Origin of the sequence: Sphingomonas naphthae (assembly GCF_028607085.1) — a bacterium.
Classification (GTDB): Bacteria; Pseudomonadota; Alphaproteobacteria; order Sphingomonadales; family Sphingomonadaceae; genus Sphingomonas_Q; species Sphingomonas_Q naphthae.
Genome location: NZ_CP117411.1, coordinates 1,536,332 through 1,589,698 on the forward strand (window position 1 = coordinate 1,536,332; position 53,367 = coordinate 1,589,698).

Annotated in this window: 65 protein-coding genes, 1 tRNA gene and 1 pseudogene (1 of these 67 running past the window's edge); 39 read left to right on the top strand and 28 right to left on the bottom strand. The window is 66.6% G+C overall.

The annotated features are described in order from the left end of the window. Window positions 1–148 precede the first annotated feature (148 nt). Window positions 149–892 (bottom strand): RNA methyltransferase, encoded by a 744-nt coding sequence (locus PQ455_RS07185; protein WP_273690478.1) that lies wholly within the window; start codon window positions 890–892, stop codon window positions 149–151. Between the two features lie 143 nt (window positions 893–1,035). Here PQ455_RS07185 and PQ455_RS07190 point away from each other — a divergent pair, with 143 nt between their 5' ends. Continuing rightward, window positions 1,036–2,406: a DUF418 domain-containing protein gene (locus PQ455_RS07190; protein WP_273690481.1), complete on the top strand. Its 1,371-nt coding sequence runs from the start codon at window positions 1,036–1,038 to the stop codon at window positions 2,404–2,406. Between the two features lie 40 nt (window positions 2,407–2,446). Here PQ455_RS07190 and PQ455_RS07195 read toward each other — a convergent pair whose 3' ends face one another. Next, window positions 2,447–3,406 carry an SPOR domain-containing protein gene (locus tag PQ455_RS07195; RefSeq protein WP_273690482.1) on the bottom strand — a complete coding sequence of 320 codons (960 nt, stop codon included), beginning with the start codon at window positions 3,404–3,406 and terminating at the stop codon, window positions 2,447–2,449. Window positions 3,407–3,512: 106 nt separating this feature from the next. On the opposite strand from PQ455_RS07195, the gene PQ455_RS07200 reads away from it, so the two are divergent. Continuing rightward, window positions 3,513–4,955, top strand: a complete 1,443-nt coding sequence (locus PQ455_RS07200; RefSeq protein ID WP_273691290.1) for a cobyric acid synthase — start codon at window positions 3,513–3,515, stop codon at window positions 4,953–4,955. On the opposite strand, the gene mazG is transcribed toward PQ455_RS07200, so the two are convergent. Beyond that, window positions 4,939–5,682 (bottom strand): nucleoside triphosphate pyrophosphohydrolase, encoded by a 744-nt coding sequence (mazG, locus tag PQ455_RS07205; RefSeq protein WP_273690483.1) that lies wholly within the window; start codon window positions 5,680–5,682, stop codon window positions 4,939–4,941. The genes PQ455_RS07200 and mazG overlap by 17 nt on opposite strands. 71 nt (window positions 5,683–5,753) lie before the next feature. Then, the gene (locus PQ455_RS07210) at window positions 5,754–6,530 is read right to left on the bottom strand and encodes a hypothetical protein (protein WP_273690485.1); all 777 of its coding nucleotides are present in this window, start codon (window positions 6,528–6,530) and stop codon (window positions 5,754–5,756) included. Between the two features lie 121 nt (window positions 6,531–6,651). On the opposite strand from PQ455_RS07210, the gene PQ455_RS07215 reads away from it, so the two are divergent. After that, complete coding sequence (locus tag PQ455_RS07215; RefSeq protein ID WP_273690487.1) at window positions 6,652–6,789, top strand: hypothetical protein; 138 nt, start codon at window positions 6,652–6,654, stop codon at window positions 6,787–6,789. A gap of 7 nt (window positions 6,790–6,796) precedes the next feature. On the opposite strand, the gene PQ455_RS07220 is transcribed toward PQ455_RS07215, so the two are convergent. Genes PQ455_RS07220 through PQ455_RS07255 form a run of 8 tightly spaced genes read right to left on the bottom strand, consistent with a single transcriptional unit; the run spans window position 6,797 to window position 14,546 of the window. Beyond that, window positions 6,797–7,561 (bottom strand): MBL fold metallo-hydrolase, encoded by a 765-nt coding sequence (locus PQ455_RS07220; protein ID WP_273690489.1) that lies wholly within the window; start codon window positions 7,559–7,561, stop codon window positions 6,797–6,799. After that, a complete protein-coding gene (locus PQ455_RS07225; protein WP_273690491.1) occupies window positions 7,558–8,337 on the bottom strand; it encodes a TatD family hydrolase in 780 nt (259 codons plus the stop codon). Before PQ455_RS07225 ends, PQ455_RS07220 begins: the two co-directional genes overlap by 4 nt. After that, the gene (gene metG, locus PQ455_RS07230; protein ID WP_273690494.1) at window positions 8,324–9,850 is read right to left on the bottom strand and encodes a methionine--tRNA ligase; all 1,527 of its coding nucleotides are present in this window, start codon (window positions 9,848–9,850) and stop codon (window positions 8,324–8,326) included. Before metG ends, PQ455_RS07225 begins: the two co-directional genes overlap by 14 nt. Window positions 9,851–9,853: 3 nt before the next feature. Continuing rightward, window positions 9,854–10,837 carry an AAA family ATPase gene (locus tag PQ455_RS07235; RefSeq protein ID WP_273690496.1) on the bottom strand — a complete coding sequence of 328 codons (984 nt, stop codon included), beginning with the start codon at window positions 10,835–10,837 and terminating at the stop codon, window positions 9,854–9,856. Beyond that, window positions 10,834–11,448 (bottom strand): dTMP kinase, encoded by a 615-nt coding sequence (gene tmk / locus PQ455_RS07240; RefSeq protein ID WP_273690498.1) that lies wholly within the window; start codon window positions 11,446–11,448, stop codon window positions 10,834–10,836. Before tmk ends, PQ455_RS07235 begins: the two co-directional genes overlap by 4 nt. Beyond that, window positions 11,445–12,620: a D-alanyl-D-alanine carboxypeptidase family protein gene (locus tag PQ455_RS07245; protein ID WP_273691292.1), complete on the bottom strand. Its 1,176-nt coding sequence runs from the start codon at window positions 12,618–12,620 to the stop codon at window positions 11,445–11,447. The genes tmk and PQ455_RS07245 overlap by 4 nt, the downstream gene beginning before the upstream one ends. Window positions 12,621–12,652: 32 nt before the next feature. Next, a complete protein-coding gene (locus tag PQ455_RS07250) occupies window positions 12,653–13,525 on the bottom strand; it encodes a septal ring lytic transglycosylase RlpA family protein (protein WP_273690500.1) in 873 nt (290 codons plus the stop codon). Next, on the bottom strand, window positions 13,509–14,546 hold the full coding sequence (locus tag PQ455_RS07255) for a lytic murein transglycosylase (protein ID WP_420542843.1): 1,038 nt from the start codon (window positions 14,544–14,546) through the stop codon (window positions 13,509–13,511). The genes PQ455_RS07250 and PQ455_RS07255 overlap by 17 nt, the downstream gene beginning before the upstream one ends. A gap of 94 nt (window positions 14,547–14,640) precedes the next feature. Here PQ455_RS07255 and PQ455_RS07260 point away from each other — a divergent pair. Both PQ455_RS07260 and PQ455_RS07265 read left to right on the top strand, forming a co-directional pair. Further along, window positions 14,641–14,728 (top strand) — tRNA-Ser (locus tag PQ455_RS07260). Window positions 14,729–14,885: 157 nt separating this feature from the next. Beyond that, entirely contained in the window at window positions 14,886–16,151 is a 1,266-nt protein-coding gene (locus PQ455_RS07265; RefSeq protein WP_273690502.1) for a tyrosine-type recombinase/integrase, read from the top strand. A 3-nt stretch (window positions 16,152–16,154) separates the two neighbouring features. On the opposite strand, the gene PQ455_RS07270 is transcribed toward PQ455_RS07265, so the two are convergent. The 10 genes from PQ455_RS07270 to PQ455_RS07315 form a co-directional block, all read right to left on the bottom strand. Beyond that, the gene (locus PQ455_RS07270) at window positions 16,155–16,355 is read right to left on the bottom strand and encodes a helix-turn-helix transcriptional regulator (RefSeq protein WP_273690503.1); all 201 of its coding nucleotides are present in this window, start codon (window positions 16,353–16,355) and stop codon (window positions 16,155–16,157) included. A gap of 279 nt (window positions 16,356–16,634) precedes the next feature. Next, entirely contained in the window at window positions 16,635–17,036 is a 402-nt protein-coding gene (locus PQ455_RS07275; RefSeq protein WP_273690505.1) for a hypothetical protein, read from the bottom strand. Further along, window positions 17,033–17,362 carry a LexA family protein gene (locus tag PQ455_RS07280; protein WP_273690506.1) on the bottom strand — a complete coding sequence of 110 codons (330 nt, stop codon included), beginning with the start codon at window positions 17,360–17,362 and terminating at the stop codon, window positions 17,033–17,035. The genes PQ455_RS07275 and PQ455_RS07280 overlap by 4 nt, the downstream gene beginning before the upstream one ends. After that, a complete protein-coding gene (locus PQ455_RS07285) occupies window positions 17,359–17,844 on the bottom strand; it encodes a hypothetical protein (RefSeq protein ID WP_273690508.1) in 486 nt (161 codons plus the stop codon). The genes PQ455_RS07280 and PQ455_RS07285 overlap by 4 nt, the downstream gene beginning before the upstream one ends. Window positions 17,845–18,263: 419 nt before the next feature. Further along, entirely contained in the window at window positions 18,264–18,590 is a 327-nt protein-coding gene (locus PQ455_RS07290; RefSeq protein WP_273690510.1) for a hypothetical protein, read from the bottom strand. Beyond that, window positions 18,587–18,955: a hypothetical protein gene (locus tag PQ455_RS07295; RefSeq protein WP_273690512.1), complete on the bottom strand. Its 369-nt coding sequence runs from the start codon at window positions 18,953–18,955 to the stop codon at window positions 18,587–18,589. The genes PQ455_RS07290 and PQ455_RS07295 overlap by 4 nt, the downstream gene beginning before the upstream one ends. Continuing rightward, window positions 18,948–19,193, bottom strand: coding sequence for a hypothetical protein (locus PQ455_RS07300; RefSeq protein WP_273690513.1), 246 nt, complete (start codon window positions 19,191–19,193; stop codon window positions 18,948–18,950). The genes PQ455_RS07295 and PQ455_RS07300 overlap by 8 nt, the downstream gene beginning before the upstream one ends. Before the next feature lie 20 nt (window positions 19,194–19,213). Further along, entirely contained in the window at window positions 19,214–19,846 is a 633-nt protein-coding gene (locus PQ455_RS07305; RefSeq protein ID WP_273690515.1) for a hypothetical protein, read from the bottom strand. After that, window positions 19,843–20,403, bottom strand: coding sequence for a hypothetical protein (locus PQ455_RS07310; protein ID WP_273690516.1), 561 nt, complete (start codon window positions 20,401–20,403; stop codon window positions 19,843–19,845). Before PQ455_RS07310 ends, PQ455_RS07305 begins: the two co-directional genes overlap by 4 nt. A 173-nt stretch (window positions 20,404–20,576) precedes the next feature. Beyond that, on the bottom strand, window positions 20,577–21,212 hold the full coding sequence (locus tag PQ455_RS07315; RefSeq protein WP_273690518.1) for an XRE family transcriptional regulator: 636 nt from the start codon (window positions 21,210–21,212) through the stop codon (window positions 20,577–20,579). A 101-nt stretch (window positions 21,213–21,313) separates the two neighbouring features. Here PQ455_RS07315 and PQ455_RS07320 point away from each other — a divergent pair, with 101 nt between their 5' ends. From PQ455_RS07320 to PQ455_RS07350, 7 genes are all read left to right on the top strand, one after another. Further along, a complete protein-coding gene (locus PQ455_RS07320) occupies window positions 21,314–21,589 on the top strand; it encodes a transcriptional regulator (protein ID WP_273690519.1) in 276 nt (91 codons plus the stop codon). A 3-nt stretch (window positions 21,590–21,592) separates the two neighbouring features. After that, on the top strand, window positions 21,593–22,582 hold the full coding sequence (locus PQ455_RS07325; RefSeq protein ID WP_273690521.1) for a DUF7146 domain-containing protein: 990 nt from the start codon (window positions 21,593–21,595) through the stop codon (window positions 22,580–22,582). Then, on the top strand, window positions 22,579–24,015 hold the full coding sequence (locus PQ455_RS07330; RefSeq protein ID WP_273690523.1) for a replicative DNA helicase: 1,437 nt from the start codon (window positions 22,579–22,581) through the stop codon (window positions 24,013–24,015). Before PQ455_RS07325 ends, PQ455_RS07330 begins: the two co-directional genes overlap by 4 nt. A 2-nt stretch (window positions 24,016–24,017) precedes the next feature. After that, the gene (locus tag PQ455_RS07335) at window positions 24,018–24,761 is read left to right on the top strand and encodes a DUF1376 domain-containing protein (RefSeq protein ID WP_273691297.1); all 744 of its coding nucleotides are present in this window, start codon (window positions 24,018–24,020) and stop codon (window positions 24,759–24,761) included. A 211-nt stretch (window positions 24,762–24,972) separates the two neighbouring features. After that, a complete protein-coding gene (gene nusG / locus PQ455_RS07340; RefSeq protein WP_273690525.1) occupies window positions 24,973–25,548 on the top strand; it encodes a transcription termination/antitermination protein NusG in 576 nt (191 codons plus the stop codon). Window positions 25,549–26,135: 587 nt separating this feature from the next. Continuing rightward, window positions 26,136–26,285, top strand: a complete 150-nt coding sequence (locus tag PQ455_RS07345; protein ID WP_273690527.1) for a hypothetical protein — start codon at window positions 26,136–26,138, stop codon at window positions 26,283–26,285. Window position 26,286: 1 nt separating this feature from the next. After that, a complete protein-coding gene (locus tag PQ455_RS07350) occupies window positions 26,287–26,646 on the top strand; it encodes an HNH endonuclease (protein WP_273690529.1) in 360 nt (119 codons plus the stop codon). A 24-nt stretch (window positions 26,647–26,670) separates the two neighbouring features. On the opposite strand, the gene PQ455_RS07355 is transcribed toward PQ455_RS07350, so the two are convergent. Next, the gene (locus tag PQ455_RS07355) at window positions 26,671–26,862 is read right to left on the bottom strand and encodes a DUF2158 domain-containing protein (protein ID WP_273690531.1); all 192 of its coding nucleotides are present in this window, start codon (window positions 26,860–26,862) and stop codon (window positions 26,671–26,673) included. A gap of 644 nt (window positions 26,863–27,506) precedes the next feature. Between PQ455_RS07355 and PQ455_RS07360 the strand changes: the two genes are divergently transcribed. The 23 genes and pseudogenes from PQ455_RS07360 to PQ455_RS07470 all read left to right on the top strand — a co-directional run bounded on the left by PQ455_RS07360 (window position 27,507) and on the right by PQ455_RS07470 (window position 49,358). Beyond that, window positions 27,507–27,788, top strand: a complete 282-nt coding sequence (locus PQ455_RS07360; RefSeq protein WP_273690532.1) for a hypothetical protein — start codon at window positions 27,507–27,509, stop codon at window positions 27,786–27,788. A gap of 70 nt (window positions 27,789–27,858) precedes the next feature. Then, window positions 27,859–28,616 (top strand): annotated as a pseudogene (locus PQ455_RS07365) (IS5 family transposase). Then, complete coding sequence (locus tag PQ455_RS07370; RefSeq protein ID WP_273690533.1) at window positions 28,617–30,338, top strand: terminase large subunit; 1,722 nt, start codon at window positions 28,617–28,619, stop codon at window positions 30,336–30,338. Then, window positions 30,338–31,711, top strand: a complete 1,374-nt coding sequence (locus PQ455_RS07375) for a phage portal protein (RefSeq protein ID WP_273690535.1) — start codon at window positions 30,338–30,340, stop codon at window positions 31,709–31,711. Before PQ455_RS07370 ends, PQ455_RS07375 begins: the two co-directional genes overlap by 1 nt. Further along, window positions 31,677–32,417: an HK97 family phage prohead protease gene (locus PQ455_RS07380; protein WP_337958570.1), complete on the top strand. Its 741-nt coding sequence runs from the start codon at window positions 31,677–31,679 to the stop codon at window positions 32,415–32,417. Before PQ455_RS07375 ends, PQ455_RS07380 begins: the two co-directional genes overlap by 35 nt. A 26-nt stretch (window positions 32,418–32,443) precedes the next feature. Next, complete coding sequence (locus PQ455_RS07385) at window positions 32,444–33,718, top strand: phage major capsid protein (protein ID WP_273690537.1); 1,275 nt, start codon at window positions 32,444–32,446, stop codon at window positions 33,716–33,718. A 98-nt stretch (window positions 33,719–33,816) separates the two neighbouring features. Further along, the gene (locus PQ455_RS07390; protein WP_273690539.1) at window positions 33,817–34,098 is read left to right on the top strand and encodes a hypothetical protein; all 282 of its coding nucleotides are present in this window, start codon (window positions 33,817–33,819) and stop codon (window positions 34,096–34,098) included. A gap of 3 nt (window positions 34,099–34,101) precedes the next feature. Beyond that, window positions 34,102–34,416 (top strand): hypothetical protein, encoded by a 315-nt coding sequence (locus PQ455_RS07395; RefSeq protein ID WP_273690541.1) that lies wholly within the window; start codon window positions 34,102–34,104, stop codon window positions 34,414–34,416. A 2-nt stretch (window positions 34,417–34,418) separates the two neighbouring features. Continuing rightward, window positions 34,419–34,973: a hypothetical protein gene (locus PQ455_RS07400; protein ID WP_273690542.1), complete on the top strand. Its 555-nt coding sequence runs from the start codon at window positions 34,419–34,421 to the stop codon at window positions 34,971–34,973. Continuing rightward, a complete protein-coding gene (locus PQ455_RS07405; RefSeq protein WP_273690543.1) occupies window positions 34,964–35,341 on the top strand; it encodes a head-tail adaptor protein in 378 nt (125 codons plus the stop codon). Before PQ455_RS07400 ends, PQ455_RS07405 begins: the two co-directional genes overlap by 10 nt. After that, complete coding sequence (locus PQ455_RS07410) at window positions 35,338–35,868, top strand: HK97 gp10 family phage protein (RefSeq protein WP_273690544.1); 531 nt, start codon at window positions 35,338–35,340, stop codon at window positions 35,866–35,868. Before PQ455_RS07405 ends, PQ455_RS07410 begins: the two co-directional genes overlap by 4 nt. Next, entirely contained in the window at window positions 35,865–36,269 is a 405-nt protein-coding gene (gene gp17, locus PQ455_RS07415; RefSeq protein WP_273690545.1) for a tail completion protein gp17, read from the top strand. The genes PQ455_RS07410 and gp17 overlap by 4 nt, the downstream gene beginning before the upstream one ends. A 25-nt stretch (window positions 36,270–36,294) precedes the next feature. Next, window positions 36,295–36,597 carry a hypothetical protein gene (locus tag PQ455_RS07420; protein WP_273690546.1) on the top strand — a complete coding sequence of 101 codons (303 nt, stop codon included), beginning with the start codon at window positions 36,295–36,297 and terminating at the stop codon, window positions 36,595–36,597. Window positions 36,598–36,657: 60 nt separating this feature from the next. After that, a complete protein-coding gene (locus PQ455_RS07425; protein ID WP_273690547.1) occupies window positions 36,658–37,107 on the top strand; it encodes a hypothetical protein in 450 nt (149 codons plus the stop codon). A 105-nt stretch (window positions 37,108–37,212) separates the two neighbouring features. After that, the gene (locus PQ455_RS07430; RefSeq protein WP_273690548.1) at window positions 37,213–37,635 is read left to right on the top strand and encodes a hypothetical protein; all 423 of its coding nucleotides are present in this window, start codon (window positions 37,213–37,215) and stop codon (window positions 37,633–37,635) included. After that, the gene (locus PQ455_RS07435) at window positions 37,599–38,057 is read left to right on the top strand and encodes a phage tail assembly chaperone (protein WP_273690549.1); all 459 of its coding nucleotides are present in this window, start codon (window positions 37,599–37,601) and stop codon (window positions 38,055–38,057) included. Before PQ455_RS07430 ends, PQ455_RS07435 begins: the two co-directional genes overlap by 37 nt. A 51-nt stretch (window positions 38,058–38,108) precedes the next feature. Continuing rightward, window positions 38,109–38,474, top strand: a complete 366-nt coding sequence (locus PQ455_RS07440; protein ID WP_273690551.1) for a hypothetical protein — start codon at window positions 38,109–38,111, stop codon at window positions 38,472–38,474. Window positions 38,475–38,562: 88 nt separating this feature from the next. After that, window positions 38,563–43,110: a coiled-coil domain-containing protein gene (locus tag PQ455_RS07445; protein WP_273690553.1), complete on the top strand. Its 4,548-nt coding sequence runs from the start codon at window positions 38,563–38,565 to the stop codon at window positions 43,108–43,110. Continuing rightward, window positions 43,107–45,731, top strand: a complete 2,625-nt coding sequence (locus tag PQ455_RS07450; RefSeq protein WP_273690555.1) for a hypothetical protein — start codon at window positions 43,107–43,109, stop codon at window positions 45,729–45,731. Before PQ455_RS07445 ends, PQ455_RS07450 begins: the two co-directional genes overlap by 4 nt. A 31-nt stretch (window positions 45,732–45,762) precedes the next feature. After that, a complete protein-coding gene (locus PQ455_RS07455; protein WP_273690557.1) occupies window positions 45,763–45,930 on the top strand; it encodes a hypothetical protein in 168 nt (55 codons plus the stop codon). A gap of 16 nt (window positions 45,931–45,946) precedes the next feature. Next, complete coding sequence (locus PQ455_RS07460) at window positions 45,947–46,219, top strand: hypothetical protein (protein WP_273690558.1); 273 nt, start codon at window positions 45,947–45,949, stop codon at window positions 46,217–46,219. A gap of 2 nt (window positions 46,220–46,221) precedes the next feature. Next, on the top strand, window positions 46,222–48,576 hold the full coding sequence (locus PQ455_RS07465; RefSeq protein WP_273690560.1) for an SGNH/GDSL hydrolase family protein: 2,355 nt from the start codon (window positions 46,222–46,224) through the stop codon (window positions 48,574–48,576). Between the two features lie 11 nt (window positions 48,577–48,587). Continuing rightward, complete coding sequence (locus PQ455_RS07470; RefSeq protein ID WP_273690562.1) at window positions 48,588–49,358, top strand: hypothetical protein; 771 nt, start codon at window positions 48,588–48,590, stop codon at window positions 49,356–49,358. A 3-nt stretch (window positions 49,359–49,361) separates the two neighbouring features. On the opposite strand, the gene PQ455_RS07475 is transcribed toward PQ455_RS07470, so the two are convergent. Next, window positions 49,362–49,535: a hypothetical protein gene (locus PQ455_RS07475; protein ID WP_273690563.1), complete on the bottom strand. Its 174-nt coding sequence runs from the start codon at window positions 49,533–49,535 to the stop codon at window positions 49,362–49,364. Window positions 49,536–49,822: 287 nt separating this feature from the next. On the opposite strand from PQ455_RS07475, the gene PQ455_RS07480 reads away from it, so the two are divergent. From PQ455_RS07480 to PQ455_RS07495, 4 genes are read left to right on the top strand one after another with little or no spacing between them, the layout of a single operon-like run. Further along, window positions 49,823–50,356 carry a hypothetical protein gene (locus PQ455_RS07480; protein WP_273690564.1) on the top strand — a complete coding sequence of 178 codons (534 nt, stop codon included), beginning with the start codon at window positions 49,823–49,825 and terminating at the stop codon, window positions 50,354–50,356. Beyond that, entirely contained in the window at window positions 50,353–50,733 is a 381-nt protein-coding gene (locus PQ455_RS07485; protein WP_273690565.1) for a hypothetical protein, read from the top strand. The genes PQ455_RS07480 and PQ455_RS07485 overlap by 4 nt, the downstream gene beginning before the upstream one ends. Before the next feature lie 18 nt (window positions 50,734–50,751). After that, on the top strand, window positions 50,752–51,345 hold the full coding sequence (locus PQ455_RS07490; protein ID WP_273690566.1) for a TIGR02594 family protein: 594 nt from the start codon (window positions 50,752–50,754) through the stop codon (window positions 51,343–51,345). Beyond that, on the top strand, window positions 51,342–51,512 hold the full coding sequence (locus PQ455_RS07495; RefSeq protein ID WP_273690567.1) for a hypothetical protein: 171 nt from the start codon (window positions 51,342–51,344) through the stop codon (window positions 51,510–51,512). The genes PQ455_RS07490 and PQ455_RS07495 overlap by 4 nt, the downstream gene beginning before the upstream one ends. Here the strand turns inward: PQ455_RS07495 and PQ455_RS07500 are convergent. The 4 genes from PQ455_RS07500 to PQ455_RS07515 all read right to left on the bottom strand — a co-directional run. Further along, window positions 51,484–51,945 (bottom strand): hypothetical protein, encoded by a 462-nt coding sequence (locus PQ455_RS07500; RefSeq protein ID WP_273690570.1) that lies wholly within the window; start codon window positions 51,943–51,945, stop codon window positions 51,484–51,486. The two genes, PQ455_RS07495 and PQ455_RS07500, sit on opposite strands and share 29 nt — an antisense overlap. 110 nt (window positions 51,946–52,055) lie before the next feature. Further along, the gene (locus PQ455_RS07505) at window positions 52,056–52,487 is read right to left on the bottom strand and encodes a helix-turn-helix domain-containing protein (protein ID WP_273690571.1); all 432 of its coding nucleotides are present in this window, start codon (window positions 52,485–52,487) and stop codon (window positions 52,056–52,058) included. Continuing rightward, window positions 52,459–53,049 carry a hypothetical protein gene (locus tag PQ455_RS07510; RefSeq protein WP_273690573.1) on the bottom strand — a complete coding sequence of 197 codons (591 nt, stop codon included), beginning with the start codon at window positions 53,047–53,049 and terminating at the stop codon, window positions 52,459–52,461. Before PQ455_RS07510 ends, PQ455_RS07505 begins: the two co-directional genes overlap by 29 nt. A gap of 19 nt (window positions 53,050–53,068) precedes the next feature. Continuing rightward, window positions 53,069–53,367, bottom strand: partial view of a hypothetical protein gene (locus PQ455_RS07515; RefSeq protein ID WP_273690575.1) — the 3' portion only. It continues 46 nt past the right edge of the window; the window shows 299 of its 345 coding nt (coding positions 47–345); the start codon falls outside the window, past its right edge; it ends in the stop codon at window positions 53,069–53,071.

Consider the following 53,367-nt stretch of genomic DNA (forward strand, 5'->3'; position numbering starts at 1 on the left):
TTCAATTGCGTTGTGCCGCCCTTGCGGACTGCGATATGCCTGGGGCCGCGCTACGATCTTCTCTCGAGAGGGAAGTGCAGGGCCACCGCTTCACCAGACGTGCGGGGCCAATTGCGAGCGGCGCGCCTAGACGAGCGGCCTGCCTGAGTCAAGCACGCGGCGGGCGCGGCCGATCGAGATTGGAGAGGACGCCGCGCAGGGTGCGCACCTCCAGCGCGTTCCAGCCGGGCTTGGTGAGCAGGGTGCGCAGCGTCCGCCGGGTCACCGCCGCGCGGTGGGGCGGGAAGAAGTAATTGCTGTCGACCAGCATCCGGTCGAGCTGGGCGATCATCCCGTCCAGCTCCTCCTGAGGCGCCGGCGGATCGATTTCGGTCGTGGGCGGCGAGGCCAGCGCCACGCCTTTCGACCATTCATATGCCACCAGGATCACCGCCTGCGCCAGATTGAGGCTGCCGAATTCCGGGTTGATCGGCACCGTCAGGATCGCGCGGGCGATCGCCACGTCGTCGGTCTCCAGCCCCGACCGCTCCGGCCCGAACAGGATCGCCGTGCGCCCGGCGGTCGCGTGGATCGCGCGCGCGGCCTCCTCCGGCGTCACCACCGGCTTGGTCACCCCGCGCTTGCGGACGGTGGTGGCGTAGACATGGGTGCAATCGGCGATGGCGTCGGCGACGCTGTCATAGACCTGCGCCCGTTCCAGCACGATATCCGCGCCGCTCGCGGCCGGCCCCGCCTGCGGATTGGGCCACCCGTCACGCGGCGCCACCAGCCGCATCTCGACGAGCCCGAAATTGAGCATCGCACGGGCCGCCTTGCCGATGTTTTCGCCGAGCTGGGGGCGGACGAGGACGATGACGGGGGGGGGGGCGAGGCCCCCGGCGGAATTTTCCATGACCAGATCCATTCTGCCGGCCCGCCTACCGGGGACGGACAGGGAAGGAAAGGCACGCACTGCCTTCTCCATGACAAACTATTGCCTTTGAGGCCCTCGCTCCGTCCTGTACCATTCCGCCGACACGGGGCGGGGGCAGAGTGATGGCGACGATCGCGGGGAATGGCGCGGACGCGGGCGGGCTGACACCGGAGGCGACCGGCGTCGCGCGCGAGCCGGATGGGGCGCCGCGCATCGGCGGGCTGGATGTGCTGCGCGGCATCGCCATCCTCGGCATCCTGTTCATGAACATCAACGACATGGGCGGATCGATCCTCGCCTCGTTCGGCGACATCCGCCATCTCGGCTGGAACAAGGCCGATCAGGTCGCGTGGTGGCTGCGCCAGGTGATCGCCAACGGCACCGCGCGCTGCATGCTGGAAATGCTGTTCGGCTGCGGCATGATGATCCTCACCGATCGCGCCGCGCTGGCCGCCGGCAAGTGGAAGGTGATGGGGCGCTATTATCTGCGCAACCTCATCCTGTTCCTGTTCGGGCTGGTGCACGTCTTCATCCTGCTGTGGCCGGGCGACATCCTTCACACCTACGGGCTGGCGGCGCTGGTCGCCTTCCTGTTCCGCCGGCTGAAGTGGGGCTGGCTGCTCGCGATCGGCCTCAGCATGGCGGTGTTCCAGGCGGGCGGCGGCAGTTACGACATTTACAGCGCGCAGCAGCGCATAGCGATGCAGGCCGAATATAAGGCGCGGCAGGCGGCGGGGCAGACGCTCACCAAGGACGAGACCGCCAAGCTCAAGAAGGCCGACGAACGCACCGCCAAGCGCAAGAAGCGAAAGGCCGACGAGGCGGTCAAGATGGCCGCCGAGGACAAGGCGCGTTCGGCCGCGACCGGCGATTTCCTCAGCTGGGCCAAGTCCGCGATCGGCTTCTTCACCTGGATGGAGGGCAAGGGCCTCGAGATATTCTTCATCTGGGAGGCCGCCGGCACGATGCTGATCGGCGCGGCCCTGTTCAAGCTCGGCATCCCGCAGGGCAAGAGGTCGCCGCGCTTCTACCTGGGCATGATGGCGATCGGCTATGTCGTCGGCTTCGGCCTGCGCATCGCCGACGCCTTCGCGCAGACCCGCTTCGACGATTATCCCTATCTGATCTTCGCCTGGTCCGAACCGGCGCGGCTGGCGACGACGCTCGGCCATATCGGTGCGGTCTATGTGCTGCTGGCGACGGCGCGCGGGGCGGCGCTGCTCAAGCCCTTCGCGGCGGCGGGGCGGACGGCGCTGACGGTCTATATCTGTCAGACGCTCATCTGCCTGTGGGTGCTGTACCCGCCCTTCGCGCTGGGCCTCTACGGCCAACAGGGCTGGATGGCGCTGATGCTGACCGCGCTTGCGGTCAACGCGATGCTGCTGTGGGGCGCCAACATCTGGGTGCGCCATTACGACATCGCGCCGGTGGAATGGGCGTGGCGATCGATCGTGGCGGGGCGGCCGCTGCCGTGGAAGAAGGCCGCCGCCTGATCGATTTTCCAGGCTGCGCCTCCGATATGGCTGGAGCCGCTTATCTGGCGGCCGCCGCCCCGATGATCGGCAGGCAATCGAGCGCGGCGCCCGCCGCCGCCGCGCAGATGGCGATGGCCTCGTCGCGATTCTCGACCGGGCCGATCCGCACCCGCACCAGGGTCTTGCCCGGCACCGGCTGATAGACCGGGGTGAAGCGCGCGACGCTCTCCAGCCGCTTGACGATCTTGTCCCACGCCGTGCGCGCCGCCGCGTCACCCGAATAGGCGCCGAGCTGGATCTGCCACGGCCGGTCGTCCACCGGCACCATCGCCGCTTTGCGCAGCGCGATCCTGGGTTCGGCCGGCGGGGTGGCGGCGGCGAGGGCGGTGCGGCTCTTGCCCGCCTCCCAATCGGCCAGCGCCACGCGATACGCCTCATAGGCGCGGTAATGATCGTCGAACGGCTTTTGCAGCCGCGCCATGGCGGTGGGCACGAACGCCGCGAAGGCCTTGGGATCGGCCGCCACCGCTTCCTTCATCACCGCCCCGGCCGTCGCGCAGAAAGCGGGCTGGGCAGGGGGCTGAGCGTAGAAATTATAGACCTGGGTGATGTGGCGATCGGCATCGGCGGGCTTCTTGAAACCGCCGGTCTCGCTCTTGTATGCCGACGCCAGCGCCGCCTTGTGTCGGGCGAGGAGCTGGTTGTATCCCGCCGCCAGCCCGGCGGTGCCGGCGCGGTCGCAACTGAGCGCCGCGACGTTGAGCGCCGATCGCAGATGCCACGCCGCCTCGCCCTCGGCGATGTCGCTGTTGATCGTGCGATAGCCGCCCTTGCCGTCCGCCTCCGGGATCGCGGCCTTTTCGGGCGCGCCGTTGGGCGGCACCGGCCGGGTCGCGGCGGGCGGGGGAGGGGGCGGTGTCGCTGTCTCGGGCCGCTCGCCTTTCTTCGCGCAGGCGGCGAGCAAGGCGAGGGTCAAGAGGGCGCTGCCCGACAAGACGGGGGCGAAAGTCCGGCGCATGGTGATATCCCCCTGAAGCAGTCGGGGCCACGATAGCGGCGCCTCCGCGCTTGGTCGATGCGGCGCGGCGCGTATAAGCGGCGGCGTGTCGAACGCGCGCGCGATCATGTTGCAGGGGACCGGCTCGGACGTCGGCAAATCGGTGCTGGTGGCGGGCCTGTGCCGCGCGCTCGCCAATCGCGGGCTGCGGGTGCGGCCGTTCAAGCCGCAGAATATGTCCAACAATGCCGCCGTCACGGTGGATGGCGGCGAGATCGGCCGCGCGCAGGCGTTGCAGGCCATCGCCTGCCGGGTCGAGCCGCACAGCGACATGAACCCGGTGCTCCTGAAGCCGCAGGCCGACATGACCTCGCAATTGATCGTCCATGGCAAGGTGCGCGGCACGCTCGGCACCGGCAATTTCCGCCAGGCGCGCGGCGCGCTGATGACGGAGGTGCTGGAGAGTTTCGAGCGGCTCAGGGCGGAGGCCGACATCGTCGTCGTCGAGGGCGCCGGCTCGCCCGCCGAGATCAACCTGCGGGCCGGCGACATCGCCAACATGGGCTTCGCCCGCGCCGCGAACGTGCCGGTCGTGCTGATCGGCGATATCGATCGTGGCGGGGTGATCGCGGCGATCGTCGGCACGAAAACGGTGATCGATCCGGCCGACGCGGCGATGATCCGCGGCTTCCTCATCAACAAGTTTCGCGGCGACATCCGCCTGTTCACCGACGGCTACGACCAGATCGCGGCTTTGTCGGGCTGGCGCGGCTTCGGCGTGGTGCCGTGGCTGACGGCCGCCGTGCGCCTGCCCAGTGAGGATGCGGTAGTGCTGGAACGGCGGCGGGCAGGGGCGGCGGCGCGGATCGTGATCGCCTGCCCGATCCTGCCACGCATCTCCAACTTCGACGATCTCGATCCGATGAAGCTGGAGCCCGACGTCGAACTCCGCATGATCCCGCCCGGCACCCCGATCCCGGCCGAGGCCGCCCTGATCGTCCTGCCTGGATCGAAAGCGACGATCGCCGATCTCGCCGCGATGCGCGCCGAGGGCTGGGACATCGACATCCGCGCGCACCATCGGCGTGGGCGCGCGATCCTGGGACTATGCGGCGGCTATCAGATGCTGGGGCGGCGGGTGGCCGATCCGCTCGGGATCGAGGGCGCGCCGGCCGATGTGGCGGGGCTGGGGCTGCTCGATGTGGAGACCATTCTCGGCCCGGCCAAGGCGTTGCGATCGGTGGAGGGCGTTGCCCTCGGCGCGCGCTTCACGGGCTATGAGATGCACATGGGCGAGACGGCGGGGCCGGATGCCGCCCGCCCGCTGACCCTGATCGATGGCGACCGACCCGATGGCGCGGTCAGCGCCGACGGCGTCGTGATGGGCAGCTATGTCCACGGGCTGTTGGGCGAATCGGGTGTGCGGCACAAGCTGCTGGCGCGGTTCGGGGTGGAGGGCGGCGGCCGCGACTATCGCGCCTCGGTCGATGCCGCGCTGGACGACATCGCGGCCGTGCTTGAGGCGCATGTCGATATCGACGGGCTGATCGCGCTCAGCCGCCGGCCTTAGCCTTTACCCAAAGGGCTTCCTTTTCCTCCAGCGACAGGCGGGCGAACGCATCGCCGGCGATGGCCTCTATCACCCGGAAGCGGCGCTCGAATTTCGCGGTCGCCGCGCGTAGAGCCACTTCAGGGTCGATCTTCAGATGGCGTGCCCAGTTGACGACCGCGAACAGCAGGTCCCCGATCTCCTCGACACGGTCTGCATCGGTGACGGCGTCGGCGACCTCGGCCAGTTCCTCGTCGATCTTGGCGCGAGCGCCGGTGGCGTCGGGCCAGTCGAAGCCAACCCGCGCCGCGCGTTTCTGGATCTTCTCGGCGCGCATCAGCGCGGGCAAGGCGAGGGCGACGCCGCCGATGGCCGATGGATCGGGCTCCTTCTCCGCGCGCTCGGCGGCCTTGATGACCTCCCATTGGGCATGGCCGCTCTCGCGCGGATCGCTGCCGAAGACATGGGGGTGGCGGCGCTCCATCTTGTCGGAAATGGCATCCACCACGTCGCCGATCGCGAAGGCGCCGGCTTCTTCGGCCATCCGCGCGTGAAACACGACCTGGAGCAGCAGATCGCCCAATTCGTCCTTCAGCGCCGCCATGTCGCCGCGCACGCAGGCGTCGGCGACCTCATAGGCTTCCTCGATCGTGTAGGGGGCGATCGTATCGAAGGTCTGTTCGATATCCCACGGGCAGCCGCTGGCGGGATCGCGCAGCTGCGCCATGATCGAGACGATACGGTCCATGCGGCGATCCTTCGCGAAGAGCTTCGCCGGGGCTTTAGGAACCGTGCCGCGCGGCGACAAGCGGCCGCCCGTCAGTGGCGCGCAAATCCGCCGGGGCTGAGGGTCAGGCGGCGCAGATCGGCACCGAGCGGCAGGAAGCTGGACTGGACGCCGTCGCTCAGCCGCGGATAGCGCGGCCCGGCCTGTTCGTTGCGCCAGCTGGCGTTCAGTATCAGGAAGTTGAAGATCAGCTCGTCGGCCAGCACCTGCCGGCGGGTCGCATCGTACCCGGCCACGGGCGTGAGCGCGATGCCGCGCGCGACCTGATCGCGGACGGCGGCGGCCGTGGCGGGCGGGGGCAGATCGGCTTTGTTGGCGATCACCCAGGCCATCACCCAGTAGGCCGCCATCGTATCGGTCAGGTCGTCGCCGCGCAGGCGATAGCCTTTGGTCACATCGGCGAAGGCGCGACCGAACTCCATCTTCTCGATCACGGGGCGATATTCGGCGACGGCCTCGGGCTGGCGCCGGGCGAGCGCGGCGAGGATGTTGCGGCGGGCCGTGTCCGAAGCCTGGGGATCACGGGCGAAGCTGGTGTCGGTAGGCTTCGTGTTACGCGGCGCCGTCATCGCCGAGCCGAACAGCGAGGCGGAATGCGGATCGGTCGCGCGGGGCGTGGCGGCGGCGGACGCGGGCCGGCCTTGCTCCTTGCGCAATACTTCGAGGCCGATCTCGCGGGTGATGACGTCGTTGCCGATCGACGCCGCGATATCGATCGTCGGCACGGCCCAGCCGGAACCATAATCCTGCGCGTGAGCGGTCGTCGTGGCGAGCAGCAGCAGCGGGAGGGCGAAGCGGGTGCGGGGCATGGCGAGGTCTCCGATCCGTTCAACGGAGAACGGCCCGCAGCGCCATCCGATCCCGATCGGTCAAAGTCTGATAATATATATTATGTAAAGTCGATATCTCTATCTGCGGAGCATTACGGCGATGGCGGCGCCGATCGCGAAGATCGCGATCCAGATCGCCGCCAGCTTCGCGGCGTTCGGCAACGGCAGCCGCCGCGCCAGCAAGGCGCTCGCCGGCAGGATCAGCATCAGCGCGATCATCGCGGCGCTGGCGGCCTGATCGCCGCTCACAAGATCACCGTCATGCCGTCGTAGCCGGGCTCGATCCCGGCGGGCAGCGTTGCCACGAGCGAGGCATAATCCATCGACTGGTCCATATGCGTGAGGATCGCGCGCTTGGGTTTGAGGTCCGCGATCCAGCCGAGCGTCGAGCCGAGATCGGCGTGGGTCGGATGCGGCTTCACCCGCAGCGCATCGACCACCCACAGATCGATGCCGGCGAAAAGATCGGCCATGGCGTCGGTCAGATCGTGGAAATCGGTGGAATATCCGATCGATACGCCCTGATGGTCGAAGCGGATGCCAGCCGATGTGATGCCGCCATGGGGCTGATCGACCACCCGCACGCGCAGGTCGCCAATGGCCGCATCATCCTCCAGCAGCCGCGCCTCGGCCGTCGCTGGGTAGCCGCCGCGTCCCTCGAACACATAGCCGAAGCGGTGGCGCAGTTCATCGAGCGTCCAGGCGCGGGCATAGGCCGGCACCGGCGCGCCGCGCACATGGAAGAGCTGGCGCAGATCGTCGAGTCCGTGGCAGTGATCGGCATGATCGTGCGTCCAGATCGCCGCATCGATCGCGCCGATGCCGTTGGCCAACAGCTGCTCGCGCATGTCCGGGCCGGTATCGACCAGCAGCCGGGTCGTGTCGCTCTCGACCGCGATCGACGCGCGGCTACGCCGGTTCCTCGGCTCGGCGGGATCGCACGCGCCCCAATCGCCCCCGATCCGTGGCACGCCCGAGGATGTGCCGCAGCCGAGGATCACGAGCTTCACGGGCGGTGCGCTTTCGTGAACAATGTGAAGAAGTTGGCGGCGGTGGTTTCCGCCAGTTGCTCGACCGGCACGCCGCGCAGATCGGCGAGGAAACGCGCGGTGTCGGCAACGAAGCCGGGCTCACAGGGCTTGCCCCGATGCGGCACCGGCGCGAGGAACGGGCTGTCGGTTTCGATCAGCAGGCGATCCGCCGGGATTGTCGCGGCGGTGGCTTGCAAATCCTTGGCGTTCTTGAACGTCACGATACCCGAAATCGAGATATAGAGGCCCAAATCCAGTGCCTTGGCGGCGAAATCGGCCGAGGCGGTGAAGCAGTGGATGACGCCGGGATAAGCCCCCTTCCCCATCTCGTCGGCCAGGATTTCGGCGGTGTCGGCCTCCGCATCGCGGGTATGGACGATCAGCGGCAGGCCGGTCTCGCGCGCGGCGACGATATGGGCGCGGAAGCTCGTGCGCTGCTGGTCGCGATCGGACTTGTCGTAATAATAATCGAGGCCGGTCTCGCCGATCGCCACGACCCTCGGGTGCGCGGCGGCGGCGACCAGCTTGGCGGTGTCCACATCGGGATGCTGGTCGGCCTCATGCGGGTGAATGCCGATCGAGGCCCACACGTCCGCCTCGCGCTCGGCGACGGCGACGACCTCGGGCCATTCCTTCTCGCGGGTCGAGATGTTGAGCATCGTGCCCACGCCGCGCGCCCGCGCCCGATCGAGCGCACCGGCCTGATCCTCTACCAGACCCGGGTAGATCAGGTGGCAGTGGCTATCGACCAGCATTGTCTGTCTCGACGATGCGGGGGAACACGCCCTGCGGCGGCGGCAAAGCAAGGCCGGGCTGCAAGCGATTGCCGAGGCTCGCGAAATCGCGCGCGTCGGCCCCCTGCCCGACCAGATCGAGCAATTTGTCCGCGCTCGCCGGGATCGCCCAGCGGACGAGGATCGCGAGCTGGCGGATCGTCTCGGCGGTCTCGTAGAGGATCGCGTCGGCGGCAATTGGATCGGTCTTGCGGACGGCCCAGGGCGCGGCGTCGGCGAAATAGCGATTGGCCTCGCCGACCGCTTCCCAGATCGCCTCCAGCGCGCGATGCGGGGCGAGCGCGATCATTGCCTCGTCCAGCTTCGCCTTGGCGGTCGCCAGCACGGCGGGCATGTCCGATCCGGCGCGCGGCTGCGGAACCACGCCGCCACAATTCTTGGCGATGATCGACAGGCAGCGTTGCGCCAGATTGCCGAGGCCGTTGGCGAGATCGGCGTTGGAGCGGGTGACGATCGCGTCGTGGCTGTAGCTGCCGTCCTGCCCGAAACTCACTTCGCGCAGCAGGAAATAGCGGAGTTGATCGACGCCATAGGTCCGCGCCATCTCGATCGGATCGACGACGTTGCCGACCGACTTCGACATTTTCTCGCCCCGGTTGAGCAGGAAGCCGTGGCCGAACACCGATTTGGGCAGGGCGATATTGGCCGACATCAGGAAGGCGGGCCAATAGACCGCGTGGAAACGCACGATATCCTTGCCGATGATGTGCACATCGGCCGGCCAGCGCGCGGTGTAAGTGTCTGACGGATAACCGATACCCGTGAGATAGTTGGTCAGCGCATCGACCCAGACGTACATGACGTGGCCCGGGCTGCCCGGCACCGGCACGCCCCAATCGAAGCTGGTGCGCGAGATCGACAGATCGGCCAGACCGCCCTTCACGAAGCTCACCACCTCGTTGCGGCGGCCTTCGGGGCGGATGAAATCGGGGTTGGCCTCATAATGCGCCAGCAGCCGATCGGCGAAGGCGGAGAGGCGGAAGAACCAGCTTTCCTCGACGGTCCATTCGACCGGTGTGCCCTGCGGCGAGAGCTTGGCGCCGCCATCGCCCTCGATCAGTTCGTCCTCGCCATAGAAGGCTTCGTCGCGGACCGAATACCAGCCCTCGTAGCGGCCGGGATAGATGTCGCCGGCGGCGGCCATCGCCTCCCACAGCGCCGTCACCGCCGCATAATGATCAGCCTCGGTGGTGCGGATGAAGCGATCGTAGGAGATGTTGAGAAGATCGTCCATCTCGCGGAAATAGGACGACATTTCATCGGCCAGCGCACGCACCTCGACGCCCCGGTCGCGCGCGGTCTGCGCCATTTTCAGGCCATGCTCGTCGGTGCCGGTCATGAAGAAGACGTCGCGCCCGGCGAGGCGATGGTAGCGCGCGATGGCGTCGGTCGCGATCGCTTCATAAGCGTGGCCGATGTGCGGGCGGCCGTTGGGGTAGCTGATCGCGGTGGTGATGTAGAAGGGCTCGGCCATGGCCTAGCCTTTAGCGCGCTCGGGAGCCGGGGCAAGCGCGGCGACGAGGCCGGCCAGTTCGAACACGGTCGCCTGGCTGTCGCCCGAGGTGCGCAGCGCCACCTCGGCGACGGTGCGGGCGCGCTGCCACAGGTCGATCGCATGGGCGAGCGGGCCGCCGCTTAGGCCGCGCGCGGCGATGGCGATACGGGCGGGCGCGCGCTCCAGAAACGCCTCGTAGCGCGGCTGGGCGGCCTTCAGCGACAGGGTGCGGGCGAGCGCGATGCGGCCGGCGTTGCTGGCGTCGCCCTCGCGCGCCAGCCGGTCGAGCGCGGCGTCCATGCCCGGCACGTCGAGCCCGGCGAAGCGCATCGCGGCACCCGGCGCGCCGGCGGCGATGCGGGTGAGGGCCTGCGCCTCGGCCGCGTCGCCCAGTTCGCGGGTGAGGACGGTGGCGGTCTGGCCGTCGTCGAGCGGCTGGAAGCGGAGCAGGCGGCAGCGCGAGCGGATCGTCGGCAGCAGCCGGCCGGGGGCGTGGCTGACGAGCAGGAAGATCGTGCCCTGCGGCGGCTCCTCAAGATTCTTGAGCAAGGCATTGGCACCGCCGCGTTCCATATCGTCGATCGCGTCGATCACGATCACCCGGCGCGGGCTGAGCGAGGGGGTGGTGGCGAACATCGCGGGCAGGCCGCGAACCTGATCGACGGTGATCGAGCGCGCCAGATCGCCGGTCTTGTCCTTCTCCAGCCGGGCGAGGCGGCGGTAATCGGGGTGGGACCCGGCGGCCATCAGCCGGGCGATGCGATGCTCCTCGGGCACGGCGAGCGTGTCGCCGCGCACCGGCGGGCCGGCTGCATCGGCCAGCAGACGCAGCGCCGCCGCCTCGGCGAAGCGCGCCTTGCCTACGCCCTGCGGCCCGGCGAGCAGCCAGGCATGATGCAGCCGATCCGACGAAAGCGCATCGAGGAAGGCCGCCACGGCTGCTTCATGGCCAACGAGACCGCTCACAGCATATCGTCCAGCGCGGCGACGAGCCGATCGGTCACCATATCCTGCGAACCGCTGGCATCGACCACCCGGAAGCGACTGGTATCATTGACTGCGAGCACCAGAAAGCTGTCCGCGACGGCGCGGTGATAGGCCAGCCCCTTCTCGCCGATGCGATCGGGCGTGTCCTCGCGCGCCAGTCCCTCGGCGGGGTCGAGCGTCAGCAGCAGGGTGCGATCGGGCAGGAAACCGTTGCTGCCGACATCGTGGAGCATGCGGATCGCCGCCTCCCCTACCCCGCCGGCGCCGCCCTGATAGGCGATCGAGCTGTCGAGAAAGCGATCGCAGATCACCCAGCGGCCGTCGTCGAGCGCCGGCAGGATCGTGCGGGCGACATGATCGGCGCGCGCGGCGGCGAACAGCAAGGCCTCCGCGCCGGCCGACCAGCGATCGGCGCCGCCCTGCAACAGCAGCGCGCGGATCGCCTCGGCCCCGGCGCTACCGCCCGGCTCGCGGGTCAGCAAGGTCTCGATACCCCGCGCCTGCAAGGCGGCGACCAGCCGCTTGGCCTGCGTGGACTTGCCGACGCCCTCGCCGCCCTCCAGGCTGATGAACCGCCCTCTCTGGCTCACGAAAGCCCGATGAGGTGGCGCAGGCCCGCCCAGACGCGATCGAAGAAACCCGCCTCGCCCACGTCGGCGGCGGCGACGAGCGGCAGGCGCTGCGGCGGCGCGTCGGCGGTGCGGACGAGCAGATCGGCGACATGATCGCCCTTCTTGATCGGCGCCTTGAGCGGCCCGGCATAGACGACCGAGGTCTTCATGTCGGAGCCGAGCCCCGCCGGCACCGTCACCGCCAGATCGCGCGCCGCCACCAGCCCGACCGACGTCGCGTCGCCCAGCTGCACCTTGGCGGTGCCGACCGACTTGCCCTTGGCCAGCACCGGCTTGGCGGTCCAGGCGCGGAAGCCCCAGTTCATGAAGGACACGGATTCGTCGATCCGCGCGCCCGCGCTGCCGAGCTTGGCCAGCACCATCACGAGGCGGCGGTTGTTCTGGATGGCGGAACCGGTGAAGCCATAGCCGGCCTCCTCGGTATGGCCGGTCTTGAGGCCGTCGGCGCCCGCGACGCGGCCCAGCAGCGGATCGCGATTGGCCTGCGTGATCGCCGCGCCCGATCCGAGCGTCTTGCCCCAGGTGAAGTTCGGGCGGCTGTAGAAGGTCTTGTAGAGATCGGGGAAATTCTGGATTGTCGCCGTCGCCAGCGTGCCGAGGTCGCGCGCGGTGACATAGGTGACGCCGCCATCGGGCCAGCCGTTCGACGTGCCGAAGTGGCTGTTCTTGAGGCCGATTTCGGCCGCGCGGCGGTTCATCAGCGCGGCGAAGGCAGGCTCGGTGCCCGAAATCTGCTCGGCCAGCACGACGCAGGCGTCATTGCCCGAAAGCGTCACGATGCCGAACAGCAGGTTCGCCACCGATACCTGCTCGCCAGGTGACAGGAACATGGTGGAGCCGGCGGCGGGGCCGTGCCACTGCTTCCACGTCTCGGGCCGCACCGTCACCATCTGGTCGAGCTTCAACTCGCCCTTCTTGATGAGATCGAAGGCGACGTAGACGGTCATCATCTTGGCCATCGACGCCGGCGGCATCCGCAGATCGGCATTCTTGGAATAGAGGACCGCGCCCGAGGAGAGATCCTGCATGTAGGCGATCTCGGCGGTCGTCTCGAACGGCGGCGCGGCGGCCTCCGCCGATCCCAGCGCCAGAGCCATCACCGCCGACACACCGGCGATTCGCACTATCATCGAACCCATGCCTACCCCTTGAATACGCCAATTTACCTGAAGGGCTTCACCAGCCTGCCGCCGTGATAGCCGCGCGCGCCAAGCTGCGCCAGCACGAGCGTGGCGGAAGGTTCGTCGGCGAACGGGCCGACCCGCACGCGATACAGCCCCTCGCCGAAGGTCACCTGCCCGCCGACATCCTTCGCTACCTTGGCGGCGCGATCGGGATCGCCATAGGCGCCGACCTGCGCGTACCAGCCCGATTGCGCCATGGCCGGCGCGATAATCTGCGGCGTCACTGGGCGCGGATCGGGCGCGCGGGCGAGCAGCCGGCGGCGATCCTGATCCAGCTCCGAACTGGTGGCGAAGGCGGGGTCGCGCGCGGTGTCGCCCGATCGCAGCGCCAGCCGGTCGCGCTCGTCCGGGAAGACGCGGCGGACACGGACCGGCCCGATGCCGGCGCGGTCGATCCCCAGCATCTGCGCCGCCTTGCGCGACAGATCGATGATGCGGTTCGGCACGAAGGGGCCGCGATCGTTGACCCGCACGATGATGCGCTTGCCGGTGCGCAATGAGGTCACCTCGGCGTAGCTCGGCAGCGGCATCGTCTTGTGGGCCGCGCCGACCATGTCCATGTCGTAGCGCTCGCCATTGGCGGTCTGGCCGCCGTGGAAATCATCGCCATACCAGCTTGCGATGCCGACCTCGTCATAGGATGGGTCGTCGACCGGCGTGTAGGTGATGCCGAGCACGGTATAGGGCTTGCCGACCTTGACCGGGAAATCGGCGACCGGCCCGCGCGGCGGCCGTGGCGTCTCGCCCCGCGCCGGCGGGCGCTGGACGGGCTCGGGGCGGCGCGGTCCGCTGGAGCAGGCGGCGAGGACCAGCAGCGACGCCAGCCCGGCGCGGCTATTCCACGATCGCATCGGCCAGCAGCGCCACCGACAGCGCATAATGGTTGGAGCAATTATAGGCCAGGATCGGGCGGAAGTTGGTGGTCAGCAGATATCCGGTCGCGCCGATGCCGTCGGGCTCGATCAGCGCGGCCAGCTCGGTATCGGCCGGCGCGCGCGCGGCGAGCGGCTGGATGCCCAGCGCGCGCCATTCGCCCACCGTCAGCCAGCGGCTGTGGCGATCGAACACCTTCTGGCATTCGGGCGAGCGGGCCAGCGGCGCGGTGGCAACGCGATCCAGGGTGGGCGGCACCCGCACCGGCACGCCCCACGGCACGCCCGGCTTCCACCCGGCATCGAGCAGGTAGCGCGCGATCGAGGCCAGCGCATCGGCCTCGTTCGCCCAGATATCGACCTTGCCATCGCCATCGCCATCCGCGCCGAGACGGATGTAGGTGGAGGGCAGGAATTGCGGATAGCCCGTGGCGCCGGCCCAACTGCCCTTCAGCAGATCGCGCGGCGCGCCGCGATCGAGCATCTTGAGCGCGGCGATATATTCCCCGCTGAAGAGCGCGCGGCGGCGGCCTTCATAGGCGAGCGATGCCAGCGAACGCAGCAGATCGAAATTGCCGGTGACCGCGCCATAGCCGGTCTCCTGCCCGTAGATCGCCAGCACGATCGCGCCCGACACGCCGGTCTGCGCCTCGATTCGCGCCAGCATCGGCGCCAGCGCCTCCATCTTCCGCTTGCCGCGGCCGATGCGATAGGGCTCGACATGCGCGGCCTTGTACGGCGCGAAGGGCGGCGGCGGCGCGGGATTGCCCGAGAAGCCCCCCGGCTGCGAGCGATCGAGATCGACGACCCGCTGGTTGAAGGTGAGCGAAGCCAGCACGCTGTCGAACGTCTCGGGCCGCACCCCCTCGGCCAGCGCGCGCGGGCGCAGGCCGGTGAGATAGGTCCGCATCGCCGCATCGTGGCCGGCGCCGTCCTGGGCATCGGCGGCGAGCGGCAGAAGGGCCAGGCAGAAGGCGAGAATAGCGGCGGTGCGGCGCATCGCACCCCTCTTGGCACAGCCCGCGCTGCATCGCAAAAGCCGATGCGCCCGCCGTTTGCATTTCAGGGCCGATCGGCTAGGCGCTGCGGCCGACGGATGGGTGGCCGAGTGGTTTAAGGCAGCGGTCTTGAAAACCGCCGACGTGCAAGCGTCCGTGGGTTCGAATCCCACCCCATCCGCCATTTGCCACTTCCGGCCCCTGCCAACCGCGTCCGTTTTGGCTCGCTTTTCAGCCACTGTTCCCCTATTGTTTGCGCGATCGGGGTCCAGCCGCATCCAGTGCGACTGGCGCTCGGTTGGGGCCCGTTTGGGGGCTCCAGGTCAGAGATTGGGGGCCTCATGCTGAGCGATACTCAATGCCGCCGGGCCAAGGCGATCGACAAGCCAGTGAAGCTGTCGGACGAGAAGGGCCTGTATCTGTTCGTGACGCCAGCCGGCGGGCGCATCTGGCGGCTTAAGTATCGTTTCGCCGGCAAGGAAAAGAAGCTCGTGTTCGGGCCCTACCCGGAGGTGTCGCTCGCCGAGGCGCGCGATCTGCGCGACGAAGCTCGGCGGCTGCTGCGAGACCATCACGACCCGGCCGTCACGAAGAAAGCAGCGCTCGTGACCAGCCGCGCCGACAACGCCAACACCTTCGAGCTGATCGCGACTCAGTGGCACGCTTTGAACAAGGGCATGTGGGCGACGCGACACGCGGAAGATGTCATCCACAGCCTAAAGCGCGATGTCTTCCCGGCGATCGGCGCCTTGCCCATCCGCGACATCAAGACGCCCAAAGTGCTGGAGCTTCTCCGCGCCATTGAGGCGCGACCGGCGATCGAGACGGCGAAGCGCGTCCGGCAGCGGATTTCCGCTGTGTTCGTCTACGCGATCGGCGAGGGAATCGCCGACGATGATCCGGCCGCCGTGGTGAAGTCGGCCCTCAAGCCGCTGCATCGCGGCAAGCAGCCGGCGATCACCGATCTGGTGAAGGCCCGCAAGGTGCTGGCCGACGCCGAGGCCGAGGACGCCCACCCGGTCACGAAGCTGGCGCTGCGTCTGCTCGCACTGACGGCAGTTCGGCCGGGTGAGCTGCGCGGGGCGCGGTGGGACGAGATCGAGGGTATCGATTGGAGCGATCCAGCCGCTCAGCCGGTGGAGCCGTTGTGGCGTATCCCGGCCGCGCGGATGAAAGGGCGGCTGACCCGCAAGGAGGAAGTGGGCGGCGACCACCTTGTGCCGCTCTCCCGGCAGGCCATCGATGTCCTGCGCACCGCCTATAGCTTATCCGGTCGGGGCCCCCTGCCCTTCCCCAATGCCCGCCACTCGCACCGCCCCATGAGCGAAAACGCGATCGGCTATTTGTTGAACAGGGCCGGCTATCACCATCGCCATGTGCCGCACGGCTGGCGGGCGACCTTCTCGACCATCATGAATGAGCGCTTCAAGGCCGATCACGACATCATCGAACTGATGCTGGCCCACGTCGCGCAGAACAAGGTGAAGGCGGCCTACGATCGTGCCGCCCACCTCGATCGGCGCCGGGAGCTTGCCCAGCTATGGGCGGACCTGATTGCGGATGGCCTGCGGCCGGCGGCCGAAGTCATCATCGGCCCGCGCCGGTGATGACTATGCAGCCTGGGTAAGCCTCTGCTCCATCCATGCGCGCACCTCGGATTCGAGCCAGATCACCTTGTTCGGGCCGATACGCTTCCGCGTGGGAAACGCCGGCGGGGTTTGCGCCATCATGTCGTATATCGTCGACTTCTTGTAGCCGGTCATCTTCAAGACCTCCGGCAGGCACAGGAAGCGCTCACCGCTGGCGATCATCACGCACCTCCTTCCATTCGACACGCGCCGATTCGATCGGCGCGCCATCGGCGGTTTCCAGCCAGCACACCAGGCCCGGCTGGCCACGCCTGCTCACGGCATAGAACCGCGGCGACCAGCTTTTCGGCTTTGCTTTAGGCAGAGTGCGCGCCGCGCGAACTCTCAACGTCCAGACCGCTCGCCTCGGCCTACGTCGAAGCCAGAAATGGCGGACCAATGACCGCACGAAGGCGCGCCATATGTTCACTGACAGCGTCCTTCCAGACGCAACGACGCGCCTCATCCCTTTTCTCCCTCATCGACGCGAGCCTCTTGCCCGGCCGGGAGGACGGTGATGACGACGCCCTCCCGAACTGCCACTTCGGGCGAATGCGCCTCAGCCATGGCTTGAATTTCATCTTCAACCTCCGCCATGTTCCAGCCACGAAACCGCTCGAGGAACCGCACGATTGCGTGATCGGTGATGACGAGCTTCGCCGGCTTTCGATTGCGGACAGCTTCAGTGACCAGTGATTGCACCGTGGCGAGACGAGCGCGCTCTCGTTCACAAGCTCGGATCATGGCGCGAATTTCCAATTCGTAGCTGTGAAGAACGCTGTCCGGCACCTGATCGAATGGGTTGTGGAGACGATGCAGGGTGTCTGAATGCCAGTGCGGCACATCAAGGCGGCGCTTGCTCAACGCGCCCTCCCGCTTCCGATATCGACAGCTTCCTTCATGGAGCGATCCTCGCTGCTTGAAAGCAAGCCACGCCGCCGAACCTCGTCGATGAGCTGCTCGTCGGATATTCCTGCCAGAGAGGCACCGAGGACGGTGATACGGCGCGCCCGGTGCGGCTCACGGCTGATTAGGCCATGCTCCTCCAGGCGCTTAAGGCTGACGCTGACGGCGCCCCGGCTGGTGACGCCGGTGCCAATCATCATGTCGTCGAATGATGGCGACATGCCGTCGTGGCTGGCCTGATAGCGCTCGATGAAGCGCAGCAGTTCACGCTGAGCGGCCGTCATGCGACATCCATTCCTGGTTGCGCGAAGGCGCCGTGATCGTCGGCGCACCCGGTGGCGGCGTCGGGATCAATCGGTCCCCGCAGGAGGTCGAGACCGCACTGAACCTCAAGGAGACGCATCACAGCGCCAGCGATCTCGATCGGCTGGATTGCTCCAGCGAAGATGACGTCTTTTGCATTATCCATCGTCATAGGCGTCCCGGCTGTAGCGGCAGCCCGGCGGTATTCCCGCAGCACCTCGTCAGCCACGATATGAGTGATCGCTAAGCGCCGGGCTTCAACAGCCTCCCCGCTCGTCCGGCTGACGATGCGCGGCGCGATAGATCGCACGCTTCGCTCCAGGCCGTAGAGCCATTTGGCCCGAAGCAGGGCGGCGGTGTTGCCCGCTGCGAAGCGAAAATCGGCGTCCCGCCTTATGCGGTCGGCAATGCGATCCCGCATGGCTTCAGCCGATGCCAGTGCCAGCCGGTCGATTCTCTTCATGTCAGCGGGCTCCTGTATTTGGGACCGGGCGCGCATTGGGGGAGCGCGGGTTGCTCGCCCGGTCCTGCTCGACACCGCCGGGGGGCGTGGCGGCGGCAAGCATCTCGTGATGGGTGATGGTCGCGATCTCTTCGCACACGACGAAGGCGCTTCCGGGGGACTTGAGAGCTAGGCGGCCAGCCTCGGCGCAGGCCGCCCTCGCAGTGCTGTGGCGCTGCCGGCGCTGCGCGTGCCGGCGGCTCGTCTGCGCGACGAAGAACCGACCCGTCATCGATAGATCGCCTTGCCGCAATGAATGCAGGCACACGGCAGGCCTCGCCGGACATCGACGCCCATGCGCGCCACACGGCGCTTCCACGCATCGTGCGAGCCGATGTCATAGACGTGCAACCCAAGCAGGCAGCCGAGGCGCTGGAGGTCTAGCGGCATTGCACGCCCTTTCGATTGAGGCGGGCCGGCTGCACCGCCATCCAGACTATCGCCATCTTGCCGCTCGCGTTGCGGCGGCGCTCTCCGGTGTCCCTGATCTTGCCCAGGCGGCCGAGTTCGGTGACCCGGGGTCGAATGGACAGTATCGACCACCCTAGCCGCGCGGCCACCTGATCGGCTGTTAGGCCATTCGAGCGCTCCAGCACGTCGAGCGCCATCGTGCGAAGGATCGGCGCCGCCTCGGCCGCCGCCCGACGCGACGTGTCGCGATCTTGGGCGCCGGGCGCGCAAGGGTAGCGGAACAGGTCGCTCGTCATGAGCCACTGTACTCGGCGGCAGGATAGGCTGGCGCTAAGCCACGCGCTTCTGCCTCCAGCATCGCGTCCCATCCGTCCGCGCCCCGTCCCTGCGCCCGCGCGACAAGGAACTTGAACGCGAAAGCCGCAGCATCGGGTGACGGGATCGCCATCAATCGATCCTCGGCATCGGTGCGAACATCTTGGAGGCGCTGGCTCTCGCCCCAAACCCCGCCTGGCACCGCCTCTACGAGCGCGCTACGCTCCGGGCCGATCGGGAGGTCGCGAAACCCGCAGACATTGATGTGCGCGGAATCGAAAGCCCTCTCGGCATACGCGGCCGACAGATACGCCAGCTTGACCGCAATCCAGGTGGGATCAGCCACGCGTGCCTCCCATCCCTATCGCGAGGTTCGCAACCGATCGCATTTCTCGGGTGGCCTCCGAATGAAGGCGGATCGCCAGCATGGTGATGTCATGCAAGCTGTCGCCCCGTATCCGCACCGCCTCCAGCGTCCAGCCATCACCGGCGTTAGCGATCTGATATGCCTTTTCGTCCAAAACCTTGAGCAGCGCCCCCACCTCGCTCAGGCGGGCCTCAAGGTCGGTCAGGCGGTCGTTCATTGATAAGATCCGAGAGGCAGTCATGACCGACCTCCCAGCACGAGCCAGCCGTTGCTCGTGGGCAGCCCGAACCGGCGGATCACGCGCTTGATGTGGCTCCGGTTGGCGTACCGCTGGACGGCGTCGTTCATCCGCCGCCCGGCCGCGATGAGGTTTGCTCGCTCCATCTCGGGCGTGGCGAGATCAAGCAGACGGCTCGACAATCCGCCGGTCTCAATCCCTCCATCAGAGTCGATCATCACCCAGCCGCCGATGGCAAGGAAGCCGCGGATCGCTGCCGTGGTGCCTCTCGTGTCGGCCGGCAGGAAGTCGTTCACCGCGCCGCGCGATCGGAGAGCCTCCACGATCGCCTCGCGCCGACCGGCTGCGGAGTGCATATGCTCCACGAGAAGATTGATCCGGATCGAGGTATCGCGAGTCATCGCTTCGTCCCGAATGCCGAGGTTCAACACCTCGGGCTGACCAGGACGAAGCTCAAGGCGAACGACAACGGCGATCGTCTGCATCGCTGCGAGCCAGAGCAGCGCATAGGTCTCAACGTCGTCGGAGAGCTGGTCGAGCCACCCGATCTGCTGTTCTATCGGCGGCGTGGCGTCGAGTAGATCGACGTTGCCCAACACTGGCTGAGCTTCGGCCTCCATCACAGCGCTCATGCGACCGCTCCCGTCGCAATCGACTGGGGCACTCGTTTGAGGTCGCGCACCGTCGGTGCTGGGCGGTAAAGCCCAACGATCGGACCAAGGATCATCTGCCGAAGGGCCCAATCGTAATAAGGCCCTTGCGGGTTGGCATAGCGCCGCTGGTCGTGGATCACCTTTGAATAGAGGGAGATCGTCTCCCAGCTATCGGGTCGCCTCGCGCAGCGGCGGACAAATGCGATTTCGCGCTCAATCTGCCGGCGCGAATCCGGCTGCGGTGCGAGCGGCGTCTGCCGCTCGATGCAATAGAAGCCCTCGACAGGCTCGTTGTACTTGGCCCACCCCTCTTCGTAGACCGCAACCTCACCGGGACGGAGCAGCGTCAGCCCATCATGGCGGACTGGCTCGATACCGAAACCGGGCAAAATGGTGTCGAAGATCTGAAGCCTGAGGCAGTCGCCCCGCATTTCCACTTCGAGCGGCTCCGCCACCGCCCGCATAGCAGCCGCCGCAGCGGCCATGTTCGTCTGTTCACCGCGCACCCTAGGTGCGCCCAGTGCCTGGCTGGCCATGAGCCGCCTCCCGCTTGAGTGAGGCAGGCGGATCGGCGGAGGCTAGGGCTCGATAATCGCAGCCCGAAGCACGTCTTTCCCATCCTGCGCATCGGAGTCGGCCTTGCGGGCACTCATCCGATAGCCGCAGAGTATGAGAACACTTCGATATTCGTCAACAGCAAACTTGGGGGTCAGGCTCTTCGGCTTATACCCACGACACGCCCCACCACATGGAACTCGGAGCTATCCACCTCGAAATCACTGATAGATGGATTATCAGAAATAATGAGGTAACGACCGCCCGGCAGTCGTCGGACGCGCTTCACCATGCCGAGGTCACCGTAGGCCAAAGCCCAAAGGCGATCCTGCTGGTTGATGAACTTTTGCTTCGTGTCGATGATCAGACGATCATTATCCAACAACGTCGGGAGCATTGAATCTCCCAGCCCCCTTGCAACAAACAACGACCCCGGGTCGCTGTCGGTCATCTCCCGAAGCCATTCGAGATCAAAGTGCCGAAAGCGCACCCCAGCGCCTTGCTGCGCGTCCAAAAACGTGCCGCCGCCCATCGCGTAACTCAGATCAAATTCCTGCACGCGGGCAAGCCCCTCGTCGGCCAGCGCTCGGGCTACAGCGGAGCGGCTATGGGCATGACCGGGCTCATCCGCCTCACCTTCAAGCCAAGCGATCGACACATCCAGCGCTCCGGCTATGTCGGGTATGTAGCGCGACTTGGAGGTGTGCCCCTTCAAGATCAGGCTGACGGCACCTTGGCTAACGCCGATTTCACGCGCCAGCGCAGACTGGCTCATGCCCTTGTCCGCCATCGCAGACTTCAACCGCTCAACTATAATCATCCTTAAGTTCCTATCGCCCCCGTTGCGAGTTTGCTATTGAAGTGTCCTTGTAGCTTGGGCAATAGGAAACTATGACCACTCGAAACATCCCCCTCGGCGACGACGCCCCAGAACGCCTCGCATTGCTCCGCGCCATCAAGCTGCTCGGCGGCAATAAGTCGGAAGTCGCGCGGGTTTGCGGCTGCACGCAGGCCAACATCTTCCAGATCGTTGAATACCGTCGGCGGCTGCCCGCAGAGTTCGTCCTGCCGCTCGAAGCTCGAACCGGTGTGTCGCGTCATGAGCTTCGGCCTGACATCTACCCGCTCGAACCTGCCGTGTCGCGCGCAACCGACATCACCGCCTGATCCATGGGTCAGAGGGGATCATCCAGACGCTCATCCCAGGCCGCGTTTCGCGCGGCCGTTGAGAAGGCGAAATCTCGGTATGACCTGTCGGCCATCATCGGCCGTCATACCAAACTGACGAAGGCCGGGCCGCGCGCGTTGCGCGGCCTGTGCATGTTCCATCAGGAGCGATCCCCCAGCCTCCACGTCTATGACACGGACGGCGGCTTCCATTGCTTCGGCTGCGGGGCCAGCGGCGATGTGTTCGACTTCCTCAAGGCGAAAAACGGTCTCGGCTTCATCGACGCAATCCGCTGGCTGGACGCGGCGGCCTTGCCGGAGGTCAGCGAGGCTGAGCGAGCCCGGCAGCGGGCCGAGGACGAGGCAGAACGCGCGGCGGCGATCGATCTGGCCCGCACCGTCTGGCGCGGCGCCACGCAAGCCGCTGGCAGCCCGGCGGAGGTCTATGCCCGCTCGCGCGGCATCACCGTGCCGCTGCCACCGTCGATCCGCTTCGCCCGAACACCGGCATGGTATGACGCCGAAAGCGGCGAAGTCGGCCCCGCCATCCCGGCGGTGATCGGTTGCGTTCAGGACATGAGTGGAGCCTTCATCGGCATACAGCGCATCTTCCTCAGCCAAGGCGGGCGCGCCAAGGCGAAGATGCCGAACCCAAAGAAGACGCTCGGCAGGTTCAAGGGCGGCGCACTGCGGCTTGGCCCTGTCGCAGAGGGCATCACCTCGTGTGAGGGGCCGGAAGACGGCTGGACGCTAATGCAGGCGATGCCAGCCCAATCCATCTGGGTTGCGCTCGGAACCGCCAATCTCGCTTCGATGGTCCTGCCGCCCGAGGTCCGCCACCTCAGGATCGGGGGGGACAACGGGGCGGCTGGCCGCGCCGCCGTCGCCACTGCCGCCGAGGCTCACACGGCGCGCGGCGTCGAGGTGTCCGCCTTCTTCCCCGAGGATCGGTACAAAGATTTCAACGATGCTCTCCGGGGAATCTGCGCGTGAGTGACATCGCCTTCCAGGAGATCGAACTAAGCGACCTGTCGATTGGCAGTCCTCGCGCCGAACTGGCGCTGTTGGGGGAGTTGCTGGGCGACAATAGCGGGATCGACATGACCGCCGACCGGCTGATGCCCGAGGATTTCTCAGTGCCGCTCTATGGGCGCGTCTTCGCCGTGATCGTGCGCGAGGCTTCACTGGGGCGCTCAGTCAACGCCATTACCCTCTCGCCCTATTTCCGTGACGATCGCGACTTCGAGGAACTCGATGCCCAGCGGCGGCTGAGCGACGCCGCGCGCGATAGCATCGGCGACTACCGGCCGACGCCATACCTCGACCAGATCCTGAGCCTCTCGAAGCGACGCCGGATCGTCGCCGGCTTGAGCCGCATCCAAGCCGAAGCCCGCAACCTTGAGATGTCTGTCGACGACATCCTCTCGGAAGCGGATGCCACCCTATCGACGATAGTGGACCGGGCTGAGGGAACGCATGAAGTCACCGGGGCCGACGCGCTGGGTGAGGTGATTGCCGAGTTCGGCCTGCCAGTGGTCGGTGTCCGATGCGGGACGATCGGCCAGATTGACGATCTGGCGGGGCCGCTGCGGCCGGGGCAGATGGTGATCGTCGCCGGCCGTCCCGGCATGGCGAAGACCGCTACAGCCGTCAGCTATGCGATCGGCGCAGCGCGCGCCGGCCACGGTACGCTGTTTGTCAGCCTCGAAATGTCGGCGAAGGAGCTTGGCGCGCGCATCGGTTCAGACCTGTGCTTCGATGTCGCGCAGGGCACAGGCGTCCCGTTTGAGGTCATCCGGGATCGCCGACCTTCGGTATCGCAAACGCTGCGCATTAGGGAAGCAAGGGTGTCCTTTTCCGACATGCCGCTCCAGATCGTGGATCGCGGCGGCTGCAAGATGGCGACCCTCGAAACGATGATCCGGCGGCACAAGCGGAAGATGGCTGCGGCCGGCCGCAAACTCGAACTGGTCATCGTCGACTATTTGCAGCTGCTCAGCCCCGATCAGCCGATGCGGAGCAGTTACGAGGCGGTCTCCGAGATCAGCAAGCGGATCAAGCAGGCGGCGAAGAGCCAGGGTGTGGCGATCATGGCGCTGGCGCAGCTCTCCCGCAGCGTCGAGCAGCGCCCCGACCGTCGCCCCCAACTGTCCGATCTACGCGATAGCGGCCAGATTGAGCAGGACGCCGATACGGTCATCTTCCTCTACCGCGAAGCCTACTACACCAAGAAGGAAGAGCCGAAGCGCGGCACCAGCGAATGGTACGACTGGTCGGTGAAGTATGCGGAGATCGAGCGCCACATAGAGTTCATCTGCGCGAAGCGACGCGATGGCGCTGAAGGCCGGGGCGCTGGCCTATTCTTCGGTGAGTTTATGGCCGTTCGCGGCGGCGATTACTACGAGACCCGTGGAGAGTCCCTGTGAAGATGGAATGGCACAAGCGCGATCACCGCGCGGCGCTGGATGGTTACATGGGCCTGACGCTTGAAGAGCGGGGTGCCTACACGACGCTGCTTGATCTGATGTACGAGCGCGGCGAGGCCCTACCGGACAACGAGCGACTGATCGCCGGCCACCTCGAAACATCGGTCAGGAAGTACCGCGCGCTCCGCGATTCTCTGATCGCGAAGGGTAAAATCCAACGGGCCGACGGGGGGCGCCTCACCAACGCTCGCTTCGAGAAAGAGTGCGAAAGCTCCGTGAATGCTCGACGAACACTCCGCGAAAGCGGTGCGAAGGGTGGACGAAAGCGCGTCGAGAACCTGAAAAACGTCAATGAAAACAACGAAGGTGGTCAAGCCCGGCTTGAGCCTGCCTCAAGCTCGCGCGCGCGCTTAGAAGGAGAAAGAGATACGCTTACTAACGTAAGCGGCGCGGTCGCGCCGTTGGATGATCCAGTAAAGTCGATTTTTGACATCGGCGTCAGGCTTCTGGTCAGAGCCGGGACACCCGATCGACAGGCTCGATCCCTCATCGGAAAATGGCGGAGGGATGCATCGGACGCGGAACTGCTGGCCGTGCTGCCCGAAGCAGCTGGCAAGTCCGATCCGGCTGCGTGGATCACCGCCGCGCTGGCCGCCCGATCGCGCCCGACGTTCGACCGGCTGGCCGATAGCATTGAGAGATACCGGCACCTGCCGCCGGCCCCCAAGATTGTGGCCATCCAATGACCGCGCAGCGGTCGTCTCTGGCTGGCATCGCCCCGCTCAGCCGCGACCCGGACCCCGCCAAGGCCAGGCGGGCCGCCCGGGAGGCGTGGCAGGATCACGGGTTGATCCTCATCAATCCCGAGTGGCTCACCAGCTGGGTGGACAGAGCCCAAGCTGAGCAATTGGCGGTGAAGGTACACGGTAGGCGGGGGAAGTGATGGGATCGAACATCTTGGCTGATCGGTGGGCCATCCTGCGCACGTCGGGCGGCCGGACGCTGGCGCTGGCGGCGGCGCTGGCCGAGGCTGGCTACGACGCATGGACCCCGATGCAGGTTCAGGATCGTCGCCGCGCGCGCGGCAGGCCGCCGACCGAGCAGCGCGTGCCGATCATGCCGACAGTCGTGTTCGTTCGCGCCGATCGCGTGTCCGATCTCTACCGGGCGCTCTCCCTGCCTGTGAACCCCTTCCCCGCATTCTCGATCTTCCAGCAAGCCGGGCGTGTGCCGGTCATCTCCGACTGGGAGTTGGATTGCCTGCGCTCGGCCGAGGAAAGGGCGGCCCGCGCCCGCATGAAGAGCGAGCGGCGGGAGTTCACGATTGGCGGCGCCGTGAAGGTCGCCGAGGGCATCCTGCAAGGCATGGTGGGCGTGGTCGTCGACGCCAAGGGCAAGGCGCCGACGATCGACCTGGGCGGCGGCTGGGTGATGAAGATCGAGGGTTGGCTGTTGCGGCCGGATGATGTAGATGCTGACGACAGCACAGGCCGACAGGATCGGCAGAGGACTTATCGGCGCGAGCCGACGTAGGGCTACCGGCCGGAAGGCGAAGCGGTAGCTCCATTCCCGTAGGGCTCGCCGGCATGTGTCGGCGGCCAATTCTAGAGAATTGCCTGACGCCCAGCCGCCGCGCTGGGCTTCGTCGTGTTCAGGTCTGCCCACAGCGTTGGGCCGCAGGATGCCCGCGCTGACAGTGGAAACATTGTCGCACCGCGTCGTTTTTCGGGCTCTCAATCGCGGATTGCAGCCTGACCGACGACGAAAGAGCCGAAGTTCTCGTGACGGCCAGTGGCTTGCTTCGTGAGCATCACCAGCACGCCGTCGAGCGAGCAAACGAGGAATATCTGCGCGCGATTAAGGCAGGTGACACCGCGTCCGCCAAGCATTGGGAGGGGGTTGTCGCCCTTCTGTCAGCGGGGATCCGCGACGTTTACTAACCTTCGCGGATCGATTGTGCAGCGCAGCAGTTTAATGGATGCGGCCCTGCGAGCAGGCCGCGATCCCCTCCACCTTTTGCCCCGGCGGCTACGGTCGTCGGGGCTTTCGTTGGTCAGCACGGCGCCATGCCGGGCTCTCGGGGAGGTAGCGCGCCTCCCCACATCATCGCGGGGTTGGCCATGACAGACGAGGAGTTCCTCTTCGGCGATGGCCATTCCGTCTATCGCGGTCTGCTGCCCAGCCACATGCCCGCCGTCCTGCCGCCTGCGACGTGGACGCGCCAGCGGAGGCGGCAGGCCAATCGCGCGGCGGCCTTGGCCGCGCGATAGCATGGGTCGCCTTACCGGGCTGCCGCCCCGTCTCGCTGGCCTCCCGCCTCGGCTGGCATCCACGCCGATCGACGCGGCGGATCGCGACCGGAAGCGCAATGAGTTCCACCCGTGGCGCGCCTGGTACAAGACCCCGCTATGGCGGGCGCTGCGCATGGCCACGTTCACCCGCGACCTGTTCACCTGTACGATGTGCGGCAGGATCGAGGGCGACACCTCCAAGCTCGTGGCGGACCACGACACGCCCCACCGGGGCGATCGGGGCGTGTTCTTCGACCCGAACAACCTGAAGACGCTCTGCGCCTCGCCCTGCCACTCCAAGCATAAGCAGCGGCTGGAGCAGGCCGCCGAGCATCGTTAGGAAACGATGGTGGCCCCCACCGCTCTACGGCACGATTTCGAGAATGGTGAGCGGGAAGCTATCGGTCTTCACCTCATTCTTTTCGTTGAACCAGGTAACGTAGGCGTGGATCGGGCCATCGCCACCCCAGCCGCTTCTTCCCACCGATGTCACCATCATCACCGGCCCGCCCGACCTCATCCGAACCTTGGCACCCTCTTCAATCGCAGCCGTCATCACCGTCTCCTTGAGGTGCGCTATGGACGACGACCGTTCGCTTGAACTGGAGCTTGTTCAGCCACCGAGTCACGAACCGGTCGTGCTCGGCGACTTTGTTCTCCTTGCAAGCGGGAGTCCACAGGGACTGGTGATCGCAATCGAGAACTCGATGGCGACGGTCACATGGTTGCTCGGTAACGGACTGAGGTCGAACCTCCCTGTTGCGTGCCTGCGACCGAACGCAGTGCGACATCGCTGATCCCCGCCGGGCGGGAGGGGGGGGTGTCAAAGTCAGGGGCCGGCCAACCCCGTGGACCGCCCCTCGTGCCACGCGGAGATAATTTTCTGGTGGGTGTAGTCGGGTGCGAACTTTCGTCGGAAGGCGGTACTTGATGGCTGTCCGAAAGACGACTGAGGAATGGCGCCGGATTGAGGCCGAATATTGCGGCAGCGACGATTCCATTCGCGAAATAGCTGATCGGCATGAGATTTCCGACACGGCTATTCGGAAGCGCGCTCGGGCCGATGGCTGGGAACGCCCGGTTCGCACCGCGAACCGTCACGAACTTGACCGTCAGCCCCCGCCCCCGCCTGCCACGGACCCGGAACAGCCGGTCGACGCTGCGACGATCGCCGACGGTGGGCGCGGCCTCGTCATGAGGATGCTCGACGAACTGGACGTGGTGACCAGCCGCCGGGGCGAGCTGGAAGACATGATCGAGGCGGCGACCGAGAACGACGATGAGGACGATCGGCGGATCGCCATGGAGCGCGCCGTCAGCCTGCCGAGCCGGGCAAACACCGTGAAGACGCTGGCGTTGGCGCTCAAGACCCTGAACGAAGCGTCGGCGCCGCAAGGTAAGAAGGCCCAGGCGCAGGACCGCGCCAACGAAGTGGCCAGCCGCTTTCGTCCGATCGGCCCGCCGCAGCTGAAGGCTGTCTAGGCAGTGTCTGCATTTAGCGGATTCCATTTGGAAGACCGATCTGATTCAAGGCTGGTGAAGGAGCCAAGCCTTGAGCAGACGAACGCTGACGGACGAGCAATGGGATCGGATTGCGGGTCATCTTCCGGGTCGGGAGGGGACGCGAGGGCGGAGCGGTGTCGACAACCGGCTATTTGTGGATGCGATCCTGTGGATGGCCGGCAATGCGGCGCGCTGGCGTGACCTGCCGGAGGTGTTCGGCAAGTGGACAGGGGTGCATGCGCGGTTCCGGCGGTGGTCGCATGCCGGTGTATGGGAACGGCTTTTCCATAGCCTGGCCGACACGCCGGACTTCGAATACGTCCTGATCGACAGCACCATCTCGAAGGCGCACGCCGATGCGGCGGGCGCAAAAGGGGGGCTGAAGCTGCCGCGATCGGTCGGTCCCGCGGCGGGCTGACGACCAAGCTGCATGCGGCGGTCGACGCCATCGGCCTGCCGATCCGTATCCATCCGACGCCCGGGCAATGGGGCGATCGCCCCCAGGCCGAAGCGCTGCTGACGGGCTTGAAGGGTGTCGGCCACGTCATCGCCGACGCCGCCTATGACGCCGATCCGCTACGCGTCTTCATCGCCGACAGTCTCGGTGCTACTGCCCACATCAAAGCCAATCCCAGCCGAACCGGAAAGCCTCCCATCGACTGGCGCCTCTACAAGGAACGCCATCAGGTTGAGTGCTTCTTCAACAAGCTCAAGCGCTTCCGCCGCATCGCCTTGCGCTGCGAGAAGACCATCTCCGCCTTCATGGGCTTCGTTCACCTCGCATGCGCCATGATCTGGCTGCGCTAAATGCAGACGCGGCCTAACGTGCCCACATGGTCGACCGCTTGCCCGGATTGGCGCAAGCGGCTGAAGGCTCGCCGATCGCTGATCCCGTTCGACCCGCTGTTCCCGGATGTGGCCGACGCCAAGATGGCGCTGTTCACGTCGCTCCGGCTGATGGACGTGACCGGGCAGCCCACGATCGGGGAATCGTGCGACACCTGGCTCCTCGACTTCGTGCGGGCAGTGTTTGGCGCATACGATGCGGCTACCGGCCACCAGCTGATCCGCGAGTTCCTGCTGCTCGTGTCGAAGAAGAACACCAAGTCGACGATCGCGGCCGGCCTGATGGTGACCGAACTGGCGATGGGCTGGCGGGACGAGGATGAAAATCTGATCCTCGCGCCGACGAAGGAGGTAGCGGACAACAGCTTCAAGCCCGCCGCCGCGATGATCCGCGCCGACGCAGACCTGAGTGACCTTCTGCACATTCAGGATCACATGAAGCTCATCACCAACCGCACGACCAAAGCCACGCTGAAGGTGGTTGCGGCCGATAGCGCGACGGTCTCGGGAAAGAAGGCCAGCCGCGTTCTGGTCGACGAGCTATGGCTGTTCGGGAAGAAGGCCACCGCCGATTCCATGCTGAAGGAGGCGACAGGCGGGCAGGTTTCGCGGCCCGAAGGCTACACCCTGTTCCTGACCACCCAGTCGGACGAGCCGCCGAAGGGCGTGTTCAAGAAGAAGCTCGCCGAATATCGCGACATCCGCGACGGCAAGATCATCCGGCCACACAAGCTGCCGGTGCTGTACGAGTTCCCGAGCGAGATGTTGAAGGCGGGCGACCACCTCGACCCGGCGAACTTCTATTACACGAACCCCAACCTTGGCCGATCGGTCAGCCAGGATTGGCTGGAGGAGCAATTCACCGACGCCCAGGCCGCCGACATGGCTGAGCGGCAGGTGTTCTTCGCCAAGCATTTGAATGTCGAGATTGGCGTCGGCCTGCATCACGACGCGTGGGCTGGTGCCCCGCATTGGGCGAAGGCGACTGTCTCGCCCGAGGTATGGGACGGCTCGCTCGCGCATTTCCTCGAGATCGTCGAGGTGGCGGTCGCTGGCATCGACGGCGGCGGCCTGGACGATCTTCTCGGCCTCACGCTGTTGGGCCGCCTTCGTTCGGACCCGCGCATCTGGCTTTCGTGGTCGCATGCCTGGGCACAGCTGGACGTGTGGGAGCGGCGCAAGGACATCGTCTCCGCACTCGACGGCTTCATTGCCGACGGCGACCTGACCAAATGCGACGACCCCACCGCTGACCTGCGGGGCGTCGCCGACATTCTGCAACAGGTTTTGGAAGCGGGGCTGTTCCCTGGCGCCTTCGCCATCGGTCTCGACCCTCATGGCGTGGCCGCTCTGATCGACGAGTTGGTGGCCCGAGGCTTCACCGACAAACACCTCAACGCCGTCGCGCAGGGCTTTCGGCTGAATAGCGCCGTCATCGGCAGCGAGCGAAAGCTCAAGGATGGAACGCTTCGCCATGCCCGCCAGCGCCTCATGGATTGGTGCGTCGGCAATGCGAAGGTCGAGCAGAGAGGCAACGCCGTGCTCATCACCAAACAGATCGCCGGCAAGGCCAAGATCGATCCGCTGATCGCTCTCTTCAATGCCGTCATGCTCATGAGCCGCAACCCGGAAGCGGCCGGCGGCGGCGTCGACGACTTCATCGCTCAGATGAAGGCGGCCTGATGGGGATCGGCACGTGGGTCGGTTCGGCCCTGCGCTATTTCGGGACCGGCAGCGGCGAGAGCGGCAAGCTGTCGGGTGCGGCGGAAGATGAGCCCACCCGGATCAAGATCAAGTACGGCAGCCAGATCGACACCGGCGGCGAGGTCGTCAACCAGCGCAGCACGTTGGGACTATCCACCGCCTGGGCGTGCGTGACGCTCAAGTCCGAACTGTGCGGCGCGATGGGCGTGGGCGTGTTCGAGAAGAAGGCCGGCGGTCGCATCGCCCGGCCAGATCACTGGCTTTCGGATCTGGTCCACGAGGAACCGAACCGCGATCAGACGCCCACGGAGTTCTGGGCGGCGATGGTCGCCTGCATCGACCTGTGGGGCAATGGCTACGCCGAAAAGGAAACGCTGGGGAAGCGCACCACGGCGCTGACACCGCTCGCGCCGCAGCTGGTCACCTGCCGCCGCAGTCGGGACACCGGGGAACGGGAGTATGTCTATCTCGATCGCGGCAAGGCCGAGGTCATGCCGGCGGAGAAGGTGCTGCATCTTCGCGGGATGACGCTCGGAGGCGATGTCGGCCTCTCCGCGATCGAATATGGCCGCCGCACGATCGGCGGCGCCAATGCCGCCAACCGCGTTGCCGCGTCCACCTTCGCCTCCGGTCTGCAACTGGCCGGCTTCATGGAGACGGGATCGACCAAGCTCTCCCCCGATCAGCGGGCCGACCTGATCGAGATTTTCGACAGCTTCACAGGGCAGGCGATGCGCGGCCGAATCGTGCCGCTTGAGAAAGACTTCAAGTTCCAGGCGCTGAAGATGAACCCGGCCGAGGTCGAGTTGCTCGCGTCACGAGGCTGGGATGTCGAGGAACTGTGTCGCTGGTTCGGCATGTTGCCGATGCTGATTGGCCACGCGGCCAAGGGGCAGACGATGTGGGGCAGCGGCATCGAGCAGCTTCTGCTCGGCTGGCAAACCCTGCGGCTCAACCCCCTCCTCCGCAAGATCGAGCAGTCGATCAAGCTCCAGCTCCTGCCCCGCGAAGAGCGCAAGACGATCTACCCCGAGTTCAACCGCGAAGCGATGCTCGCCGCTGACAGCGCCGCGCGGGCGGCGCTCTACAGCGCGTTCGGACAGAACGGCGTGATGACGCGCGGCGAGATGCGCAGCCGGGAAAACCTGCCGACCATGGACGGCGACGACTTCCTGACCGTGCAGTCCAACCTCATCAAGTTGGCCGACCTCGGCAAGGCGCCCAGCGCCGAGCAGGGCGCGCGGTCGGCGCTCATGAACATGCTCTTCGGCGGCGATGTGGAAGCCGTGATCGATGCCCGCGTGAAGGCCGCGATGATTGGCCACAACGGCGGCCCGAAGCTGGAGGACTGACATGGCAATGATTTCGAGCTTCGGTCGCAAGCACAGCGGCGCTCTCAAGGTCCGCGACTTCGACCTGACCACCAAGTCGGTCGGCGATGACGGCACGTTCGACGGCTATGGCTCGGTCTGGGATGTCGTCGACAGCTATCAGGAGGTCGTGGCACGCGGCGCCTTCACGGAGAGCCTCGCGGAATTGAAGGCCAAGGGCCGCCCGGTGCCGGTGTTGTGGCAGCATAACGCCCGGCAGCCGATCGGGGCCTGGACCGACCTGATCGAGGACGATCACGGCTTGGCGGGCAAAGGCGAACTTCTGATCGACGAGGTGGCGCTGGCGAAAGAGGCGCACGCCCTGATGAAGCGCCGGATCGTGACCGGCCTGTCGATCGGCTATTGGGTTCGCGAGAGCAGCTACGACGAAAAGACGGGCATCCGCACGCTCACCAAGCTGGACCTCGTCGAAATCAGTCTCGTCACCTTCCCCGCCAATGATGACGCTCGCGTCGAGGCGGTGAAGTTCAAGCTCGCCCACGGCGAACTGCCCACGGATCGAGAAATGGAGAAGTACCTGCGGGAGGCAGGCTTCTCGAAAACGCGCGCCGCCGGCCTCGTCAGCCACGGTCTCGCGGAACTGCGTCGGAGGGAGTCCGATCGCGAAACGACGATCACACCGGCCCTGAAAAGCCTTTCGGACACCCTGGCCAGCTTCAAGCTGTAAGCCGCTCCACCAAGGAAAAATCTACCATGAACATGATGACTTCCGCTGCGGCCATGGCCGCCGGCGCGACCCCGCTCGTCCGCGCGCCCGTTCCTGAGTTCGGCCGCAAGGATGGTGGCGAGCCGGACGCCAAGTCGATCGAGCAGCTTCAAAAGCAGCTCAGCGAGACGCTCGGCGAGGTGAAGGAGTTCGCCAAGGAGTTCCGCGCCAAGGATCGCGAGGGCACCAAGGTCGACACCGAGACCAAGGAGAAGGCGGACAAGGCGCTTTCCGAACTGACCGGCCTGCGGGGCGAGATCACCGAGCTTTCGCAGAAGCTGGCGCAGGGCCGCCGAGGCGGCGACGACGCGCCCGAACTGAAGTCGCTCGGTCACGAGGTCGCCAATCATGACGACGTGAAGTCGTATGTCGAGGGCGGCTGCAAGGGCACGATCGGCTTCTCGGTCAAGGCCGTGACCAGTGCCTCGGGTTCGGCCGGCAACCTCATCCGCCCCGATCGCCAGAGCGACATCGTCACCATGCCGCGCATGGGGCTGCGCGTGCGCGATCTGCTGACCCCCGGCCGCACCGAGGGCAACTCGATCGAGTATGCCTACCAGACCGTCCGCACCAACAACGCGGCCGGCACGGCGGAGGGCGCGCAGAAGCCCGAGAGCAACTACGGCTGGGATGTCGCCCAGTCGCCCGTCAAGACGATCGCGCACTGGGTGCCGGCGTCGCGGCAGGCGATGGACGATGTCCCGCAGTTGGAAAGCCTGATCGACGGCGAACTCCGCTGGGGCCTCGACGATGCCGAGGACGCCGAACTGCTGCTGGGCGACGGCACCGGCCAGCACCTTAACGGCCTCTATACCCAGGCGACCGCCTATGCGGCTCCCTCGGGTGTCACGGTCTCGGGCGAGACCCGCATCGATCGCCTGCGGCTGGCCATCCTTCAGGTCGAGCTTGCCGACTATGCGCCGGACGGCATCGTGCTTCACCCGACCGCCTGGGCCGGCATCGAACTGACCAAGGATGCGGCGTTCGGCTACATCTTCGCCAACCCCCAAGGCGTCGCCGGGCCGGTGCTGTGGGGTCGCCCGGTCGTGTCGACCAAGCGGATCGGCGCGGGCAACTATCTGACGGGCGCCTTCAAGCTCGCCGGCCAGATCTTCGACCGGATGGATACCGAGGTCCGCATCTCCGATCAGGACCGCGACAACTTCATCAAGAACATGCTCACGATCCGCGCGGAAAAGCGGCTGGCGCTCGTCGTCCGCCGCCCGGCCGCGCTCGTGAAGGGCAACTTCACCGGCCTTTAATCCCCAGCCTCCGGGGCGCCCTCACCGGCGCCCCGGCTTTTCCCATCGCTCACGGCGCCCGTGCCGCGCGCGATGCGAGAAGCTGAAGGAGATCGACGATGTCGAAGAACGCTTTTGTCCTGGACGATCACTACGGCGACGACGGCGCCGCGCGCGAAGGCATGATCCTGCGCGATATGGCCATCGGCCGCTTCAACGAACTGGAGAAGAAGGGGCTCGTTCGCGAGGCCTCCTCCGAGGAAGTCGAGAAGGGTTACCAGCCCTCGATCGATGCCGACCCGTCCAAGGATGCCGAAGGCGAAGGCGACGGCGAGGGCGAGAAGGATGCGCCGAAGCCGGCGAACAAGGCCGCGCCGAAGCCCGCGAATAAGGCGGCCTGATCGATGGCCCGCTCTGCGCGCCGCTCGCGCGGCTTCGTCTGCGTGCCGAAATTTTCGGTGGCGCCGTCGATCACCGGCACGGCCAAGAGCGGGCAGACGCTCACGGGCGCCAGCGGCACGATCGTCGATGGCGTCATCGCGGCGCGCCAATGGCGGCGCAACGGTGTCGCCATCAGCGGCGCGACCGCCGCGACCTATGTCTTGCAGGCCGCCGACATCGGCACTGTCACCACCCTCGCTGTCACCGCGACCAATGCACGGAACGGGGCCAACACGGTGACCGCCGTGTCAGCCCCCACCGCCACGGTCATCGCCTGACGATGCGCGTCGTCGTCATCACGCCGCCTGCCCCGGTCGTCACCTGGGATCAGGCTCGCGCTCAGCTGAAGCTGGAGGCGGATGACGATCGGCGCACACACGTCGAGGGCCTCGTTGCCGCCGCCACGGCGCATCTCGACTGCGAAACCGGTTGGATGGGACGCGCTTTGGGGGAGCAGACGCTGGAAGCGCGCTTCGACGGCCATGAGGCGGGCCATTGCGTGCGCCTGCCCTATCCGCCGGTCATTGCCATCGAGAGCGTCATCTATCTCGATACCAGTCGCACCGCGATCACGGCCGATCCGAACAGTTACGAGGTGTTCGGCGCCGATCTGTCGGCGGACGGCTCTCCCCCCTGGACGGGCTGCCATGTCGGCCGCGAGGTGCTGCGGGTTCGGTATCGAGCTGGCTATCCCGACGGCATCCCGCCGCAGGTTGCCGTCTCCATCCTCATGATCGTCGAGGATCTGTTCATGGGTCGCGCTACCAAGCCGGAGGATGCGCCCTCGGGCAGCCTCATCGGCGCCATGCTGGAGACGTTGCGCGTATGGCGATGATTCCCCGCGCGCGGCTCAACCGCCGCGTCCGCTTTGAGGCAAAGGCACGCCCTGGCGGCCGAGGGAAGGCCGGGCAGGAAACGTGGACACCTGTCGCGATCCTCTGGGCCGAGCTTCAGGATGCGCTGCCCAGTCGCGGCGAACGCCTCGCCGAGGGCCTGACCATCGCAACCCGCCCCTCCCGCTTGCGGCTCGACTATCGCGCCGGCCTCACCTCGGACATGCGCGTCCTGCTGCTGCGCAAGGATGGCGCCGATTATGTGGTGGATCGAACCATGGCGATCGTCGCCGGCCCGGCCGAACTCGGCGAGCGCGACGCGATCGAGTTCATGGTCGCCGACTATTCGACCAGCGGCACCGGCGCATGACATCCGCCGACAAGGTTCTGGCGGGTGTTCACGCCTTCCTCGGCAATATGATCCAGAACCTTGAGCCGAAGGTGCTGCGCGGCGCGCTGAAGGAGGGGGCCGAGGTCATCGCGGCCGGCGCGCGCGAGAACTGCCGATCGGACGAGGTGCGCGCCACCATCAAGACCAGCAGCCGTGCCGAACCCGGCATCGTGGTCGCCAAGGTGCAGACCAAGGGGCCGGGCGCCTACATGGCCCCTTGGCTGGAGCATGGCACCGATCCGCACTTCATCAGCGTGGATGACAGCCAGAGCGGCGGGATGACCGTGCGCCGGATCAATCGCACGACCAAGGAGGCGCTGATGATCGGCGGCGCTTTCGTGGGCACGACCGTATTCCACCCCGGCGCCAAGCCCTATCCGTTCATGCGCCCCGCCGCCGACACGCGCGCCGACATGGCGATCGAGGCCGTCGCCGGCCACATCACGAAGCATCTCACCAAGGAGGGGCTGGCCGGCCCCGCCCCCGCCGCCGAGCCGGACGAATGAGCGCGGTCGAGATCATCGGTGCGGTGCTGGCGGCGGACGCTGCATTCGTCGCCGCCGTGCCGGAAGGCCAGTTCGACTATTGGGATTTGCCGCAGGGCACGCCCCTGCCGTCGGTGTTGCTCACGGAGATCAGCCGCGTCGAGCCGCCGGCGCTGTCGGGAAAGACGTTGGGGCCGGTCATCGAGCGCATTCAGGCGACGGTGCGGGCGAATAGCGGCGAGGAACGCAAGGCCATCCTCGACCTGATCCGGGACGCCTGTCGCGGGCGCACCGGGACGATCGCCGGGTGTCTCAACGTCGCGGTGCTGCTTGCGGGCGACGGACCCCAGTTCAAGGACGCCGACGCCGCCATCTATATCGGCAGCACCGACCTGCGCGTCAGCTTCATCAAGCCCGCCTGAACACCTTCACCTCTGGAGAACGACCATGAAACGTCACGCCGTGGCGCTGCGCGCCTTCACCCATGCCGACGACAGCTTCCAGGCCGGGCAGACCATCCTCAACATGGAGCCGACCCGCTTCACCGATTGGTCCGCGCCCGGCGTGGACCTCGTGCGCGAGGCGACCGAGGCCGAGGTCGCGAAGGCGAAGGGCGGCAAGCCCACGACCGCCAACGCGCCCAGGACGATGCCGACGACCAAGCGCCCGGCCAAGAAGGCCGCCCCCGCTCCCGCTCCTGTCGCGGAGCTCGCGCCCCTGCCCATCCCCGAGGGTGACGCCACCCTCTGATCGCTTTGCCCGCCGGGCAAAAACCCCCGCTGACGCGGGTCACCACCCAGGAGAAACGAGATGACCTCTTCGACTTCGGCGGGCTCGACGATCGGCCTTGTGCTGGCCGCACCCGCCACCTTCGACGCCGCCGGCTATGCCGCGCTGTCCTTCACGCTGGTCAACGGCGTGGAGAGCATCCCCGCCTTCGGCGCCCAGGTGCCGGTCAACCAGTTCCAGCCCCTCGCCGGCCCGGTCGAGAAGCATAAGGGGCCGCCGAACTACGGCTCGCTTCAGGTGCCGATGGCGCTGGACGATGCCGACGCCGGCCAAATTTTGCTGCGCGCCGCCGCCGAGCCCGACAACAACGCGCAATATTCGTTCTGCGTGACCTATCCGACCGGCGCCAAGCGGTATTTCCGTGGCCGCGTCTTCGGCTTTCAGGAGACGCCGGGTTCCGCGACGAACGTGCTGATGGGCACCTCGACAGTGGAGATCAACACGAAGATCATCCGCGCGCCGGCCCCCTGATCCTGATCCGGCGCCCGCGACGCCGGCCTACCCCATGCTCCGGCCCGTCCCGTCTGTCGCGGGCTGCGGGCGGGTCGGGGCACCACCTCCCGCGAAGGATATACCATGTTCGACATCACCCAGTTCGCCCCGGCGGACACCGGCTTCATGCACCTCAAGAGCCCCCGTGACGAAGAGCCCATCTTCGTCGGTGCCGCCGCGAACCCCCTGCCCGTGGGCATCACCTTCCACGCGCCGGGCAGCGAAGCCTATGAGGCGGCCAACAAGCGCCGCACCAATCGCTCGCTCGGCCGGAGCAAGAAGAAGATCGATCTGACCGCCGATCTGCTGCGATCGGACAATGTCACGTTCCTGACCGACATCACCGTCTCGTTCGACAACCTCGCCTATCCGCCCGCCGCCGATCTGGCCGGTGCCGATCTGCATCGCGCGCTCTACGCCGACCCGAAATATGGCTGGGTGGTCGAACAGGCACAGTCGCACCTGGGCGATTGGGGAAATTTCTCGACGAAGCCGCCCGCGAGCTGATCCTCCACGTCCGGCAGGTTGCCTGGCTGACCGCGCTGCCTCGACACAAGCTGTCGACCGGCGAGGAGATCAGGCAACCTGCTCGGGCGGAAGCCTACAAGACCGGCGGGACCGAGCCGCCCCTCCCACCCAAGGGCGATGTGGCCCACGTCTTCGACTGGTTCATGGAACTCGGCCAGATCGAGGTGACGGGGATGGGGCGCGCGGCCTTGTCGTGGCGTGAAATCGACGCCTGGGCATCGCGGACCTTCACCCCCATGACGGCATGGGAGGCGAGATTGCTCCGCCGGCTGTCCGTGGCGTTTCTGGCCGAAAGTGGCGCGGCCGAAAGCCCCTACCATCCCGCGCCGTGGGTCGAGCGCATCACCAGCCAGGCGGCGCGGGATGCGGCCGAGCGCCAGTTGCGATCGGTGCTGGGCTGACTCCTCATCTCGTGAGATCGCGCGTAGGGTTGCCCCAATCAGGGAGGCAGTATGCGCGCGATCATCATGGCGATCGGACTTCTGGCAACACCGGCGCTCGCCGCCGATCAGTTCGACCTCATCTGCACCGCCAAGAAGACGACAGTGCGCTATCGCGTCGATCTAGCACGGGGCGAATGGTGCGATGGAGATTGCAAGGTCACCCGCAAAATTACGGCAGTGACGACAGGTTTTCTAACGCTGGTCGATGAAAATCCGACTTCTGAACATGCATATCGCGAGAGTACTACCGTCAATCGGGTTGATGGCAGTTGGTACACGATGAGCTATTTTACTTGGTCGAGCCGCGTTCCTTCGGCGACTAAGGGGACTTGCGAGCCGACGGCCTTCACGGGCTTTCCCGCAGCCAAATTCTAGTTTTGCTCCGCCGCATCAGCGGCATCATGATTGATCGCAGGGCGGCCCATCTCGGCCGCCCTTTTTCGTGCGCGAAGGGAGGCGGATCATGGGCCAGAAGGTCGCGTCTCTCGAAATCGAACTGGCCATGGCCACCGGCGGGGCAATCGCCGACCTGAACCGCTTCGGTGGCGTGATGGACAAGACCACCGCCCACACGCTTCAGGCGATCAACAAGATCGACGACGCCATGAAGGGCGCGATCGATCTCGATCCCGCCACCCAGCAGATGGTGAAGCTGGCGGAGCAATCGGCCAAGACCGCCGTTGAGAGCGCGCGCGAGTTCAATCGCATCGAGCGCGCGGGCGAGCGGATGGCGGCGCAGCTTGAACGCCAGCTGTCCGTATTTGGCAAGACGACGGGCGAAGTGCGGTCGCTGAAGGCCGAGACCGCTGCGCTGGCCGCCGAACAGGCTGGCCAAGCTGAGCTTGCCGCCCGCATCCGTGCCGCCGAAGCCGCTCTATACGATCAAGAGTTTGCGGCCACGCGCCGTGCCCGGCAGGAGCAGGAAGCGGCTGCGGAAGATCGCGCCATCGCCGCCGACCAGGCAGAGAAGGCCGCTTCGCGCGAGGCGACCGCGCTGCGCGAGGCGGCCCACGCCCATCAGATGTTCGAGGCCCGCGCCCGCGCGGGAGCAATTGCGCTGCGCGACGCCGAGACTGCCGCCGCCGCCGATGCCATCGCGGTCGCCCGGCTGCGGGAGATGCTCGATCCCGCTGCGGCGGCACAGGACCGGCTCACAAACGAAATCGCCGAAGCGCGCCGAGTCATGATCGCGGCCGGCTTCAGCGCCGAGGAATTGGCGCGGGCCGAAGGTCTGCTCACCCAGCGTCATGGCGGCCTCATCGCCAGCAACGGCCAGATGAAGGCCGGGATGCAGCAGCTATCGTTCCAGGCCAACGATATGGCGACGATGTGGGCGATGCAGGCCAAACCGATGCAGATCTTCGCATCGCAGGCCGGGCAGGTCATTCAGGCGCTTCAACTGATGTCGGGGAACTCCAAGGGGTTGCTCGGCTTTCTAGGTGGCCCGTGGGGCATGGGCATCACCACCGCCGCCGTCGTTCTGGCGCCGTTCGTGGCCAAACTGTTCGAGAGTTCGGAGGCGAGCAAGGAGGCGGAAAAGGCTTTCGACAGCTTTGTTAAGCATCAGGCCGACATCGCCAATTTCATCGATCTGGCCACCGGCAAACTGACCGAGCAGAATGCCGAGCTGGTGCGCAACGCCATCCTCACGCGGCAGGCGCAGATCGACAAGAACATCGCCGACACCGCAGACCAGCGCCGGACGGGCCTCAATCTCGCCCGCACGGCAAGTCAGGGGGGCTATCTCAGTCGTCTCGGCAATGCCGCGCAAGGATATCTCACGCGCGGCGGCGACCCCTATGCAAACCTTGGCCCCGACGCATGGTTCGGTGACGCCGACGTGCGATCCGCCATGCTGGACGCGGCCGGCGATGTCGGCAAGCTGTCGAGCAGCATCTATAAGCTGTCGCAGACGACGCGACCGGACCTGCGCGGCCTCGCCCTCGACATCTCCAACCAGGCGGGCCAAGCCATTCTGGCGGCGCGCGAAAACGAGCGCCTGCGGAAGGAGATGAGCGCCCTCGGCGGCGACACCACCGCGCTTTCGGGCGCCAATCTCAAGCTGATCGAGACGCAGGTCGCCATCGCCGCCGCCACGACGCCGTTGGAGAAAGCGCAGGCAAATCTGTCGGCTGTCCGCCAGCGGGCGGGCGCGATCGAGAAGATGACCGGTGATGCGCAGAAGGTCGCCGCCGCCGGCTATCGGACGGACCTTCTTGCCGCCACGCAGGCGGTCAAGGCCGCCGAACAGGCGGAGAAGGACGCACGCGTCGCCAAGGTCGCCCACAACAAGGAGGTGCGGGACGCCAACAAGGAGGCGCGCGAGGCAGCGGCGCTCCAGCGCGAACTGGCGTCGACCTATGACGGACTGTTGGCGAAGCTCGACCCGGCCGGTGGTGCGCAGAAGGCGTATATCGACACGCTGAACGATATCGGGCGACTGGAGGCCGCGAACCTGCTCAGCCGACAGGATTCGGTCGCGTGGCAGCTTCGTGCCAATCAGCAACTGGCGAAGTCGCTGGAGGAAGTCCGCAAGGCGTCGGAGGTGTCGATCGGCACGCCGGACCTTGATGGTATTCTCGAACGGGGCCTCAAGCCTCTCAACGACGCCCTCGAAGCGCCGGGCAAGATGCTCGATGACCTCGCCCAGCGGGCGGACGATGCCGCGTCGGCGATGGAGCGCGCATTCGGCCGGGTCGGCGGTGCGATCGGCGATGCCACGGCGCTGCTGGCCGATTACGGGAAGCGCCAAGCCGAAATCGACGCTCAACGCGAGGCGGCAGGGACCAATCAGGAGAAGCTGGACGGCTTGGCGAAAGATAGCGCCAACCTCCGCCTATCCACCATGATCGGGCTCACCGGCGCGGCGAAGAACCTCTTCAACGAACATTCCAAGGGCTACAAGGCGATGGAGGCGGCCGAGAAGGCGCTGACCATCCTCCAGCTGGCGCGCACCGCCGTCGATGTGGCGGGCGGCGCCGCCAAGATGTTCGCGCACCTCGGCCCCTGGGCGTTCCCCGCTGTCGCCGCGATGCTGGGCGTGATGGCCAGCCTCGGCTTCTCCGGTGGCGCCAACGTCAGCATGGAGGATTACACCAAGGGCAACACCGGCGCCGGCACCGTCCTGGGCGATAGCGACGCGAAGAGCGAAAGCCTGCTCCGCTCGATCGACATGCTCCGTGATGTCGAGGACGCCACCCTGAACGTCAGCCGCAGCATGTTGAACAGCCTGCGGTCGATCGAGAGCCGGATCAGCGGCCTGTCGAGCCTCCTTGTTCGCACCGGCAGCATCGATGGAGCCTCCGCCGGCGTGGAAACCGGCTTCAACTCCTCGCTGTCGGGCGGGCTGGTCGGCAGCGCCTTGTTCGGCTCGCTCGGCCTCATCAACAATACGATCGGCAAGCTCCCTATCGTCGGCGGCATCATCAACGGCGTCACCGGCGTCATCAAGTCGCTGTTCGGGACCAAAACGACCGTCGTGGGCGGTGGCATCTATGGCAATGGGCAGACGATCGGGGACATTCTCTCCAACGGGTTCGACGCGCAGACCTACAGCGACATTCAGAAAAAGAAGAAGTTCCTCGGGATCACGTCGGGCACCAGCTATTCGACCGTCTTCGGTGGCGCGGTCGATGATGACATCACGAACCAGTTCGCCCTGATCTTGCGCGGCTTCAACGATACGATCATCGCGGCGGCCGGCCCGCTTGGGGCTTCGACTTCCGCTATCAGCGACACCCTATCGCATTTCGTGGTCGATATCGGCAAGATCGACCTTCAGGGCCTCTCGGGCACCGAAATCCAAGAGAAGCTGGAGGCGGTGTTCGGCGCGGCGGCCGACGGCATGGCAGCGGCGGCCTTCCCCGGCCTCGAACGCTTCCAGAAGGTCGGCGAAGGCGCCTTCGAGACGCTGGTGCGGGTCGCCAGCACGGTCGAGCAGGTCGATGCCACGTTCCAGCGGCTGGGTGTCACGACCACCTCGCTCGGCGTCGATATCGACATGGCGGTGGCCGGCCTGTTCGACACGGTGGGGGACTTCACCGGCGCCGCCGACGACTATTTCCGCACCTTCTACAGCGAGGCTGAGCAGACCGCCGCCAAGGCGTTGCAGATGGGTCGGGCGTTCAACAGCCTCGGTCTCACGATGCCCGACACGCTGGCCGGCTTCCGCCAGCTGGTCGAGGCGCAGGACTTGGCGACCGCCGCCGGCCAGCAGACCTATGCCACCCTGCTCCAGCTCGCCCCGGCCTTCGCCGACCTGAAGGGCGCGATGGAGGGCGCCGCGTCGGCGGCGGCGATCGTTCGCCAGCGCGAGGATCTGCAAAGCAAGCTGCTCCAGCTTGAGGGTGACACCACCGCGATCCGGGCCGCCGAGTTGGCGCGCCTCGATCCCAGCAACCGCGCTCTCCAAGAGCAGATTTACGCCATTCAGGATGCGCAGGAGGCGGCCAAGGCCGCCGAGGAACTGCGCAAGGCCTGGAGTTCGGTGGGGGATAGCATCATGGACGAGGTGCGCCGCATCCGTGGCCTGACCGACGCCACCGGCGCCGGCAGCTATGCCACCCTGCTCGGCCAGTTCAACGCGGCCAGCTTGGCGGCGCGCGCGGGCGATCAGGACGCGGCCAAGACCCTGCCCCAGCTGTCCCGCTCGATGCTGGACGCCGCCAAGCTGGCCGCGACGAGCCGGCAGGAACTGGACCGTGTGCAGGCGCAGACCGCCGCCAGCCTTGAGGCGACCTATGCGGAAATCCGGGCGATGGGCGACACGACAGCGTCCAGCGCCACCACCGAGTCTACGCTGGATGCGCTGGCCGCCTCGCAGGCCACCTCCACCACGTCGACGGAAAGCGATCTGCTTTCCGAAATGCGAGCGATGCGGGAGGAACTGGCTCAACTTCGCAGCGACACCAACACCGGCAATGCGACGATCGCCAGCAACACCGGCGCGATGCGGCGGACGTTGGAGAACGTCAGCCCCACCGGCGACGCGATTATGGTTCGCGCCGCGTGAAGGTCGTGACGGCAGCCAGCGAGGTCATCGATCTCGGGACGACCGAGACGACCCCGACCGTCGGGATCGTCGATTACAGCCGCCGCGAGACCGACGAGTTCGGCGTCACGACCGTCGTGCAGCGCGGGTTCGCGCGGCGCATGTCGGTGCGCTTCGCCCTCCCGTTCGATCAGGTGGACGGGGTGCAGCGTCGCCTCGCGGACCTGCGCGCGACCTCGGCCCGATGGGTGGCCGACGACCGGTTCGCCAGCCTCGCGGTGAACGGCTTCTTCAAGGATTTCGAGCTTGATCTGAACGTGCCGCCCGTCAGCCATTGCACGTTGACGGTCGAGGGCCTCACGGTCACCGAGCCACTGACGGACAGCGGGGCGGACCCGGCGCCGGACGATCAAAGCTCGAGCCTTCAGCTGCTTCGCCCCGCCGTTGTTACCACCGGCGCCCTGATCGCCGCCAGCGTGCCGGAAGACGATCACGCCGAATGGTCGGCGGGCGCCACCTATCTGATCGGCGCACGGGTGATCCGGGCGGCGACGCACCGGGTCTACGAGAGCCTGACCACGGGCAACGTGGGCAACGATCCGGCCGGCGCCGGGGCAACCGCTTGGCTCGATGTCGGCCCGACCAACCGCTGGGCGATGTTCGACCAGGCGCTCGGCACCGCCACGGTCGCGACCGGAGTCATGGCCGTCACGCTGTCCGCAGGCTTCGTGAACGCGGTCGCCCTGCTCGACGTGACAGCGAACACAGTGCGGGTTCAGGCCCCAGGCTACGACCGGACGGTGTCGGCCAGCGGCGGCACCGTCACGTTCCTCGACGTGCCGGCGACCACCGGCCAGGTGACGGTGACGATCGCGGGCAGCGGCCCGATCTCGGTGGGAACCCTGCTCGCTGGCCAGCTCATGGGCCTGGGGATCACGGAAGCGTCGCCCACGGCCGGGATCACCGATTTCAGCCGCAAGGAAGTGGACGATTTCGGCGAGGTGACCATCGTCCAGCGCGCCTGGGCGAAGCGGATGACCGCCCGCGCGCTGATCGAGACGACCGCTCTGGATGATGTGATGGCCCGGATCGCGGCGGTACGTGCGCGGCCGGTCCTGTGGATCGGCAAGGCGGGCACCGACGCGCTGACGATCTATGGCTTCTTCCGCGATTTCTCGATCGAGGTGGACCAGAACGTCAGCAAGCTGTCGCTGTCGATCGAGGGATTGAGCACGGCGGCGCCGCCCTCAGCCGGGCTCCCGGCGGCCACCGTGCCGTGGACCGGCGTGGGGGATGAAGATCCGACCAGACCACGTCCGCAAGATGGCGCAACGGTAGGCGCCCCCACCGGCACGAATGTCGCGGGCGTGCCGGCCCAACAATTGATCGACGATCTCGATCAGGTGATCGAAAATCTCGATATTGCGCGTCAGGATATCAACATTCACACGCCGTCGATCTTCGATCTCGCCAAGACGGTGGCGCTGCTGAACGGCCTGATGCAGGCCAAGACAACGCTCGACGGCAAGCCAATCGGCACCGTGGTGTCTGATGTGCGGACGATCGGCGAAAGCACGGTCGAAGAGCTTCATCTGATCGGCGCGAAGAATGGCGCCGGCACCGCCTTTCTGATGAATCTCGGCACCGTGCAGGTGGCGGCGGGCGTCTCGCTGGCGCAGCGGTTCGATCAGCTGGAGGCCCATGCGAACGATGCGGCGTCGGCCGTGTCCACTTCGCTGAGCCAGGCTATCGCGGACGAGGCCGAGCAGCGCGCCATCCAGATCAACACGGTGCGAGCCGAGCTTGAGGACGGTATCGATGCGGCGACGCAATCGACGGTCGAGGCGTTCACCTCGGCCGACGAGGCGCTGGCCCAGCGGATCGACGAGGGAGAGGCGAACTTCGGCGACCTTTCAGGGCAGTTTACGGATAGCCTGGCCGCGCAGGCGGACATCAATGGCGCAACCAGCGATGCGCTGGCCCAGGTGGCAGCGACTCTTGAAGGCCCTGACGGCCTGGAGGCGCGTACCAGCTTCCTGATGTCGGCGGCTGTCGATGTAGGAGGAGGGACGGTTTCCAAGGCGGTGTTGAGCCTGGTGGCCGGCCCGGCGGGAAGCCTTCGGGTGGCCGGCATCGTCGCGACCAACACCGGCGAGACCAGCACGCTCGATCTCGATTTCGACAGCACCCGCATCTTTCAGCCTGACGGCGAACTGCTGTTCGAGGCGAATGGCGATGGGGTGTTCATGCCGCGCGCGCGCGTTACGCGGCTGACCGGCAATGCGGCGGTCATCCCGATCACCGTGATCCGTGTCGATCCGATAACCCCGACCGGGCGAGCGAATTACATCACTGCGGCGACGGCGACCTTCGACTTGCCCGAGCGCGGGGTGGTGGAGGTATCCTGCAACATCAAGCAGGATTTCTCGACGCAGACTGCGTACGGCTTCCGCATCCTGTTGAACGGCTCGATTGCCTTCGACGAAGGCGCCTTTGGCGATCAGGATTTCATCCAGATCGAGGCCGATGACGAGATCGAGGCGGGCGCGGTGACGGCGGAGCTGCAATATGCGGCCGACGCAGGTTCGACCCTGAAGCGCCGAAGCATGAAGATCCGCGCCTATCCCAATACCGAGGGCTGAGATGCGAGCCGCGATCCACGATGACGCCGGCATGATCCTTCAGGTCATGCGCGGAACGGAAGCCACCGTTACCGCCACGGCGAACGAACTCGCCGTCAGCTGGATCGAGGTTCCCGCCGACATGGACCGGGCCGCCTTCGATCATCTGACCATCACCCACCGCGTCGCGGCCGGCGCGCTCGTACCCATCACCGCCTGACCTGAAGGAGCTGTCCATGCCTGACACCGACGCGGAGGCGCTGGCCTCCGCGCGTGCGATCCTGCACGCGCACAAGACCGAGCAGCTGGCCGCGTTGCAAGCGGTGGCCGCATCGCCCGCCTGGGGCGAGATCGAGGCGGCTATCGCCGCCGCGTGCGCCGCCGGCTTCGAGGATCCGGCCATGGCGGTCCACCTCAACGCCATGGCGGGGTGCTTCGACCGGCTGCCGCGTGCGATCGGCGCTTTCGAGAAGCGGCTCGCGGCGTCTGCCCCCGCGCAGAGCGCCTGACGATGCCTGTCACGTCGGCCGAAGCCGCAGCGATGATCGCGGCGACCAACCAGCTGGTCGGTACCGTCGCGGAATGGAAGGCCATCGCCACCGGCACGGTCAACGGCGGGCCGAACGGGACGGGCGACTATCCCGTCACCATGCCGGACGGCACGGTGCTGCTCACGCCGTCGATCGCGAAGATCGCTGCGATGAACGGCGATCCGGCGGCGGCGGCGACCACGTTGCAGGGCTATGTCAACGCGGTGGAGGCACACCGCCAGGCGGTGGCCGACATGCGGGCGGAGGTGTGGGACGCCAAGGATGAGGCGCTCGACGCGGCGGCGTCGGCTGCGGCGGATGTCATCGCGCAGACGACTGCCTCGACCTCCGCGCAGCTGGCCGCCGCGCAGGCGACGCTCGACGGCAAGGTGGCGGCGGCGAACGCCGGCAAAGCCGGCGCCGAGACGGCGCGATCCGGGGCGGAAGCGGCGGCGGCGCTGGCGCAGACCATCACCGACTTCCTCGGCGCGGTGATGACGGCCAGCGGGGGCGAGGGCCTTCGCTTCGTCGACAAGCGCGGCAAGATCGGCGTGCTGCTCAACCAGATCGGGCTGACGCTGGCCGGGAAGCTGATCGCCAACGAGGTGAGCGCCAATCTGGCGACCATCATGTCGGCCGCCGTCGGCAGCCTGTCGTTCGGCAGCGTGATGCTCTCCGCGACCAGCGACGGCATGATCCGGGTGACCGACAAGCGCGGGCAGATCGGATTCCAGATCAGCGCCACCGGCCTCGTCTCGGTCGTCGCGCTGGCCGTGCAGACGATGGCGGTCTCCTCGCTGACCAGCGACACGCTGGCGACGGGCTCGATCAGCCTCGGCCCCCTGTCGCTCCAGATCGGCCCGAGCGGTCTGCGTTTGACGGACAAGCGGGGCAACATTGGCCTCGAGTTCACCACGGCCGGCGAACTGAAGGTCTATAAGCTCAGCGCCTCGATCCTAGCCGGCGCGGGGAGCGGCAGCGGGGTGGCCGCACCGGCTATCCGGCGCCGGATAGCCTCGAACCATGGCGGCTGGCGCCCGCCCAAGACCCTCGTGAAGAGCAATGGCACAACGCAGCTGAGCGGCACGGATCGCTTCACCTGGACGCCCAATACCGATGTCCAGGGCGTCCAGTTCGTGCTGGTCAACGCGCTGGCCGGCGGCGTCGTGGTTCTGACCGGGCCGGGCAACGCGATCAAGCTCTGCCTCGCGGTCGAGGCGAGCAACAGCTACAACCTCACCTATCCGCGTATCGGCTCGTCGAGCGGTATTCCGATCAGCAGCGGCGGCAAGACGGGCAGCTGGCTCGGCGACGGAGAGATCGCGATCTCGGCGCCGGCCTATACAGGCGTGCTGGCAAAGAGCTCATCGCAATATTACCGGCTCCATAAGGCGGTAAACAGCGGCGAGTACTGGCCGCTCAACGCGGCGGCCGACGATCAGACCTGGGGCGGCGTGGCCACCACCGATCCAGTGATGGGCGGCAGCGTGACCAACGGGTCGGATCAGACGAAGTCCTATTTGGGCAGCACGGCCTATGCCGCGTTCAAGGATACCACGTCCGCGACCGGCGCCTTCATGGCGACGGCCGTGATCGCCGAGCAGATTACGCCGGTGCCGGTTGTGATGATCGCCGGAGACAGCATTTCGGACGGCTATGGCGGCGCAAAGCTCGGGCTCGGCTATCTCGGGCGGGCGTTCACCGATCGCAACGTCGCGTGGTGCAACTTCGGCAATCCCGGCTCGAACATGCTCTCACTGTCCTATCATGGCGCCGTGACGGCCCAGATGGTCGAATATGTCGATCATATCGTCTGCCACATCGGCACCAATGACCTGGGCAGCACCGCGCCGACGCTAGAAATCTTCAAGGCCAACATGCTCACTCTGGCGAAGACGTGGCTGCGAGCGCATTCGAAGATCTGGTTCGCCACGATCGTGCCTCGAAACACGTCGACCGACAGCTGGGCAACCTATGCGAACCAAGCCGTTCGCACGGATGTGCCAAGCGGCGGAACGCAGACGCTCGAAGCGCTGCGGGTGTCGGTGAACAACTGGCTGCGCGACACATCGCCCTCGGGCGCCGTCGCGTGGCTTCAGGCCAATCTGAAGGTCGGCACGGTGGCCGGGATCATCGATCCGTGCCTCGCGGTCGAGCGCAACGCGGATGGTTCGGCGCTGGCGCTGGTCGGCGGCCAACAGACGGCGGGCACCGGTGGGCGCTGGATCGTGAATGGTGCCGCCAATTACGCCACCGGCGACGGCATCCACCCGAGCGACGCCGGGCAGATTTTGATGGCCACTACCATCCCGGCCGCTTCGGCTTTCGCGCTTTAAGGAGACAGGACATGAGCGGCCTCGACATCAATCTGGGCGACATCGAGTTCACCAACTCGCTCGGCCTCGCGCTCCCCGTCACGCGGGGGCTGATGCGGATGTTTCTGCCCGGCTCCGCCGCTTACAGTGACGCGGACCTATCGGGCAGCGGTACGTCGGCCGTCCTGTGGAATGGCGCCGCCAATAACACGCGCAATGCCTGGACGATCGATTTCGCGGCATTGTCGGGGTATCAGGCGGGTGGCTACGACCCCAATATTCCGCTCGCCTCGACGCCCAAGCCGCCGATCACGCTGATCGGGGTTGGTCGGAACGGCATCTGCATCGGCGACTACTACAACGCCAGCACACTGACTTCGACCGCCTACGTCGAGGTTATTGACGGCGTCCTCGCCTGCCAGAGTCAGACGGCGATCGGCGCCGCGCCACTAGACATCGCCACCCTGTCAGGGGGCGCATACGCGACCGAGTATAATTTCTATGCCGGCGTCATGGACTGGGTGTCGGGCGGGCAGTCCCGGCAGACCACCTATTACGGCCGCAACAATGTCCTGACGGCTTCGGCGACCGCCCAGCAGGCGGCGGTCGCGCAAAGCGCCGCGATCAACTATCAGATCAGCACCAATCGCGGCACCAACCCCGTGAAAAACGGGAGCACGACGAGCGGCGCGCGTTCGATCGCGGCCCAGCTTATCTTCAATGTCGCCCTCACCCCTACCGAAGTCCGCAACGTCTATCAGTGGCTCCGCCGATACTTCGACGGCCGGATCGCCGGACTGTGAAGATCATTCGGCCGAAGGCGTGGACAGAAGGCGGACGACCCGCGCCCAATGCGCGAGGTTCCCAAGGTCACCCTCCTCGCCCGCGCGGAACATGCGGGCATTCGCCTCTTCGAGCGCCCGATCGCCATATTTCTTTCGTAGGTGTGCAGCGTCGAACGCTGCCAGCAACTCGACCACCGGCGACCCTCTCGCGCTGAATGATTTCAGCGGTTTACGGCAGATATGTCGCCGCCTTTACGATGGGGCGGCGGACCGCAACGGGGTCGGGTAAAGGCAGCACGATAAGCTCGCCACTCAACCAAGGCGGGCCGCCCCGTGGAACGAGGCGGCCCTAGGGACCGGAGGCTGCGTCCGCCGCCGCCTCCAAGCATAAGACGGCGCCGTGTCGGCGCATCCACATCGGAGATAATCGACATGAACGACATTGCCCCCGCCGCGTCTGCGGTGGCGCAGGCGCGCGCCTCGTGAGCGTCAACAGCCTTGTCGCGCAGTCGGTCGCCTCCGGGCCGGCCACTCAGGCGCCGCTCAGCTTCAACGGCGACCCGTCGTTGTTCATGTTCAACCTCTTCCTCATGACGGCCATGTTCTTTCTGGGCGCGATGATGGCGGGCAAACAGGGCGGGCGCATCTGGCAACAGCGGCGCTTCGACCATCCGCTTGATCCGATCACGATCTATCGCTTGATCCTGATGTTCGCCGGGACGGGCATATCCCTCCGGTGCGGCGCCGAGGCGATGTACCTGTGGAGCTGGAACCCGGATGCGCCGGCCATGGTCGCGCGGACGGCGATGGCGAAACGCTGGCTCGATCCGATCGCCTGCGCGGCCGGCGCCATTTGGATGACGCTGGCGATCCTCGGCGAGCCCGGCATCGAGCATCAGCTTCGCAAGGCGCCCCTGCCGGTCGATATGTGGTCGCGCTGGCCCGCGCTGGCCCGCGCCCTCGGCGTCGTCATGGTCAGCTTCGTGGCCGCCTTCGCCGCTGTTGTGCTTCGGTGAACCAGATCGCGGGGGCGGGGGCCGCCGCAACGATCCCTGTGGTTTGGAGCTTCTTCGGCTTCGACTTCCAAGCTGGCCCCGTGATCGTCGGCGTCTGCGCCGTCGTCATCACCCGGCTCACCATCACCCTCAACAGCAAGACCCGGCCGCGCATCGTTCTCGACGTGTTGGTCACCAGCCTATGCGCGCTGCTGACCGCACTATGGATCCAGGCTCATACGCTTGATCTGCTCAAGGCGGGCGTCACGGGCATCGGGATCGCATCCCTCGGCCTCGGTGTGATCGGCATCGCCAAGAGCCAGGTCGGCACCGCCCTCCGGCTCGGCATCCAGACCGCGCTCAAGGCGCTCGCCGGCAGCGACACCACCAAGCCCTAACCTCCACAGGAGACATCGATGGAACCCCTCCCCGCCGCCTATCGGTGGCTGAATAGCCATGTCCCGCTCCCGAAAATCGTGACGGCTGCGCTCGAGCAGCTCGGTACGGTGGAGGTGCCCGGCAAAGCAAACTCGTCGGTCATCATGGGCTGGGCGGATGAAGTCGGCGTCGGCGCGATCGGCTATCGCTACACCGGCGATGACGTGCCGTGGTGCGGCTTGTTCATGGCCGCGATGGCCAAGCGGGCCGGGAAGCCGATCCCGGCCGGGCCGCTCTATGCGCTGAACTGGGCGCAGTTCGGCGACATGGTGGCCTCGCGCGCCAGCCTCGACACCGCCAAGCCGCTGCGCGCCTTCAATGGGCGGGTGCCGTCGCTTGGCGACGTGCTGGTGTTCCGTCGGCCGACGGGCGGCCATGTCGGGCTGTATGTCGGCGAGGATGCCAACGCCTTCCACGTCCTCGGCGGCAACCAGGGGGATCGCGTCTGCATCCTCCGCATCGCGAAGGCGCGCTGTGTCGCGGTGCGCCGGCCGCCGATGTCCATTCCGCCCGCATCGGTTCGGCCGTTCCAGCTTGCGGCGGCCGGGGCGCTGTCGAAGGACGAAGCGTGATCGGTCGGTTGCTGCTCGGCTGGGCGATCGGCGAGGCCCTGGCGGAAGTGTCGGCGGCGCTGGCGCGGCGGCGTGCGCGCAAGGCGGCTGCGATCGAAAGCGGCCGGGGCGTGGAGGCCCCAGCCACCAACGATGGCGTCAGACCGAAGGAATCGCCTCGGCCGTGAACGCCGGGACGGCTTGGCCGGAAACCATCACCGCCGACTTGCCGGTGATGAACATCGAGCCGAGCAGCGCGCCGACCGTGTTGCCGCGCCCTTCCTGGCGATGCTTGCCCTTCAGGGCATAGGCCTTGCCGTGGACGGTCACGGTGTTGAAGGTCAGCTCGAATTTCGCCGACTTGCCGCCGATCCCCTTGCCGGTGCGATAGGTGATCGTGGCTTTCACGGGCGAGCCGCGCGGGATGATGACAACACCGTTCTCCGCCACATCGGCGGCAACCTGAAGCATCTGGCTATCACCGACCTTCATGTCGATCGACGTGATCTCGGTGACTGGCGTGACCTGGATAATGGTGTCCATCGGCAGTGTCACGACCGCCTGTTGTGCCACAGCAGACGCAGAAACCACCGCCAGCGCGGCGGCGAACATCATTCGCATTGAAATTCCCCTCTGGATCGCATCCCCCGATGCGATGCGCGCAAGAGCACCACAATCTCCGCAAACGTCAACAAATCTGCGATCCATTTTGGACCAATCTGCGGAGCCCCTCAGATGTCGGTCAGCAAGGCGGATAGCTCCGCCAGCGCGGAAGGCGACAGCGCCACATTAATCCTCCGGCCATCGGCCTTGGCCGGGCGCCTTTCGATCAGACCGCGCGCTTCGAGCAGCACCAGATGACGCAGCGCCGTGGTGGGTGGTACAGCGGAGGCGAGACAAGCGCTGCTGACCGAGATGCGACGGCCGGCGGCCTCCGCTACGAAAAGGTCGAGCAGCATATCCCACGCGGGATCGGCGAAGAGGCCCTTGCCCAGCACCGCCTCCCGTCGTCGGCGGATTCGGAGGAGCCGGTTGGCGATTTCGACAGGATCGGCGGCGAAGTGGCCGATCGCCGGGAGCGGCGCGATGCGATCGGCAACCGCCTCGCACAAGGTGATCGCGCGGCGCAGGAGGTCAGCGGGATGCGGCGGCTGGGCGGTCATCGGCCGCCACCCTGCCGGCGTGGATCGGCATACGCCGCCGCAGCGGCCCTGGCACAATGTGCCGCGTGAGACGATGCAGGGCTGTCTCCCACGCCGCTGCATCGGTGCGAAGCCGATACCGCAGGGTGCCCAGCGCGAGCGCCGCCAACTGCGGATAAATCCAAAGCTGGGTGGCATTCTTGTAATAGGCCGGAAACGGTATCGGCTTCAGGATCATCGCCATGTGCATGAGCATGACGACGGCCTGCATCGACGCCACCCAGATCGGCCAGAAGCGATCGGCGCGCAGGGCCAGCGCCAGCATCGCCGAAAACGCCAGCCCATCGACGATCGCGACGCCCACCTCCGCATCCTCGAACCGGTGCACGATCGGCGAGATGGCGAACCAGGCCGCCACCCTGCCGACCGTGAGGATGACCACCATCCAACGCTCGGCCGATCCGCCCCGCCCGATCGCGTAGCCGCAGGCGAGCAGGTAAAGCAGATTGAATACGATCACGCGGATCTGAAGTAGAGTGAGCAGCATGGGACTGACCGACCACGAGCCGGTATGATCGGTCAAGGGTCGGCCAGCCCATCGGTCAGCCGACCGCGTGCAGCGAGTGGAGCGAACCCCTCGTGCTGGCGGGGTTCTGCTGGCAGTCATCGCCGACGCTCGTGATCGGCAGGCCGGCGGCCTGCCCGAGCGAAACGAACCCCTCATGTGCCTCGATGCAGACAGCCTGCAACTCGATCGCGCCACCGATGACACGGTGCATTCGCTTGAGCAGGTCATGGCCGGTCGTCACCGGCAGGCCCCGTGCCTGCCGCGCGTCGATCATCGTTTTCAGGAACTCCCCGGTAACGGCGATCGTCTGATCCTGTGTTGCCTCAACAGCGC

What these genes read in the sequence shown, in the direction of transcription:
- PQ455_RS07185 (WP_273690478.1), bottom strand. Translation starts at nt 892, where the DNA reads ATGGAAAATTCCGCCGGGGGCCTCGCCCCCCCCCCCGTCATCGTCCTC.
- PQ455_RS07190 (WP_273690481.1), top strand. Translation starts at nt 1,036, where the DNA reads ATGGCGACGATCGCGGGGAATGGCGCGGACGCGGGCGGGCTGACACCG.
- PQ455_RS07195 (WP_273690482.1), bottom strand. Translation starts at nt 3,406, where the DNA reads ATGCGCCGGACTTTCGCCCCCGTCTTGTCGGGCAGCGCCCTCTTGACC.
- PQ455_RS07200 (WP_273691290.1), top strand. Translation starts at nt 3,513, where the DNA reads ATGTTGCAGGGGACCGGCTCGGACGTCGGCAAATCGGTGCTGGTGGCG.
- mazG (WP_273690483.1), bottom strand. Translation starts at nt 5,682, where the DNA reads ATGGACCGTATCGTCTCGATCATGGCGCAGCTGCGCGATCCCGCCAGC.
- PQ455_RS07210 (WP_273690485.1), bottom strand. Translation starts at nt 6,530, where the DNA reads ATGCCCCGCACCCGCTTCGCCCTCCCGCTGCTGCTGCTCGCCACGACG.
- PQ455_RS07215 (WP_273690487.1), top strand. Translation starts at nt 6,652, where the DNA reads ATGGCGGCGCCGATCGCGAAGATCGCGATCCAGATCGCCGCCAGCTTC.
- PQ455_RS07225 (WP_273690491.1), bottom strand. Translation starts at nt 8,337, where the DNA reads ATGCTGGTCGATAGCCACTGCCACCTGATCTACCCGGGTCTGGTAGAG.
- metG (WP_273690494.1), bottom strand. Translation starts at nt 9,850, where the DNA reads ATGGCCGAGCCCTTCTACATCACCACCGCGATCAGCTACCCCAACGGC.
- PQ455_RS07245 (WP_273691292.1), bottom strand. Translation starts at nt 12,620, where the DNA reads ATGATAGTGCGAATCGCCGGTGTGTCGGCGGTGATGGCTCTGGCGCTG.
- PQ455_RS07250 (WP_273690500.1), bottom strand. Translation starts at nt 13,525, where the DNA reads ATGCGATCGTGGAATAGCCGCGCCGGGCTGGCGTCGCTGCTGGTCCTC.
- PQ455_RS07255 (WP_420542843.1), bottom strand. Translation starts at nt 14,546, where the DNA reads ATGCGCCGCACCGCCGCTATTCTCGCCTTCTGCCTGGCCCTTCTGCCG.
- PQ455_RS07265 (WP_273690502.1), top strand. Translation starts at nt 14,886, where the DNA reads ATGCTGAGCGATACTCAATGCCGCCGGGCCAAGGCGATCGACAAGCCA.
- PQ455_RS07270 (WP_273690503.1), bottom strand. Translation starts at nt 16,355, where the DNA reads ATGATCGCCAGCGGTGAGCGCTTCCTGTGCCTGCCGGAGGTCTTGAAG.
- PQ455_RS07280 (WP_273690506.1), bottom strand. Translation starts at nt 17,362, where the DNA reads ATGACGGCCGCTCAGCGTGAACTGCTGCGCTTCATCGAGCGCTATCAG.
- PQ455_RS07285 (WP_273690508.1), bottom strand. Translation starts at nt 17,844, where the DNA reads ATGAAGAGAATCGACCGGCTGGCACTGGCATCGGCTGAAGCCATGCGG.
- PQ455_RS07290 (WP_273690510.1), bottom strand. Translation starts at nt 18,590, where the DNA reads ATGACGAGCGACCTGTTCCGCTACCCTTGCGCGCCCGGCGCCCAAGAT.
- PQ455_RS07300 (WP_273690513.1), bottom strand. Translation starts at nt 19,193, where the DNA reads ATGAACGACCGCCTGACCGACCTTGAGGCCCGCCTGAGCGAGGTGGGG.
- PQ455_RS07305 (WP_273690515.1), bottom strand. Translation starts at nt 19,846, where the DNA reads ATGAGCGCTGTGATGGAGGCCGAAGCTCAGCCAGTGTTGGGCAACGTC.
- PQ455_RS07310 (WP_273690516.1), bottom strand. Translation starts at nt 20,403, where the DNA reads ATGGCCAGCCAGGCACTGGGCGCACCTAGGGTGCGCGGTGAACAGACG.
- PQ455_RS07315 (WP_273690518.1), bottom strand. Translation starts at nt 21,212, where the DNA reads ATGGCGGACAAGGGCATGAGCCAGTCTGCGCTGGCGCGTGAAATCGGC.
- PQ455_RS07320 (WP_273690519.1), top strand. Translation starts at nt 21,314, where the DNA reads ATGACCACTCGAAACATCCCCCTCGGCGACGACGCCCCAGAACGCCTC.
- PQ455_RS07325 (WP_273690521.1), top strand. Translation starts at nt 21,593, where the DNA reads ATGGGTCAGAGGGGATCATCCAGACGCTCATCCCAGGCCGCGTTTCGC.
- PQ455_RS07335 (WP_273691297.1), top strand. Translation starts at nt 24,018, where the DNA reads ATGGAATGGCACAAGCGCGATCACCGCGCGGCGCTGGATGGTTACATG.
- PQ455_RS07345 (WP_273690527.1), top strand. Translation starts at nt 26,136, where the DNA reads ATGACAGACGAGGAGTTCCTCTTCGGCGATGGCCATTCCGTCTATCGC.
- PQ455_RS07350 (WP_273690529.1), top strand. Translation starts at nt 26,287, where the DNA reads ATGGGTCGCCTTACCGGGCTGCCGCCCCGTCTCGCTGGCCTCCCGCCT.
- PQ455_RS07355 (WP_273690531.1), bottom strand. Translation starts at nt 26,862, where the DNA reads ATGACGGCTGCGATTGAAGAGGGTGCCAAGGTTCGGATGAGGTCGGGC.
- PQ455_RS07360 (WP_273690532.1), top strand. Translation starts at nt 27,507, where the DNA reads ATGCTCGACGAACTGGACGTGGTGACCAGCCGCCGGGGCGAGCTGGAA.
- PQ455_RS07370 (WP_273690533.1), top strand. Translation starts at nt 28,617, where the DNA reads ATGCAGACGCGGCCTAACGTGCCCACATGGTCGACCGCTTGCCCGGAT.
- PQ455_RS07375 (WP_273690535.1), top strand. Translation starts at nt 30,338, where the DNA reads ATGGGGATCGGCACGTGGGTCGGTTCGGCCCTGCGCTATTTCGGGACC.
- PQ455_RS07385 (WP_273690537.1), top strand. Translation starts at nt 32,444, where the DNA reads ATGAACATGATGACTTCCGCTGCGGCCATGGCCGCCGGCGCGACCCCG.
- PQ455_RS07390 (WP_273690539.1), top strand. Translation starts at nt 33,817, where the DNA reads ATGTCGAAGAACGCTTTTGTCCTGGACGATCACTACGGCGACGACGGC.
- PQ455_RS07395 (WP_273690541.1), top strand. Translation starts at nt 34,102, where the DNA reads ATGGCCCGCTCTGCGCGCCGCTCGCGCGGCTTCGTCTGCGTGCCGAAA.
- PQ455_RS07400 (WP_273690542.1), top strand. Translation starts at nt 34,419, where the DNA reads ATGCGCGTCGTCGTCATCACGCCGCCTGCCCCGGTCGTCACCTGGGAT.
- PQ455_RS07405 (WP_273690543.1), top strand. Translation starts at nt 34,964, where the DNA reads ATGGCGATGATTCCCCGCGCGCGGCTCAACCGCCGCGTCCGCTTTGAG.
- PQ455_RS07410 (WP_273690544.1), top strand. Translation starts at nt 35,338, where the DNA reads ATGACATCCGCCGACAAGGTTCTGGCGGGTGTTCACGCCTTCCTCGGC.
- gp17 (WP_273690545.1), top strand. Translation starts at nt 35,865, where the DNA reads ATGAGCGCGGTCGAGATCATCGGTGCGGTGCTGGCGGCGGACGCTGCA.
- PQ455_RS07420 (WP_273690546.1), top strand. Translation starts at nt 36,295, where the DNA reads ATGAAACGTCACGCCGTGGCGCTGCGCGCCTTCACCCATGCCGACGAC.
- PQ455_RS07425 (WP_273690547.1), top strand. Translation starts at nt 36,658, where the DNA reads ATGACCTCTTCGACTTCGGCGGGCTCGACGATCGGCCTTGTGCTGGCC.
- PQ455_RS07430 (WP_273690548.1), top strand. Translation starts at nt 37,213, where the DNA reads ATGTTCGACATCACCCAGTTCGCCCCGGCGGACACCGGCTTCATGCAC.
- PQ455_RS07440 (WP_273690551.1), top strand. Translation starts at nt 38,109, where the DNA reads ATGCGCGCGATCATCATGGCGATCGGACTTCTGGCAACACCGGCGCTC.
- PQ455_RS07445 (WP_273690553.1), top strand. Translation starts at nt 38,563, where the DNA reads ATGGGCCAGAAGGTCGCGTCTCTCGAAATCGAACTGGCCATGGCCACC.
- PQ455_RS07455 (WP_273690557.1), top strand. Translation starts at nt 45,763, where the DNA reads ATGATCCTTCAGGTCATGCGCGGAACGGAAGCCACCGTTACCGCCACG.
- PQ455_RS07460 (WP_273690558.1), top strand. Translation starts at nt 45,947, where the DNA reads ATGCCTGACACCGACGCGGAGGCGCTGGCCTCCGCGCGTGCGATCCTG.
- PQ455_RS07465 (WP_273690560.1), top strand. Translation starts at nt 46,222, where the DNA reads ATGCCTGTCACGTCGGCCGAAGCCGCAGCGATGATCGCGGCGACCAAC.
- PQ455_RS07470 (WP_273690562.1), top strand. Translation starts at nt 48,588, where the DNA reads ATGAGCGGCCTCGACATCAATCTGGGCGACATCGAGTTCACCAACTCG.
- PQ455_RS07490 (WP_273690566.1), top strand. Translation starts at nt 50,752, where the DNA reads ATGGAACCCCTCCCCGCCGCCTATCGGTGGCTGAATAGCCATGTCCCG.
- PQ455_RS07500 (WP_273690570.1), bottom strand. Translation starts at nt 51,945, where the DNA reads ATGCGAATGATGTTCGCCGCCGCGCTGGCGGTGGTTTCTGCGTCTGCT.
- PQ455_RS07505 (WP_273690571.1), bottom strand. Translation starts at nt 52,487, where the DNA reads ATGACCGCCCAGCCGCCGCATCCCGCTGACCTCCTGCGCCGCGCGATC.